Below are 54,734 nucleotides of genomic sequence, written 5' to 3'. Positions count from 1 at the left end.
CCGCGGGCATGAGCCCGCACCAACAGGCCGGACACATGACCGCAATCGCTCCGATCCTCACATATCAGCCAGATCCCTCTTGCTTTCCCAGGGCCGTCCACACATGAGCATCGGAGCACAGGAAGCGCGCGTCGGATCGCCACCAGCGCGCATTTCCAGGCCGGCTCTAGCCGTTGGCGGGAATGGTGACGATGGTATTCGGCCCCTTGCTGGTCTTGGACAGCTCCAGCAGGATCTGCAGCATGGTGAAGGCCAGCTTGCTGTCGAAATCGTCGTCCGCGATCCAGTAGAATTTGTGATTGTAGTTGGTCCAGGAGAAGACCGCCTCCGGGCGTTCCTTCGTCACGTGAATGACGACGATCGGCCGGATTTCCCGCCCGACCAGCCGGATGGTGGGGCGCGTGCGGCCCGAAGTAATATCCTCCTCCGGCACGTCGATCTGGTAGGCGATCTGCCCCAGCACCCCCAGCACCGTGCGCGTCAGCAGCCGGATCTGCCCCCGGCGCGGCCGCCCGCCGCCATAGACGACCTCCACCCGCTCGTCATCCTGCGCCATGCCCAGCAGGCGGCGCGTGTCATGCACCACCCGCGCCAGGTCCGGATCGTCGGTCGAGGCGATCGACAGGAACACGCGGTCGGCCGCCCCGTCCTTGTCGGTGGCCGTGGCGGTGGGGCTGCGCTCCAATTGGATGCCCAGCAGCCCCGCCAGTTGCAGCAGGCGCAGATCGTAGATCAGGTCGAAGAACACCGGCGACCCGCGCCCCACATCCCCACCCAGCGAGCCCGCATTGCTGATCAGGTTGATCGACTGCACCGCCAGCCGGAACAGCACGTCGATCGGCAGCCCGCCCATGGCCAGCGGCAGCAGGTTGCCCGGCGGCAGCGGGCGCAGGATGCTCTGCGCGTATGCATCGCCGGTCACGGGCTGGAAGGTGAAGGTCGGGCTTTCCTGCACCTGCATGCCCGCGCCGCCATAGGGCCGGCTGGCCAGCGAATAGGTCCCGATCCCGACAGAGAGATTGCGCTGCAGCTGATAGCCCGAGATCATCTGGGTGGTGTCCAGAAAGCCCGGCGTGTCGGCATAGCGCAGGCGCACGACGTTCAGCAGCGTCTGCTGCTTGCCTGAGCTGGTCAGCGCGCGCGAATAATCGCTCTGGTCCCGGTCCAGCCGGGTGGGCCCGATTTCGTAGCATCCTTGCAGACCGGACAGGCAGGGCAGCAGCAGAAGAAAACGAATGGTCCTGGTCATGGTCCCCGGATATCGGTCATGGCGCCTGAAGCGCCATAGATCACCGGGCCGGCATTTCCAATGCGCTTCCAGATCATTTTTCCTGACAAGTTGGCAATGTCGGGCCGGTGACGGCGCGCCGGGGAACCCGCCGCCCCCGGCCCGGTTTCATCGAATTGTCACAATGGAAATGCGGCCCCATGCCGTATGTGGCATCCCACCGACAGGGATTCCGCCACCAGGGACACGCATGGGTTGAGCCGATCATGACGACACGCCGCGACTTCCTCAAATACGCTCTCCTGTCCGGTGCGGCGGGCGCCACCGCGACGCTGCCCGACGCGATCCGGCGCGCCTTCGCCATCGCGCCCGATCCGGGCTCGACCTGGCAGGATGCCGAGCATGTCGTGATCCTGATGCAGGAAAACCGGTCGTTCGACCATGTGTTCGGCACGCTGCAGGGCGTGCGCGGCTTCAACGATCCCAGGGCGCTGCGCCTTGCCAACGGCAATCCGGTCTTCGCCCAGTCCGGGGCTTCGGGCCATACCTACCTGCCCTGGCGGCTGAACATCCGCGACACGCGCATCACCTGGATGGGCTCCATCCCCCATTCCCGCGACAGCCAGGTCGATGCATGGAACGATGGCGGCCATGATCGCTGGATCGACGCCAAGGCCTCGCAGCACGCGGGCTATGCGCGTTATCCGCTGACGATGGGCTATTACACGCGCGAGGACCTGCCGTTCTACTACGCGCTGGCCGATGCCTTCACCGTCTGCGACCAGCATTATTGCGGCGCGATGACCAGCACGACCCCCAACCGGCTGCTGTTCTGGACCGGCACCGTCCGCGACCTGCAGGCGACCGATTCCAGGGTCTACATGCGCAATGGCGAAATCCTGGAAGGCGGCATGAACTGGACCACCTTCCCCGAACGGCTGGAGAGAGCCGGCATTTCCTGGAAATTCTACCAGAACGAACTCTCCCAGACCGGCGGCATGACCGGGCCGGAACGGGCGTGGCTGTCCAATTTCGGCTGCAACGTGCTGGAATGTTTCGATCAATATTGCGTCTCGGCCAATCCCGGCTTCAGCGACTGGCTCGAGGCCCGCATCAGCGACTGCACGGACCATATCGACCGGCTGATGACGCAGGAAATGCTCGTCTCCGAAACGCGGGACGAACAGCTGGCCGAAGCAAGGGCCCTGCTGGCGGTCCTGACCCACCGCCGCGCCTCGGCCGGCCGCACGGTGGAAAAACTCCGGCCGGAAGAACGCGCCCTGTTCGAAAAGGCGTTCGTCATCAACAGCGGCGACCCAAATTACAGGACCCTCGAAACCCTGTCCTTCCCCGACGATGAAGGAAAGCGGCACATGGACGCCCCCAAGGGCGATATCCTGCACCAGTTCCGGCAGGATGTGCGCACGGGCGAACTGGCCACCGTCTCATGGCTGGCCGCGCCCGAGCATTTTTCCGACCACCCCACCTCACCATGGTACGGCGCCTGGTACGTGTCGGAAATCATGGATATCCTGACCGAAAATCCGGAAATCTGGAAAAAGACCATCTTCCTCATCACCTACGATGAGAATGACGGCTATTTCGACCATGGCTGTTCCTACGCGGCGCCGGACCCTTACCGTCCGGAAACCGGCCGCTCGTCGGCCGCGATCGGCCCGGACGGTCTGGAATATACCTCCGCCCGCGACGAAGAGGACCGGGGCGTTCCCCCCCGCCTGGCACGCACCGGGCCCATCGGGCTGGGCTTCCGCGTGCCCATGATCGTGGCCTCGCCCTGGAGCCGCGGCGGCTGGGTCAACTCGCAGCTCTTCGAGCACAGCTCGACCCTGCAATTCCTGGAAACCTTCATCCAGCAGAAATTCGGCAAGACGGTCACCGAGACCAACATCTCGCCCTGGCGCCGCGCGATCAGCGGCGACCTCACATCGTGCTTCCGCCCCTATGACGGCACGGTGCCCGCCCTGCCCTATCTGGACCGCGACGCGCATCTCCAGACCATCGAGCAAGCCCGCGACCAGCCCCTGCCCGGCGGCTTTCGCGCACTGCACGCAAGGGAACTGGCCGCCCTGCGCGCCAATCCGACAAGCCTGCGCACCATGGTGCGGCAGGAACCCGGCAGCCGCCCCTCCTGCGCCCTGCCCTACGAACCCTATTGCGACGGCGGCCTGACGCCCGATGGCGAGCAGTTCGCGCTGCGCCTGCACGCCGGCCAAAAATTGTACGGTGCCCGCGCGGCGGGCCTGCCCTTCAATATCTACCGCCACGGCGTCGCCCTGGACGGCACCAGGAAAAGGGGGGCCATGCAGGCCGGCACCTACGCCGTAGCAGCCGGCGACACGCTCGACGTGGCCTTCGACCTGACGTCATTCGCGGGCAGGCAGTATGACGTGTCGGTCCACGCCCCCAACGGATTCTATCGCCGCTTCAAGGGCCGGCAGGGCGGGCTGTGCCTGCAGGCGGAATGCGGATATCTGCACGGAAGGGGCCGGGACCTGGTCCTGCGCGTGACCAATACCAGCCACCGGACCATCACCCTGGCCTGCACCCTGGCCGGCCACCGGGACGCGAGGCAGACACTGCGCGTAACCCCGGGCCAAACTGCCACGGCAGCATTCGACCTGGCACCGGGCGCGATGTGGTACGACATCACGCTCACCACCCCGGCCGAGCCCCAACTGGCCTACCAGTTCGCCGGCCGGGTCGAAACCGGCCACCCCGGACGGACCGACCCCACCATGGGCGCGACCTGAGGCTGTTTGCAAAGTCGCCCTGCCGGCGATCCGACGCGACTTTTCAAACAGCCTCTGGCAATCACATGAAGGGCGCAGAAAAGGCGCGCCGGATCGCCACCGGCGCGCATTTTCGGGCAGGCTCAGGTGAGCTTCTTCGCCAGCCCGGCAACATGCTGGCCGAGGAAACGCGCGCCATCCAGTTCATTCTCGCTCACAGCGCGCGACCCGTCGCCACCGGCCAGCGTGGTCGCCCCATAGGGCGCGCCGCCCGTCACCTCATCCAGCTTCAACTGACCCTGGAAGCTGTAGGGCAGGCCGCTGATGACCATGCCGTGATGGATCAGGTTGGACAGCAGCGAATACAGCGTCGTTTCCTGCCCGCCATGCTGGCTGGCGGTGGAGGTAAAGGCCGCGCCCACCTTGCCGACCAGCGCACCCTTCAGCCACAGCCCACCCGTCTGGTCCCAGAAGGCCGCCATCTGTGCCGGCAGCCGCCCGAAGCGCGTCGGCGCACCGATGATGATGGCATCATACTCCGCCAGATCGGCCGGGGTCGCGACCGGCGCCGCCTGGTCGAGCTTGAAATGATGCGCCTTCGCGATCTCCTCGGGCACCGTCTCCGGCACGCGCTTGATATCGACCTCGACGCCCGCCGCGCGGGCCCCCTCGGCGACGGCCCCGGCCATCGTCTCGACATGCCCATAAGTGGAATAATAGAGAACCAGCAGCTTCGTCATCGTGACCTCTTCCCGGCCTCGGGGCCGTTTTCTGGGGGGCGAACGTTACATTCCGGACCATACGGCCCACCCCACCAGACGGCAGTACCCAAAGACGGAAACCCACGGTTTCCGTCTTTTACCGGTCACGCCATTTCACCCCATCACAACAAAGCGCCGAACATCGCCAGCACCACCCCGCCCATCAGCAGGGTCGCGATCCAGCCCAGCCATCGCAGCGGGCCGCGAATGGCAAACCGCCCCATCACATCCCGCCGCGCCGCCACCACCATCATCACGACCATGACCGGCACCGCCGTCACCCCGTTCAGCACCGCACTCCAGAACAGCGCGCGGATCGGATCGACAGGCGCGAAATTGATGATCATGCCGATCAGCGTGGCGATCACCAGCGTGGCGTAGAAGGCCTGCGCCTCCTTGGGGCGGCGCTCCAGCCCCGTCGGCCATTGCCGCGCCTCCCCCACGGCATAGGCGGCCGATCCCGCCAGCACCGGCACTGCCAGCATCCCGGTGCCCACGATGCCCACCGTGAAGACCAGCGACGCGAATTCCCCCGCGATCGGCCGCAGCGCCTCGGCGGCCTGCGCCGAGGTCTGGATATCGGTCACGCCATGGACATTCAGCGTCGCCGCCGTCGTCACCAGAATGGCCAGCGCGACCAGGTTGGAGAATCCCATGCCCACCAGCGTATCGATCTCGATGCGCCGCAGCGCCCGCCTGCCCTGCGACGGCGCATCGACCAGGTCGACGCGCTGGGGATAGACATGCAGGTCCTCGACCTCCTCCGACGCCTGCCAGAAGAACAGATAAGGGCTGATCGTGGTCCCCAGGATCGCCACCAGCGTCGTCAGATAGCCCGACGTCAGCGCATGGCCGGGCCAGACCAGATGCCAGGCCAGCCCCCGCCAATCCACCGCCACGCAGGCCAGCGCGGCGAAATAGGCAAACAACGCCAGCGTCAGCCATTTCAGCGCCGCCACATAGCGCGTATATTGCAGGAAGAGCTGCATCGAGATCGAAATCGCCGAGAACAGCAGCACATACAGCGCATGCGGCGCCGGCAGCAGCAGCCCCAGCGCATCGGCCATCGCGCCCAGATCGGCGCCCAGATTGATGATGTTCGCCACCAGCAGCAGCAGCACGACCCCGCTCAGCAGCCAGGCCGGACAATGCAGGCGGATCACGCCGGCCAGCCCATGCCCCGTCGTCCGCCCGATCCGCGCGCTGATCATCTGCACCGCCACCATCAGCGGATAGGTGAACAGCAGCGTCCATGACAGCCCATAGGCAAACTGCGCCCCGGCCTGCGAATAGGTCGCGATCCCGCTCGGATCGTCATCCGACGCGCCGGTGATCAGCCCCGGCCCCAGCACGCGAAACAGAGGCGGCCGGCTCGGCCCGACCACCGGGCTGGGCAGTTCGGGATCATCCGCCCCCCGCCCCCCGGCAGGCACAACCGGCCCCTCGTCCCCACCGGGCGATGCCGCCGCCCCGCCTTCCCCCCCGTCCGGGGGCGTTTTCCGCGCTCTCATTCTGCTGCTCGCTTCATCGGGTCGAATGCGGATATCATCCTATCCCAGGCCCCACATGGTTGCACTCTCACGCGAAACCGCATGATGATCGACCCAATCTTGTCGTCACCGGCTCCAAACGCATGCGCGGAGCCACAGAATGCGAGGCCATTGCCATGACACGTCCCCATCTCCGGCTTCTCCTGGCAGGCACCGGCGTCCTGGCACTGCTGGCGGCCGTCGGCTGCCGCGCCATCCTCTCGCCGGAAGAAGCCCGGCAGTCGGTCGCGGCCGGAACCGGCCCCAATCCGATCCTGCTGCCGCCCAACCCGACCTTCATGCCCACGGTCAACATCGCCACCCCCGTCGGCTGGCAGGGCACGCAGGCCCCCGTCCCTGCACCAGGGCTGGCGGTGCATGTGTTCGCAACCGGACTGGACCATCCGCGCTGGCTGTACAGGCTGCCCAACGGCGACATCCTGGTGGCGGAATCCAATTCGCCCGGCACCGATATCAAGACCCTGAAAAACCGCATCGCCGGCCTGATCATGGGCCGCGTCGGCGCGGGCGCACCAAGCCCCAACCGCATCATCCTGCTGCGCGATACCAATGGCGACGGGCTCGCCGACCAGCGCAGCGTCTTCCTCGACCATCTCTATTCGCCCTTCGGCATGGCACTGGTCGGCGATACGCTCTACGTGGCCAATGCCAACGCCCTGGTCCGCTTCCCCTATCACGAGGGCGAAACCCATATCGACGCCCCGGGCGAGAAAGCCGCGGACCTGCCGGCCGGATACAACCACCACTGGACCAAGAACATCCTGGCCAGCCCGGACGGACGCACGCTCTACGTCACCATCGGCTCCAACAGCAATGTCGCCGATAACGGCATGGAAGCCGAGGAAGGCCGTGCGCGGATCGACAGGTTCGACATCGCCACCGGCACGCTCACCCCCTTCGCCACCGGCCTGCGCAACCCCAACGGGCTGGCGTGGGAGCCCCGGACCGGCATCCTGTGGACGGCGGTGAACGAACGGGACGAAATCGGCAGCGACCTCGTGCCGGACTACATCACGTCGGTGAAGGAGGGCGCGTTCTACGGCTGGCCCTACAGCTATTACGGCCAGCATGTCGATGTCCGCGTCCAGCCCCAGCGGCCGGACCTGGTGGCCAGCGCCATCGCGCCCGATTACGCGCTGGGCCCGCACACGGCCTCGCTGGGCATCGCCTTCTCGCAGGACAGCAGCCTGCCCGACGAATGGCGCAGCGGCCTGTTCGTCGCCCAGCACGGCTCATGGAACCGCAAGCCCAAGAGCGGCTACCGCGTCCTCTACGTCCCCTTCGCCGACGGCCGCCCCTCCGGCCCGCCCCGCGACGTGCTGACCGGCTTCCTCACCGCCGACGAAGAGCATGTCCACGGCCGCCCCGTCGGGCTGACCCTGGACAGATCCGGCGCCCTGCTGGTCGCGGACGATGTCGGCAATACCGTGTGGCGGGTAACGGGCACGGAACGAAAGCGCGACTGACGCCAGCCGATATCAGGTCCAGTACCAGGACCTGATATTCCAGCAGTTCGATCGCACGTTGATATTGCTCCTGTATCCCACCAGCGCGGACTTCACCCCCTCGATCGAACTGCGCTGGTACAGCGGCAGGATGGGCAGGTCGTGCCGGATGACCGATTGCAGCGTGCGATAGATCTCCCGCCGCTTCATCCTGTCCTGCTCGTGCATGCCCTCGACCATCAGCCTGTCGGCGATGGCGGAACTGTATTGGAAGACATTGCTGCCGACGCCGCCCCTGGCGACCGACTGGTGACTGTCGAAATGCAGCGAGCATTCAGGGTCCGACCCGACCATGAAGTCGATGTCCACAAGTGCGGTATCGAACTGCGAATGGGTCCAGCTACTGCCCCAGGTGATGGCCGGCGGGGCGTCGTGAAGCGACATCGCGGCGCCGATCTCTTTCCACTGCGCCTGCATCACCTGCTGCATCTGCTGGCGGAGCGGATCGCCCGAGGTCGAGGCATTGCCGAATTCCAGCCGCACGCCGTCGCGGCTGCGTATCCCGTCCCGGCCGGGGCGCCAGCCCGCCGCATCCAGCACGGCCCGCGCCCGCGCCGGGTCATGGCGATGGGCCGGCAGGTCCGGATTGAACCAGAAGGATTCCCGCGGCACATAGGATTCGCTGACATGCGGCAGCCCCTCGAGGATGATCGCGATGATCTCCTCCTTGTCCAGCGCCAGATAGAGCGCCTCGCGCACCGCCAGATCCTGGAACTGCGGCCGGCCGAGATTGAAGGCCACGATGCCCGCGGCAGCAGCCGGCGCGATCTCGATCCGCCGCCCCGCCGGCAGGGCAAGGGCCTCCCGGTAGCGATCCGGCGCAATGCCCTGCATGCCCAGATAATCGATCGCACCGACCTCGAACTGGGTGAAAAGGGCGGTCTGGTCCGGGATGTATTTGAAGATCAGCGTCTCGACATGCGGCTCGTCCGGCCGGTAGTAGCGTGGATTGGCCAGCAGCGTGATCTGGTCGCCCGGCACCCGGCTGCCCCAGCGGAACGGACCGGTGCCCACCGGATGCTGCGAAAAGGCAGAGGCGTTCCAATTGCGCTCACGGCCCAGCAGATGCGCCGGCACGACGAACATGTTCGCAAGCTGCGACAGATAGGACGCCGAACTCTCCTTCATCCGCCACGTGATTTCCGTTGCACTCACGACGGCGACATCCGTGACCAGCTCGTGCCCGGCGCGCGAATAGGCCGGGGAATCCGGATCGTGGAGCAGCCCGAGCGTAAAGCGCACATCCTCGGCCGTAAACGGCGTGCCGTCATGCCAGACGACATCCGGCCGCAGCCTGATGCGCCAGACGGTGCCATCCTCCGAAATGCCGCCATTGTCCTGCGTGGGAATGTCGGCCGCCAGTTCGGGGACGAACATGCCCGTCTCGTCGATGGACCAGAGCGGGCTGAACAGGTTCATGTGAACGCCGTCATCCACCTCGATATGCGGAAACAGCGGATTGAAGACCGTCGGCTCCTGCGAAAGCCCAACGACGATGCCGCCGCGCCGCCCCCGGGGTGCCGCGCCACCCGCCCCGCCGGCAAGCCCCGGCAGGGCAAGCGCCGCGCCAAGCCCGCCCACGAATGCCCGGCGGCCGAGAGGATACATCCTGGATCTCCGCATCGAACGTTCCTAGAAACCGACGTCGATCTGAATCTTCGAGCCATCCGTGAAGCGCGTCCAGCGGAAGGGCGAAGGGTCGACGACCGGGTCCGCCCCCGTCGCCAGGTCGGCGGCAAGCTGCCCCGCCCCCGGGCCGATCCCGAACCCATGGCCCGAGAAGCCCGTGGCCACGATCAGCCCGGCAACACCCGGCACCGGGCTGATGGTCGGCACCGCATCGGGCAGCACGTCGATCATGCCGCCCCATGTCTGCACCACCTTCATCCCCGCCGCCTTGGGAAACAGGCTCAGGAAGGCCTCCTCGGCCTGTTTCAGCAGGGATGCGACCGGTGCCGGGTCCAGCGTGCGCACCCGCTCGAACACCGTCGGCCGGTCCATGGACCAGTGCCGGGGCTGCCGCACGGCCTCCATGAAACGATGGTCCAGGCGCGGCTTCAGCGCCCGCCGCTCGGCCCGGAGCGCCGGCAGGAATTTCGGCAGGAAACGGATCGTATCCGGCACGATGGGCGCCACGACGGTGCCGGACTGGGCGAAATTGTAGCCGCCGTCATCGCGTTTGCGAAAGGCGACCTTGCCCGTATAGGCGCTCACCTCCGGCAGTCCCTCGATCGGCGAGGTCCGGGCGACCGAGGCCAGCACCTTGAGCTGCGGCAAAGTCAGGTCATGGTTCTCCAGCAGCAGGCGCGACCACGCCCCGCCGGCGACCACCACCGCACTACAGGCGATACGCCCTTTTTCCGTAAACACGCCCCGCACCTGCCCGCCCGCGATATCCAGCCCCCGCACGGCGGTGGATTGCAGGATATGCGCGCCGCGCGCCCGGGCGGCGGCCGCAATGGCCGGCGCGGCCTTCTGCGGTTCGGCCCGCCCATCGGTCGAATTGTACAGGGCGGAGCGGAACGTACGCGTGGCGCCCGGCAGCAGTTCCGCAATCTCCGCCGGCGAGATCACGCGCGATCCGGTCTGCCAGATGCGGGAATTCTCGGCCCAGCGTTCATGGCGCGCCTGGTCGGCCTCGCTCACCGCCACGGAAAGCACGCCGGTCACCTTGAAGCCGGTATCGGCCTGTTCGAGCGGACCGAGCCCGTGCCAGAGACGCATGCTTTCGACCATCAGCGGAATTTCGCGCGCATCGCGCCCGTTCTTGCGCACCCATCCCCAGTTGCGGCTGGATTGTTCCGCCCCGATCATGCCTTTTTCGCACAGGGTGACGGCAATCCCCTTCCGGCTCAGCGCAAGGGCCGTGCTGGCGCCGACGATTCCCCCGCCGATGACGACAATGTCGGTCGAGGCCGGCAGGGTCGTATCGCTCTCGATGGTGACGACTTCAGGTCCCATGATCTGTCTTCCACTTGTCGTGAATAGGTCTCAGCGGCAGGATTGCCCGGCGAGCGGACCGTCGATCACCAGCTCGTCGCGCAGGCAGGCGGTCATGTGCCCCCCCTCCAGCATGCGGACGGGCGGTTTTCCCGTGGCGCAGGCCGCAATGGCGAAGGGGCAGCGGGGACGGAATGCGCACCCTCCCGCCCCATCCGTCTCTTCGGCCGGCAACCGCGCCGCCATCGGGCCGGCTGGCGCGCTGTCCGGCGCCGGGGCAGCGTTCAGCAGCATGGCGGTATAGGGGTGGCGCGGACGCGTGAACATCGCCACCGTCTCCCCCAGTTCGACGATGCGGCCGCGATACATCACGGCGATCCGGTCGGAGATGACGCCCACCACCGGCAGGTCATGGGCAATGAACACGATGGCAATGCCCAGCCGCTCGCGCAGGTCCATGAACAGGTTGACGACCTGCGCCTGCACCGACACGTCCAGCGCCGATACCGCCTCGTCGGCGACGACCAGCGCCGGGTCGAGCATCAGCGCCCGGGCGATGTTGATCCTCTGGCGCTGCCCGCCCGAGAATTCGTGCGGATAGCGGTTGAGCAGCGTCTCCGGCAGCCCGACCAGGTCGAGCGCCGCCACCAGCTTCCGGCGATCCTCCGCCGGACCGGCGGTCAACCCGTGGAGTGCGAGCGGCGTACGCAGAAGCTGCTCCACCGTCATGCGCGGGTTCAGCGACGCATACGGGTCCTGGAAGATCATCTGCGCACGGCGGCGGAAGGCCCGGCGCTGCCGCCGGTCCATGCCATCGGGATCGACCCCGTCGAACAGCACCTGCCCCGATGTGCGGGGCAGGATATCCATGGCGATCCGTCCTGCGGTACTCTTGCCCGATCCGGATTCGCCCACGATGCCCAGCACCTCGCCCCGCGCGACCGTGAACGAGATATCGTCCAGCGCGACGAAATCGTCGCCCTTTCCAAAAAGACCTTTCCTGCGCGGGTAGATCTTCGTCAGGTTGCGCACGTCCAGCAGCGGCGCGGTCGGATCAGCCACGGGCAATCTCCTGCCAGCGCACGCAGCGCACCTCATGCCCCTCCCGCGCGGCTTCCAGCGACGGCCGGAACATGTCGCACACGCCGGGGCGGAAATGCGCACAGCGCGGATGGAAGGTGCAGCCCTGCGGACGGTGCCGGGGGTCTGGCACATGGCCCGGAATGGTGGGCAGCCGCCTGCGCCGGGCCAGCACGGCGTCATAGGTCGGCACGGTGCGGAACAGCACGCTGCTATAGGGCATCAGGGGGCCGTCCAGCGCGTCGCGGACCGGCGCGTTCTCGACGACCTGTCCCGAATACATGACGACGACCCGGTCCGAAATCTGCGCCACCACGCCGATATTATGGGTGATGAAGATGATGGCCATGCCCATTTCTGCCTGAAGCTGCCGCAACAGCGCCAGGATCTGGGCCTGGACGGTCACGTCCAGCGCGGTGGTCGGTTCGTCGGCGATCAGCAGCCGGGGACGGCAGGCCAGCGCCATGGCGATCATGACGCGCTGGCGCATGCCGCCGGAAAGCTGGCCGGGATAGTGCGAGACGATCTGCCCCGGGTCGCGCAGCCCGACCCGCGCCAGCAGGTCGACGGCCGTCGCGCGGGCCTGCCGGCGCGTCAGCCCGTCATGGGTCGTCAGCACTTCCGCGATCTGCTCGCCGATGGTCAGGACCGGGTTCAGGCTGGTCATCGGGTCCTGGAACACCATGCTGATATCGCGCCCCCGCAAGGCGCGCATCTCCCGCTCGGGCAGCGCCAGCAGGTCGACTTCATGCGCCTCATCCCGCCTAAACAGCGCCTGGCCCGAGACGATGGTGCCCGCCCCGGCCGGCAGCAGGCCCAGCAGCGCCATGGCGGTCACGCTCTTGCCCGAACTGCTCTCGCCGACGATGGCCACGGTCTCCCCGGCACCGACATCGAAGCTCGCCCCCTCCACCGCCGGAATGTCCGGGCCGCTGCCCTGCGCGAACGTCACGGCCAGCTTGCGGACCGAAAGGATCGGGCGGCTCATGCGCGGCGCCCCTGCCTCGGGTCGACCGCAAGGCGCAGCCCGTCCCCCACGAAATTCAGCCCGATGACGGCGATCGCGATCACGAGGCCGGGCAGGATGGCCAGCCACGGGTCGGGCCGCAGATATTCCTGCGCATCGTTCAGCATCGCCCCCAGGCTGGGCTGCGGCGGCTGGATACCGTTGCCCAGATAGCTCACATAGGCCTCCATCAGGATGGCGCGCGCGACGTTCAGCGTCGAGACGACGATGATGGCGCCGGTGATGTTGGGCAGCAGCTCACGCAGCAGCATATGCACGCCCGATGCCCCCATGGCCTCGACCGCGATCACGAACTCCCGGCCCCGCAGCGCCCGCACCTGCCCGTCGACGACGCGCGAAACCTCCATCCAGGCCACCAGCGAGACGATCCCGACAATGGTCGGCGCACCGGGCTGCCCGAAGGACGCCAGCGTCAGCAGCAGGAAAATGGTCGGAAAACACAATACGGAATCGACGATCCGCATCAGGACGCGCCGCGTCCAGCCGCCATGGAACCCCGTCAGCCCGCCCGTCAGGCAGCCTGTCACGGTACTCAGCACCATGGCCGACAGGCCGATCAGCAGCGAGGTCCTGGCCCCCGCCAGCAGCCGCACCAGCGTATCGCGCCCGATCTCGTCGGTCCCGAGTACATGCCCGCCCGAAAGCGGCGGCAGGAAACGATGATGCAGGTCGATCTCCAGCGGATCATAGGGCAGCAACGGCGGCAGCAGGGTGCAGGCCACGGCCAGCACGGCCACCATGACCAGCCCGGCCGAGGCGGTGCGGATCTTCATGAGGCGACGAAACGTGTGCATATCACGACCCTTTCCGGAATTCCCGCATCATCACCCGCCTCACTGGCGCCCCGCGCGAAGACGCGGATCGGCGACGGCATAGAGGGCGTCGGTGACAATGCTGCCGAAGGTGGCCAGCACGGCGGAAAACATGAGGATACCCATGGCCACCGGATAATCGCGATATTCGAGCGAATCGAGAAACAGCCTGCCGATTCCGGGCCAGGTAAAGACCGTCTCGGTCACCAGCGCCCCGCTGAGCAGGGTAGGCAATTGCAGTCCGGCCAGCGTGATCATCGGCAGCAGCGCATTGCGCAGCACATGCCGGTAGCGAATGCGCCGGGGGGACAATCCCTTGGCCCGGGCGGTCCGGATGTAATCCTGGCCCAGAACCTCGGCCACCGCATTGCGTGTATAGCGCGACCAGATCGCGGTGGACCCGAGGGCCAGCACGACCGCCGGCAGCAAGAGATGCCGCAGATAATCGCCGAGCGAGAAGGCGCCCCCCACCGCATGGATATTTCCCGATGGCAGCCAGCCGAGACGCACCGAGAACAGCGAGATGAAGACAAGGCCGAACCAGAAGGTCGGGATCGACAGCAGAACGACGGAAAGAACCGTCATCAGCGTGTCGGTACGCGACCCCTGGCGAAAGGCCCCGTACATCCCCATCGACGCGCCCACCCACGTCGCCAGCAGGCTGGCGGTGCCGGCCAGTTCCAGCGTGGCGCCCAGATGACCGAAAATGACCGTCAGCACCGGCTGATGATCGCGGAACGAACGCCCCCAATCGCCGACCAGCAACCCCTTCACCCAGATCAGATACTGAAGAGGCAGGGGAACATCGAGCCCCATCTGGTGCCGGATCACGCCCAACTGAGTCGCCGTCATGCCCGGCGACAAGGCAAACTGCGCCAGTGGATCGCCGGGCGCCAGATGCAGCAGCAGAAAACCGGTGACAGAGACGATCGCCAGGGTGACGACCATACGGACGAGCCGGGAGACGAACGTTTCTGTCATCGCATATCCTTGCCGCCCGTCCCGATCAGAGCTTCAGATTGACCTGGAAATAGTAGTATCCACCGTTGAAGCCGATCTGCTGGATATCGTAATCATACATCGCCGTCCCGATATAGCGGAATGCGGTCGGTATCTTCTTCTGCTTTTCGTTCCCGACATTGTTCGCGCCGAGCGCGACCCGCCATTGCGGATTGATCTGGTAGGCAATCATCAGGTTGGTCTGGAAGCGCGGGCTGTTGACGTAACGCATGAACCGCGTGTTCGAATAGGCCAACGGGCCGAGATAATATTCGAGCTGCGAGGTCGCCCGTCCATAACGGATTTCATGGGCGGTGAAATCCCATTTCCCCATATGCCAGTTGCCGCCGAAGATCAGCTTGTTCCGCGGGGTATAGGAGGTGATATAGCCCTGCGTCTGGGCATTGATCAAATCTTTCCCGGTACCGTCCTTGTTGATCTTGAGGATGTCGGTCTCGTTGAAATTCACCGCCAGGTCCCAATCGATCGCACCGTACCGCCCCACATCCGTCCGGTAGGTGGCCGTGATGTCCATGCCCCGCGTCCGGGTATTGGCGACGTTCGAGAAATACTGCGCCTTCACCGCCGACGCGATGAGACCCGGAGGAAGGCCAAAGCCACCGGCGGTAAGGGCGTTGATCGCCGGCAGTCCGCTATTGACGCCCCCCACCATGATCCGGTCCTTCAGGGTGATCTGATAGGCATCGAACGTAATATGCAGGTTGCGCACCGGATTCAGCACGAAGCCGGCGCTGAAACTTGTCGACCGTTCAGGCTTGAGCGGGCGGGAGCCCAGTTCGCGCGCAGCGACCGAATTCACGGGCAGGAAGCCGCTGGCACCGGTGGGCGAGACGGCAAGGCTCGACCAGTTCTCCTCCGCCAGCGTCGGGGCGCGGAACCCGTTGCTGATCGTGCCGCGCAGGCTGAAATATTTGTTGAAATCGTAGCGCGAGGACACTTTCCCCGTCTTGGTGTCGCCGGCATCGGTATAATGCTCGAAGCGCCCCGCCAGGTCGATCTGCCATTTCGGCAGAAGCTGCGTCGAAAGATCGATATAGCCCGCCGTCACGTCACGATTGCTGTCCGATGCATTCTGCGGGCTCAACCCATGATCGGCGGCCGGCCCGGCCCCATACCACGCCCCGAATTCGCCGGCCCCGATATGGTAGCTGTCATAACGATACTGCGCACCGATGGCGAAATTCAGCGGCGCGGCCAGCAACGGTACATGAAAGGCATGGCGCAGCCCCGCATCCGTCGTCCACTGGGTGTTGCTCAGCGTCATCATCTTGTTGAAGCGGGCGGGCGACGAGCCGAAATCGGCGATCAGCGACGGGTTTTCGGTATTCAGCATCCCGATCGTGGCCGAATCCCCGCCATAGCTGGTGCTGACATCCCAATCCCAGTCGAACTTCGTGCCGCGAAAACCGACGGTCACGCTGTAGTCGTTTTCGCCAAGCGTGATCTGCGGGCTGAATCCGTACGGGTACATCGACGGCATGACGGTCGAAGGACGGAAATACTGCATGCTCTCGCCATCACGATGCCCGAAGGTCGAGAACGAATAGAGTTCGATGCCGGGCATGATGTGATAGCCCATGTTATAGCCGATCGTCTCGCGCATCTGGCGTGGATTGCCGAGCAGGAAATTGTCTTTTACGCCCGTGCGATTGTCGATCCCATCGCGCGACGTATGGTCCATATACTTGAATTCGGCATTCAGGTCGAAGAACCCGCGATCGGCCAGCGAGGTACCCCAGTTGATCGATTCGCCCGACGTAAAGCCGTCACCCGCATAATAGCCGCCATTGATGGCCTGCGCCTGAAGCCCATGCGTATCGTGCTTGAGAATGATGTTGACGACGCCGGCGATGGCGTCCGACCCATATTGCGCGGCCGCGCCATCCTGGAGAATCTCGACGTGATCGACGGCCGAGACGGGAATCAGGTCGATATCCACCGGGCTCGTACCCTGCTGCGGCCCCTGGAACGTCGAGAGGACCGCCGTGGTGTGCCGGCGCTTGCCGTTGACCAGGATCAGCGTCTGGTTGGGGGTCAGCCCCCGCAGGCTGATCGCATCGGTCATGTTCGAATTGCCGATATTCATGTCCGAACGGGTCATGGACGGCGCAAGCTGGATCAGCGCATCGCGGATGTCGCTCTGGCCGGTGGCGGCAAGCTGCTTTGCCGTGACCACCTGGATGGGGCTGACGCTGCTCCGCGCCGTCTGGTGCGGGTCCCGCGTGCCGGTCACGATGACCTGCTCGTCCGCCGCGGGCAGGTCTGCCACACGCGCCGCCTGGGCCCACGCCCTCCCTCCCGGGGAGAAATGGTTCACACCGAGAAGGATCGTGGTTCCGAGCACGTAATGTCGTAGGCGGGGCATAAGCGTATCTCCGGGACAGGGAGGCGGCGCGGGACGGACCTGCCGTGAAAAGGGACTGACGGGCTGGGCATGCCGGACCAGGGGATCATTTCCTGCCTCCATCATCCATTCCGTTTTCAGTATGCCGAGATTAGGAAGCAGGCCGCACGCTGTCCATATATTTTTTAAACGAAATGATCATATTTCTCATTTCATAGGACTATAAAATTACTCACCACACTGAATTCCAGGAAGAATCGTCCCCCTCCCCGAAAATCAGATTCAGTATGCCGGATTTATCGGAACGGATGGAATCCGCCGGAAGTACCGCACAAAAAACCTTTTCCATGAAAAGATTTATACCGATCCAACGGGTCCACCTCCGCGTCCCTGCGGCCCGGTGAGCATGCACGGCTCGCGGCCGGTCAGTATCCGCGCTCCGGCCGGTAGCGGAGCGGCGCTTCCTCGCCACGCAGCACGGCCCGGATCACCCGCACGGCATGCTCGGCCTTCGCCGGCCGCGACGCCTCGGCGGCGGCATGGGGCGTGATGATGATGTTCGGATGCGCCCACAACGGATTTTCAGGCGGCAGCGGTTCCCGCATGAACACGTCCAGCACCGCACCGTCGAGCAGCCCCGCATCGAGCGCCGCCACCAGATCGTCCTCGACCAGATGGCTGCCACGGCCCGCATTGACCACGCACGCCCCCCGCCTCAGCGCCGCGAACGTGCCGGCCCCCAGGATTCCCCGCGTCTCGGGAGTGGACGGCAGAAGGCAGACGAGGATATCGACCGAGGCCAGGAAGGGCGCGAAACCGCCTTCGCCGGCATGGCAGGCGACACCCGGCACCTCATGCCGCGATCGCGCCCAGCCCGCGACCCGGAACCCGGCACCGACCAGGCGCATCGCCACCTCGCGTCCCAGATTCCCCAATCCCATGATGCCGACCGTCGTATCGCCCGCCAGCCGATTGCCGGGAAAGGCGAGCCATTCATGCGCCTGCCGGGCATTCCGCCACGTCCACGCGCGTCTCAGGCAGCACAGGCTGGCCCACAGCACATAGTCCGACATCTGCGGCCCAAGCTCGGCATCGCCCATGCGATAGAGCGGAACATGCCGGGGCCATAGCGGGTCGCGGGTGATGTGATCGACCCCCGCGCCGCTGCTGACAATGGCCTTCAGCCCGGTCATGCGGCGCAGCATCGCGCCCTCCGGCTCCCATGCCAGAACGAAATCGACCCGCTCGGGCGCCGCGCAGGCATCCGCCCACCCCAGCACCTCCAGTTCCGGCATCAGCGGGGCAAACGCCGCTTTCCATTCCGCCAATGCCGCGGCTCCGCCCGACCTGATGGCAAGACATGTCATGAGACGCTCCCTTTCCGGCCCTCCCGCACGGGCGGCCGCCAGACCGGCGCCAGTTCGCCCACCGCCATTACGGTATACTGAACCAGGAATACGCACCGCGTCCATTCCGAAAACGAATCTTCTTCCTTTCCATTCCTCATATTTTCCCGCGCGATCTCCGAAACAAAGCGGCAATCCCTCCCGCACCCCCTTTTCAGTATACCGGAATGCAGTTTAAACAGGACGGGAAACGGCAACCGGTCCCCTATGACATGACATCGCCACAGAACCTGGGTCAGCACTATGATGTCGCCATAGCCGGCGCAGGCATCATCGGGCTGGCCACCGCCCTTTTCCTGCGCGAGCGGGGCCTGTCGGTGGTGGTTTTCGACAAGGGCGAGGCCGCATACGAGCAATCCAGCCGCAACTGGGGCTGGATGCGCACCATCAGCCAGGACATGGCGGAACTCTCCCTGGCCCTCGACAGCCGGCCGCTCTGGCGCCAATGGGCCCGGGAGGGCGATTTCGGATTCCGGCCATGCGGCCTGTTGTCCGTGGCCGCCGATGCGGGCGAATGGTCCGGCCTGCGCGGCTGGCTGGACCAGGCAACCGGTCGCGGACTGGACGCCAGGATGGCCGAGGCGGACGAGGTAGCGCGCCTCCTGCCCCAGTTCCGGCGGCGCTGGGCCGGTGCCGTGTTCGCCCCGGGCGATGCGGGCATCGAACCCGACCAGGCCATGAATTTTCTGGAAAGCAAGGTCCGGCAGGCCGGGGTCGATATCGTGACCGGCAACGCCGTCAGGCGCATCGACATCCGGGGCGGCACGGTGGCGGGCGTGGAGACCGAGACCGGATTCGTGGCGGCGGGCAAGGTCGTGGTCGCGGCGGGCGTGTGGTCGCGCTGGCTGTGCGCCACGCTCGGAATCGTGCTCCCGCAATTGCGCGTCATCGCCTCCGTCCTGCGCACCACGCCGGTCGATGGCGGCCCCGACGTCAATCTGGCCTCGACACGCTATTGCCTGCGGCGCCGCCGCGACGGCGGCTATACGGTGGCCCGCCGCAACTCGTCCCTCACGCACGTCACGCCGGATTCCCTGCGCTTCATGCGCCAGTATCTGCCGAACTATCTCAGGCAGAAACAGCTTCTTCGCGTTCGCATGGGCATGGATTTCTTCCGCGAACTGCGGCTGGAGCGGCGGTTCGGCCCCGGCCGCCCCAACCCGTTCGAGGATTTCCGCACCTGCGACCCGGTGCCGGACACCGAGACGCTGAAAGAAACCCTGGACCATCTGAAGGAGGACGCACCCGTTTTCCGCTCCGCCCGCATCGCGGCAAGCTGGGCGGGCACGATCGACGTCCTGCCCGACGCACTGCCGGTCCTCTCCCCCGTCGCGCGCTATCCCGGTCTTTTCCTGGCAACGGGGTTTTCGGCGCACGGGTTCGGGATCGGGCCCGCAGCCGGCCGGCTGATGGCGGATATCGTGACGGACACAGCCCCGACGGCGTCCGCCGCCCCCTTCCGCCTGGAACGTTTCCACCTCAACGGCGACTGACGCCCACACCCCGGCCGCCGGCGCGTTTGTTGTTCGCAGGGCCGGTCTATGGCAAAGGCGGATGAGTGACGGACGGGGGGGGGGGATCGAGGCATGGCAAAGGCGGCACAACCCGAGGAACCAGCAGATAGCGGCATGGATCGCCATTACACGGGCGAGGAACTGTACCTCATCCTCCGCCAGGACCTGATCAACGACCGGACCCCGGGCGGCACCGTCCTGCAGGAGCACGAGATCGCCACCCGATACGGCGTCAGCCGCACGCCGGTCCGCGAGGCCCTGCAAAGACTGCACCAGGATAATCTGATCGGCCGCAGGGGGCGTTTCTACACGGTCGCCCAACCGCCCCTGGAGCGCATCCGCGAACTGTATGAGTTCCGCGAGGCGATCGAGGCCAGCACGATCGTCCTGTGCTGCCGCCGCGCCAGCGACGACACGCTGGAACAGATCCGCGCCATCGTGGACGAACAGCAGAAGGCGGCCGACCAGCGCCGGTTCTACGATTACGAACGCCTGGACGCCCTGTTCCACGTCGCGATCGCCAATGGCGGCGAAAACCGCCTCCTGACGCATCAGCTCGAGGTCAGCTACGACCAGATCTGGTTTTCCAAGGTCGGCAACCTGGTCTCGCTCCAGGAATATTCGGTGGACGCAACGATCGCCGAACATCGCCGCATCGTCGATTCCCTGCTGCGCAGGAAGGAGGATGTCGCGAAGGCCGAAATGATCAGCCACCTGCGCGCGGCCATCGATGTCAGCGAACGCTCCGTGGGCGGCCGCGCAAAACGCCCGAGGAAAGCCCAGGCCTAACCCCCTCCCCCATCCTCCCCCTCGGCAACCGCGCGCGCCACCACCAGATCCTCCGGCGTATTGACGTTCAGGAACGGATCGAACGGCCGATCCGGGAACACCACCTCCCGCACCCCCACCGTCTCGGCAAACGCCCGCACGCCGAAGGCCGCACGCGGTGCATCGGGCGCCACCCCCTCCAGCCGGGCACGCAACGCCCCCCGCGCCGCCACCGGCCACAACGCCACCAGATGGTGCCGCCGCCCGCCCGACACCGCCACCGACGGCCCGGGCGCCAGCGCAGCCGCCAGCCCGCGCGGCACGAAGGGCGTATCCCCCGGCACCGTCAGCACCCAGGCGCATTCCAGCCCAGCCGCCCAGTCCATGGCCGCCAGCACCCCGGCCAGCGGCCCGGCGCCCTCGATCCCGTCAGGCAGCACCGGCAGCCCATAGGCCGCAAAGCGCGCTTCATCACCCCGCGCGTTGATGGCCAGCGTCATATCCTCCCCCGCCAGACGCGCCAGCAGTCGCGCCAGCAGGGTCGAGCGCCCGGCGGTCACAAGCGGCTTGTCGCCCCCACCCATGCGGGTGGCCGCCCCGCCCGCCAGAACCACACCAGCACACCCCATCGCCACGCTCCCTTGCCGCTGGCCCCTCAGCTCCCGACCTTGCCATCACCGGGGATTGAAGGCACCTGTACCCCCTACGAACACGCGGAACGCAACAGGACGAAACGATGGGGCAGGCCGCCATCATGGGCATTACCGGGCGCAGCGGCACGGGCAAGACCACATTGATGGTCCGCCTGCTGGAAACGCTGGCCGCACGAGGCCTGCGCGTCTCCACCATCAAGCACGCCCACCATGGCTTCGACATGGACCGCCCGGGCAAGGATTCCCACCGCCACCGCACGGCCGGCGCGCACGAGGTGCTGGTGGCCTCCGACACACGCTGGGCCCTGCTGCATGAACAGGACGGCCCAGACCACCCCACCTTGCCCGACCTGATCGCCCGCATGGCCCCGGCGGACCTGATCCTGGTCGAAGGCTTCCGCACAGCCCTGCCGGTCGCGATCGAAATCTACCGTCCCACCCTCGGCAAGGACCCGCTCTGGCCCGCCACGCCCCAGATCGCAGCCGTCGCCACCGATGCCCCCACGCTGGACCTGCCACCCGGTATCGCCCGGCTGGACCTCAACGACACCGACGCCATCGCCGCCTTCGTGCTGGCCCATGCCCGCCCGTGCCAGACCACAGGAAACCAGACCACAGGACACACGCCATGACCGCATCGGACGAACCCGGCTGGTTCCCCATCGCCCTGCGCCTGCGCGGCGCGCGCGTGCTGGTCGTGGGCGGCGGCGGCATCGCCCTGAACAAGATCCGACTGCTGCTGGCCCACGCGGCATGGATCGAGGTCCTGGCCCCCACGCTGGACGACGCGCTGGCCACCCTGCGCGACACCGGGCAGATCCACCACATCGCCGCCGAAGCCCATCCCGACCAACTGAATGCAATGCTGCCCGGCTGCCGCCTGGTCTACGCCGCCACCGACGACCGCGCCGTCAACCGCGCCGTCGCCGCACGGGCCGACGCGCTGAACATCCCGGTCTGCGCGGTGGACGATCCCGAACCCTCCAGCTTCATCACCCCCGCACAGATCCATCGCGGCCCGGTGCGGATCGCGATTTCCACCGGCGGCGCCGCCCCGGTCCTGGCCCGCCGCCTGCGCGAACGCATCGAGGCCGCAATGCCGGCCGGGCTGGACGGCCTCGCCCGCTTCCTGCGCGACGCCCGCCCCCATGTCGTCGCACACTGCCCCGACATCGACCGCCGCCGCCGCGTGTGGGAAGATTTTCTGGACGGCCCAGGCGGAGCCGCCGCCCAGCGCGGCGACACCGCAACCGCCCGACAGGTGCTGGACCAGCTCCTGGACGGCACACGCGTCACAGGCGAGGTCTGGCTGGTCGGCGCCGGCCCCGGCGACCCGGACCTGCTGACCCTGCGCGCGCTGCACCTGATGCAGAATGCCGATTCCGTGCTCTACGACCAGCTTCTGCCCCCCGCCCTGCTGGACCGCGTACGCCGCGACGCCACGCGTGTCTTCGTCGGCAAGCAGCGCGACCGCCACACCATGCCGCAACCCGACATCAATGCCGAACTGATCCGCCGCGCCCGCGCGGGCGAGCGCGTGCTGCGCCTGAAGGGCGGCGACCCGTTCATCTTCGGCCGGGGCGGCGAGGAAATCGAGGCCCTGGTCGAAGCCGGCATCCCCTTCCAAGTCGTGCCCGGCATCACGGCCGCCATCGGCTGCGCCGCCTATGCCGGCATTCCGCTGACCCACCGCGACTGCGCCCAATCCTGCCTCTTCGTCACCGGCCACGCCCGCAAGGACGGCACGCTGGACCTGCCATGGGACCGCATGGCAGGCAGGGGCCAGACGATCGCCATCTATATGGGCGTCCACGCCCTGCCCGATCTGTGCGCGATGCTGGTCCACCACGGCCTCCCCCCCGACTGGCCCGCCGCCATCGTCGAACGCGGCACCCAACCCGACCAGCGCGTACTGACCGGCACCTTGGCCACCCTGCCCGACCTGGCCCGCACCAGCGGCATAGGCAGCCCCGCGCTGATCCTGGTAGGCGAAGTGGTACGCCATCGGGTGGTATCACCACCAATAGAGTAAGGACCCTTCTTTTTCTGAAAAAAGAAGCAAAAAGACTTTTGATCCGTTCAGGTGCCTCGCAACGAGCAGGCAAAAAGCTCCTGAACAAATCAGAATTTTTTTGGTTCTTTTTTCAAAAAAGAACAGACTTCCCACCAACATGCAGAAGCAGAATCTGTCTGGAAAATGTGGGCTGGCAAGCGAGAACGGCCTATATGTGAAGTGAGCATCGGAGCACAGGAAACATGCGCCGGATCGCCACCAGCGCGCATTGACAGACAGGTTCTCAGGATACGTCCGCCATCAGCGAGACATGCGCGCAGGTAATCTTCCAGCCTTCATCCGTACGCACCCAGGTCTGGCTCTGCCGCCCGATACGCGTGGCCCCCTCGCGCTGGAATTCCAGATTGACGGTGGCCAGATCGGTGCCGAAGGTCGTGATCACTCGCCGCAGCACCCGCCGCTGCGGCGACCCGCCAGCCCGCCCCTTGCGAAAGGCCGCGATCTCGGCAAAGCCATACAGCATCTCACCCACACCATAACGGATCGTCTCCGGCGCATCGCGGAACAGCGCATCCAGCGTCTCCAGCTCGTTCGCCATCAGCGCCGCCTCATACCGGTCGGCCATCGCGGTCACTTCAGCCACAATGGCGGGGTCGTCGATCAGAATCATATCGGTCCTCCTGCTTCAGGCACATAATCCATCATTCGTCCGACCGAAACCAGACTCCGGCAAGGATCCATCCCCCCCTCAACGCACAGGCGCCGAACCACCCTGAATATCGGACTTCATCCATGTCGCAACATAAACCCTGCTTGTTCTTCCACCACCCGGGTCTCACAACAACGTATCGCCGTAAAAATCCTGGAAAATACCCTTTAATTCCTGAAGAACAAGATTCGCGCCCGGAAAGAGAATTCGTCCGCTCGCTACGATGAGCGATAATTTCTGTGTCGAGACCTTCGTTTCCTTCAGCATCAGGAACACTGCCTCGTCATCCCGGTAGTTGCCGAACGCATCCAGGTCGCGCATCAGCGCGATCCCGATCTTCTTTTTTACCATGTCACAGAGCAGGGCGATATTGTTCGAATTCAATATGACATCAAAGCTAAGGGAGCTTCCGTCAAGAAGACGTTCAAGAAGCTGCCACAAAGCCGTCGAAGGGTCGGGCGCTATGATCGGATAGCCGATGCAGTCAGAGACGCACACATTGGCAATCTCCGTGAGCGGATGCCCAAAGGGAACAAGGACACCCAACCGGGACAAAGCTTCGGCTTCCACACTCAGACCAGCGAACGATGGCGGATCGAAGGTCACGGCGATATCGCATTCCCCCGAACGCAGCAGCGTTGCAGTCGTGGCGGCGGTGGCGACCGTGATCTTGAAACGGAGGCCGGGGATTCGCGCGTGAAGCCGTTCGATGGCAGAGGGAATGAAATTAACGGCCAATCCGTCGGCCACGGCGATTTTGACTTCGCCACCCCGCGCATTCCGCAACGCATCCATATGGCGGTTCAGTGACGCTTCGTCGTCGACCCAACGGGCGATCTGGTGGGCAATCATCTCTCCGGCCGCGGTTGGACGCAGACCGCCAGGCGTGCGGTCGAACAGCTTGATACCCAATGCCTGCTCGGCATTCAGGATCTGCCGATCCACCGCCGATGCTGCGATGTGGAGTCGCTCCGCCGCCTTCCGGATCGACCCCTTATGCATCACTTCGTTGAAATATATAGAAAATTTAGACATGAAAACCATTCGCGCATCTCCTGCCCGCTTGCACGCCTGCCGCGTCACTCTTTCGAACATGCTTGCCCAAGGAAGAATCCGCGCCGCATAGTGTACTAAAAAACACTACGCCGTGTGCAAAATTCAGAGCTTTAACAGTGCGCATTGCTCGGCGTATATATTCCGAGCACGTAATTTTCTTTAGAAAAAAAAGCATAGAGACAACGAAAAAAAGGCGCTCTGACATGAAATTAGTAGACATGGCTGCGTGCATAACGCAACAATATCGCGCGTCGCCTTACACGATGTCGTTGCGGCATCGTTTAGCGGCTTCTGTCTCAGGTGTCCTGCTTTTAGCTTCACTCTCCGTCTCCGCACGGCCCGCGATGGCCGCGGACGATGCCGGTGTCCAGAAAAGTGGATCCAGGGAACACGCAGCCCCCGGAACCGCTGCGCCCCCACAATCCTCCAGGACAGAAACCGTCAACGTGACCCTATCCCGACAAGAGGCGGATCAGGCCCTTGGCGGTGGCGGTGGCATGATGCGGCGTGAGAGCGCTCCCTACGCGATCCAGACCGTCACCAGGCAGTTCATCGACCAGAAGAGCCCAGCCAGTACAGTGCTTGACCTGGTCAAGAACCTGCCCAGCATGAATGTATCCTCCGCCGATACGTCCGGTATCCATGGGGGCGGTATTGAAAGCCGGGGACTGACGGACGCGGACATGGCCATCCTGCTGGATGGCGTGCCGGCCAGCAGTGCCGGCTATATCGACCAGAATGTCGACTCCGAAAACGTGGAAAATGTGTCTTCAAGCCCGGGTGCCTTCGCACTGGATGCACCCGTTACCACATCCGCGGGCGGCGTGCTGCAGGAAGATACCGTCACGCCGTCTCACAGGGCGGGCGGGACGATGGATTTTTCCTACGGCACCAATAACATGTCACGCGAATTCCTGCGTCTTCAATCCGGAGATATCGGGAATACGGGCGTACGTACCTATCTGTCCGGATCGCATACCCATGCGCGCCAATGGATGGGAGAAGGGGCGAACGATCGCCAGCACATCGATTTCGGCCTGCAAAAGGATTTCAGGAACGCCTCGAATGTGAAGCTGTTTTTTTCGTGGAACAACAACCAGATCATGGTGGACAACTACGCGACCGCACAGCAGTTCCATCAGTACAAACATCTGGGAATCGGCTACAATCGAAGCAACGAGGCCTCTGGCGACAATTACTGGAAGAACAATATATCCCATTTCAATACGGTTTTTTTGGTCATGCCAGTGCATATCGCCTTGGCTCGAAAGCTGTCGCTGGATATCACCCCCTATTTCTACGATGCACTTGGATGGGACTCCTGGGGGAGCGGGTTGTCGATGGCAGGAAGTTACCTGACTGCCCGGGGGGCTCCGGTCGGCGCGGGCCAGCAGCTTGTTTCCTACTGGAATGCCTATAGCCAGCCCGATGTCGGTGTCACTACCAAACTTGGATATGATATTGACGCACACAATCATTTCCACGTCGGATACTGGTACGCAAACAATTTTTCCCAGATCGGATTTCCCGTCAATCTGTCGCATGGGGGCGCGACAAGCCCCTCCAGCCAGAATACCGCGCTCTACACGCTGGACGGAGCACGGGCCCTGGGCGGGCTGAGCAATACGGGATATGAAATCCATTCTCTCTTTGTCCAGGACGAGGCGCGTTATCTGGACGATCGCCTGCGTGTAAATGCGGGCTTCAAGTTCATGATGACCAACTACTGGATGAAGAACCTGCTGGAATCACGCAGCGTCCAGGGTGCCAGACTCGGCGCCAACTCCACCGTACCACTGCCGCAATTGTCGATTTCATATGATATCGACAGAAACAACCAGATCTATATCCATGGAGAGGGAGATTTCCGACAGCCCGATCCCTCGACGATCCAGGTTGGTTCCGGACTTCCAAAAAACCAGTATTCCATCAAGGAGGAACTTGGATATCGGTACCACGACGATCATGTGATGCTCGATCTGTCGCTGTTCAACTATAATATCACGAACCGCCTGATGAATACCTATCTCGGCGGTGGCGTGTTCGGTTCGATCAACGCGGGCAACCAGACCGTACGCGGCTTCGATCTCATGATATCGGGGCGGCCGTACCATCATTTCAGCCCCTACGCGTCGCTTGAATATCTGCATGCGACGATTGATTCCAACATTCCCTATGGCTCCACGTATCTGCGGACCAAGGGTAATGGCGCGCCGATGGCCCCCAAGGTCATGGCCAATTTCGGCCTGTCTTACAATGATTCCCGTTTCTTCGGCAATTTTGCGCTGCACTATGCCGGATCCCAGTCGGTGACACTTGTCGGAGACCAGCGCATGCCGGGCTATGTGACCGACAGCCTGAGCATCGGCTATCACTTCAAGCCCTATTCATTCGCCAGATCGCCGACTTTCAAACTCAATTTCCAGAATCTGACCGGTGCCGTCGTCCGGACCGGGCCAGTAGGTATCGCGACCAACCTGCATCAGGCCACCCTGCTTGACGGCAGCATGCTGGCGGCCGGCAGCGGCGCGGAATTCTATGTCCTGCCACGTTTCAGCATGACAGGAACGATTTCGACGGATTTCTGACGGATGATGCTCACCGGCAGGCAGCAGGCCCCGCCGGTGATGCCGCATCGGTTGTGGCCTGTTTTCGGGAATGAGGTGTGCATGACGGTCGGTTGCGATCGCCGCATGCTCTGGTGGGTGTTTATGAACGTTTTAGACGAAGCCGGCCAGGATACTCCGGGAGCGCGTGCTGTTGCGCGCTGCCGGATCCTGGGCGAAGAACGCTACAGCGACATGTCCGGCGGCCTGTTCCGGCCGTTTCTGGGCGCCGGGCACATCGCGGCGATGGAGCAGGTTTCGACATGGATGCAGGAAGCCGGCATGAGGGTCGCCAGAAACCCCGTGGGCACGCTGGTCGGCCGTTACGAAGGACAGGTGACGGATGCACCGTGCCTGATGATCGGATCGCACATCGACAGTGTCCGTGACGGCGGGCTGTATGACGGCGTGCTGGGCGTCATGCTGGGCATCGAATGCGTGGCGCATTTCGCCGAACGCGGTGAACGCCTGCCTTTCGCTATCGAGGTCGTGGCCTTCGGTGATGAGGAAGGGTCGCGTTTTCCCCTGTCCATGCTGGGGTCGCGTGCCCTTGGCGGCAAGCCGCTAGGCATGGTGGCGGATATGACGGACCGTGACGGCGTGTCCCTGCGCGACGCAATGGCGGCGGTCGGACTCGATGTCGCCCGCATCGCGGAGGCAAGGCGCGACCGTTCCGGGATACTGGCCTATCTCGAAGCCCATATCGAACAGGGACCGGTGCTGGATCATGAGAGTGCTCCGGTGGCTGCCGTCTCGGGAATCGCCGGCATCCAGAGGTTTCATGTCCAGATCGACGGCGTTCCCGGTCATGCGGGGACGGTGCCGCTGGCCATGCGCCAGGATGCGCTGGCGGCAGCCGGCGAAATCGTGCTGGAGATCGAGACCTTCGCGACCCGGCATGCATCATCACTGATCGCCACGGTCGGACGGATCGAAGCCTTTCCGGGCGCGATCAATGTCATTGCCGGCCGGGTAGTGCTGACGGTCGAGATCCGTTCGGTCGACGATGCGGTGCTCGAAGGCTCGGTGGACCAGGTCGAAGAGATCCTGGCGGCGGTCTCGGCGCGCCGTCCCGTACGTTATACGATCTTCGACCGGCAGACATTTGCCGCCGCCCGGTGCGACAGCCGCCTGGTCGGACTGCTGGCATGCGCGATGGAACAGGCCGGCCTGCCCCGCCGGATCATGGTCAGCGGGGCAGGCCACGACGCCATGATGATGACCGACTGGGTACCGAGCGCGATGCTGTTCATCCGCAGCCCCAGGGGAATCAGCCATCATCCCGACGAAACGGTCAAGATACCGGACGTGCAGTCGGCATTTGACGTCATGGGCAGGTTCATATCGGATCTGAGCCGAACGGGAATCGGTCCGGGGGATGGAGAACACGCACATGAAAGCTGATGGACGAACGGGAACGGTCCCCCTCCTTCGCCTGGCGGACAGCCACTGCCATCTCGACTTTGCCGAACTGGAAGGCGATTACGATGCCGTCATCGCCCGTGCGCGTGCGGTTGGTATCCGCCATTTCCTGACGATCGGGGTTTGCGTTCGCGATTTTCCGCGTGTGCTGGGCAGGGCCGAAGGCACGGAGGACATTTTCTGTTCGGTCGGTACCCATCCCCACTGGGCGGATCAGGAAAGCGATGTAACGGCCGACGAACTGGTGACGATCGCCGCCCATCCCAAGGTCGTCGGTATCGGCGAAGTCGGTCTGGACACGTTCTTCACCGAAACGTCCTGGGAGGCCCAGATGCGCAATCTGCTGGTCCACATCGACGCCGCCCGACGCACGCAATTGCCGCTGATCGTGCATTCGGTAAAGCAGGATGCCGCGATGGAGACGGTGCTGCGCTGCGAGCATGCCAAAGGGGCCTTTCCTGTCGTGATGCACTGTTTTTCCGGTGGCCGGACCCTCGCCCGGGCCAATCTGGAAATGGGCCATTACCTCTCGTTCTCGGGCCTTCTGACCTACGAAGACCGACCGGACCTGCGCGAGATTGCCGCCGAACTGCCGGCGGACAGGGTTTTGATCGAAACCGATGCTCCGTCGCTGGCGCCCGTGCCCTATGCCGACCAGCGGAACGAGCCCGCCTATATCGTGCATACGCTGAAGCTGCTGGCCCGGATCCGCAATGCCCGCCCGGAAGATCTGGCCGAGCAGACAAGCGCCAATTTCCTGCGGGCCTTCGGGAAGATCCCGACTTCCGCCCCATCCGTGCCGGGGGGGGCGTAGCCATGTCGGAACACACGGCACGCCCGGAAGACCTGGTGATTACCGCCGCCGGCGAAGTACGCATCCGCCAGGAACTTACGCTTGTGGCGCTGGGCAGGAAGCCCGCGGACCTGGTGCTGCGGGTCGGGCGGCTGCTGGACGTGCATACGCGGCGCTGGCTGACCGACCAGGACATCGTGATCCACGGGCGGCGCATCGCCTGGGTCGGGCCGGCCGGTACCTTCTCGGGCACCGTCCGGACACGGGTGGAGCGTCCGGCTCTTGCCGCGGTGCCCGGTTTCGGCGAGGTACACAAGCACATCGAAAGCTCGCACCTGACGCCGGAACATGAAGCGGCCATGGTGCTGCCCCGCGGCAATACCTGGACCTGCGAGGCCAGCCACGAACTGTCCAATGTGGATGGCGGGCGCAACCTGTCATTCTGGCTGACGGCGCGCCGCCATGGCGTGCCGATGAAGATTTTTCCACTGCCAGGTTCGGCGGTGCCGCCGACGGCTTATGAAAGCGGCGGCGGATATTTCGGATATGACGAGCAGCGCGGCTTTCTGCGCGACAACCTGATGGTGCCGGGGCTGGACGAGGTCATGGACTGGCCGAGCGTCTGGAATCCCGAATCCCCATCCTACGAACGTCTGTGGGGCATGATCGAAGCCACGTTCGAACAGCGTGGCGTGATAGAAGGTCACGGCGCCGGGCTGCATGACAGCGCCGCGATCAATGCCTTTGCGGCTGCCGGCCTCGCTTCGGACCACGAGGTCCTGACCGTGCCGGAGCTGTTCGCCAAGCTGGCGGCGGGCGTCTTCGTCGAAATCCGGCCACGTTCCATTCCCGATCTCGTGCGGGGCATGCTCGATGCGGGGCTCACGGACTTCTCGCAGGTGGCCCTGACGACCGACGACCGGTCGGCGTCGGATACGCTGAAGTTCGGGGCCTGCGATTACAATGCACGCCTGGCGATAGAAGCCGGCATGCCCGTCGAAACGGCGATCCAGTGCCTGACCATCAACCCCGCGCGGCATATGCGCCTGACGCCCTGGGTCGGCAGCATCGCCCCCGGCCGCTTCGCGGATATCGTCCTGCTGTCGAATGTGGAAAGCCTGCACATCGACGAGGTCTGGGCCGACGGGCGGTGCGTGGGCCGCAATGGCACCTATGTGGGTGAAATGCCGGCGATCGCCTGGCCTGACTGGACGCGACGGACGGTGAATGTCGGCCGGGACCTGGCAGCGGCGGATTTTGCCATAGCGGCCGAACCGGGCCGAGACAGCATGACGGCCGCCATCCTGCGCCCTTTCCACTGGGCCGATGATTTCCTGACCGAAAGCCTGCCGGTGCGCGACGGCGCGGTGCAGCGAGACGCGGCACGGCGCATCACAAAGTTCGCCATTGTCGACCGCTATTCGGGCAAAGGGCAGATCGGGCGCATGTTCTGGCGCGGATGCGGCCCCCGTACACCGGACACGGCCGTGGGCTGCTCGGTCGCCCACGACCAGCACAATATCTGGGTGGTCGGCTCGTCGGACGAGGCCATGGCGCGGGTCGTCAACCAGATCGCCCGCCAGCAGGGGGGCTGGGCACTGGTGCGCGATGACGCGGTGCTGGCAACCGTGCGCTACGAGATCGGTGGCCTGATGACCGCGCGCCCGGCAGAGGAACTGGATGCCGAGATGCAGGCATTCTACCGCCATGCCTCGACGATCGACTGGATGCACGAACCCACCTATTCGGCCAACTGGCCCGAAGGCTTCCCCGAGCGGCTGTGCTTCGCGACACTGACCTGCGCGCCGTGGCGCTGGGTACTGGTCGCGCCATCCGACAGGGCCCCCCAGGGATTCGTCAATGTCCAGACGGGGCAGACCCATCCCGTGGTCTGGTGACATCCCCAGCCACTGCCGGGGCGGCACGCGCCCTCTCCATCTGAGCGATTATCGAGGACTATGCCGTCATGACGCTGGATTTAGCCGCCATCCGCCGGTTCCTGAGCTTCGATCCGGCGGCGCACGGGTCGAGTTGGCCGACCGAAATCATGGCCGGCCTGACCACGTTCGGCGCCATGGGGTACATCATCGTCGTCAACCCGGCGATCCTGTCGGCGACGGGTGCCAGCAGGGCGGATATGATCGTGGTCACTGCCCTGGCGGCCATGGCGGGGTCCCTGCTGATGGCCTTCCTGTCGCGGCTGCCGATCGCGCTGGCGCCGGGCATGGGGTCGAACGTGGTGTTTGCCCAGGTGGTGGTCGTCCGGATGGGACTGTCCTATGGGACGGCGCTGTCGATGGTGCTGGTGGGGGCGATCCTGTTCATCCTGCTGTCAATGAGCCATTTGCGGCACAATATCGTGCGGAGTTTTCCCGAAACGATCCGGATCGGATTGCAGGGCGGTATCGGGCTCTTCATTGCCTATCTGGGCCTGCGCAGCGGTGGGCTGGTCACCGTCGATCATGCTGGGAACCTGGAGTTCGGCGATCTGCGCGCGCCCGCGGTTCTGCTGGTCTTCCTGTCGGTACTGGTGACGCCGGCGCTGGTGGCGTTGCGGATCAAGGGCGCGTTTCTGCTGTCGATCGCGTTCGTCACGGTGGCGGGACTGTTCGTGCCGGCGGGTACAGGCCATGTCATGACCGTGCTTCCACCCCATCTGGTCGACATCCCGCGGATCCCCCGTGCCTATCTGTTCGCATTCGACGATCGGCAGTTCATCGAGAATTTCTTTCTTGTCCTGCCCATCACGCTCTATTTTTTCCTGTCGGATTTCTTCTCGGCCACGGCGACGATGATTGCGGTGACCCGACGGGCGGGCCTGATGGACGCGCATGGCGGGTTTCCCAATGCGCGTCGGGCCTACCTCGCGGATGGGCTGGCGTCCGTCATCGGTGCATGCCTGGGCAGTCCGACAGTCGGCGCCTATGTGGAATCCGCAGCCGGGGTCGAAATGGGCGGGCGTACCGGCGCGACGACACTGGTGGTCGCGCTGCTGTTTGGTGCCAGCGCCTTCTTCTGGCCGCTGATTACCGTGATCCCGCCCCAGGCGACGGCCGCGGCTCTGGTCATGGTCGGCGTCCTGATGATGGAGGGGCTGGGGCAGCTGGACATGTCACATCCGATCGAAGCCGTTCCCGCTGTGCTGATCGTCCTGCTGACGGTTGCGACGACCAACCTGATGATCGGCCTGTGCGCCGGCTGTTTCGTCTATACGGTGATGGCGGCCGCCATGCGTGATTGGAAGCGCCTGACGCCGGTTTTCCTGCTGACCGACGTGCTGCTGGTCATCTATCTGATCCTGATGAGCAGCACGACCAGCTAGCAGAGCCGTGCGCGGGGGGGGGCCTGCCGTCCGCCTCCTATCCGAACACCAACAACCTGCGGCGCCGGCGTCCCAATCCGCAGGTTGCAAGCCGGGCAGGAAACGACGATCCTCCGCCGCATGTGGACCGAACCCTATCTGGAAACCTGCTGCCGGTCGGCGCTGCACCGGCTGATGCTCAGCGGCCCCGCCGGCCGCCCGGCGGGGCTGAAGGACCAGCCATGCCTGGACCGGCTGGAACGGATGGGCCTGGCAGCGCAGGATGCCGACGGCCGCTACCACCCCACGCCCCAGGGCGTGGCGCGGCATGAAGCGGAAATCCTCTCCCCCCCATGATGCGGCATGACGATCTGTGGCGCGCGCTGGACACGCTGGCCGCCGAACGCGGCCTCACCCCTTCCGGCCTGGCCCGGGCAGCGGGGCTGGACCCCACCAGCTTCAACCCGTCGAAGCGCGCCACCTCGGCCGGCCGCCCCCGCTGGCCGGGCACCGAAAGCCTGGCGCGCGTGCTGGACATCACCGGCCTGAGCCTGGAGGCCTTCGCCCGGCTCGCGGGCGGCCAGCACCCGCTCGCCCCCACGCCCCGCGCCAGCCGGTCGCGCCTGCGCCTGTCCGCCTTCTCGCAGCTCGACCAGCCGGGCATGTTCGACGGTGCGGGCCTGCCCAGCGGCCGCCATTGGGACCAGTGGGACATGCCCGGCCCCGCCGAGGCCGATCTCTACGCCGTCACACTGGATACCGCCCTGTTCGAACCGGTATTCCGCGCCGGTACGATCCTGATGGTCTCGCCCGGCACCCCAGTCCGCCGGCATGACCGGGTGCTGGTCCAGCGGCCGGAAGGCGCGCTGTGCGCGGTGGTGGTCGATCCGCGCGCCGGCATCGGTTGCGGCCCCCTGCTGGCCCCGATCGGCGCCGCGGCAGGCGGCGGGCCGTTCGAGGCCTCCCCCGCCGATCACCTGCACCGTATCATGATGGCGTTTCTGTAGTGGGCGCAGGGGGCACCACAGCCGATTGATGCAGGTTATCCACCCGTGTGATCTTCGCACCATGATCATGATGGACCCTGCTGATTTTATTAGCCTGCAAGGCCCCCAATACGCTTTGGTCGATATCGAAACTGTCCGCCACGGCCTGATGCCCGATGTCCTCGCGCCTTTTGCGCCGTTCCACGCTGAACCGTTTTTTATTGTACAGCGCCCAGCCGATCAGGATCGCCGCCAGAACGATCATGACGGCACCATAAAGCAGCAGGCTACCGATGGTCTCGGAAACGCTGGCCTTAACCGGCGTATGGTCAACATTGAAGAAATTCAGCAAAAATCCGGAAACAAGGAGAAAGACAAACCCGCCCCATGCGAAAATGGTTATCACTATATCGACGACAATATAAAATCTGGTTCTCTGCGTTTTGATGATTTTGTCGTTCATGATGGAATTTTCTTCCATATTCCCGGTTGAAACGATCATCATCGTGCCTCCGTCCGATCCGGAGATATTTGCGCGATCCCCCGATCCGGACTGTCCCAGCGCGCGCGCCGTCCCTGGCTTTTCAGCATGGTCTTCGGAAAGCTCACCAGGGTCGTGAACAGGCTGAGCATCCAGTAGACCATCGGATACCAGACGACCCAGAAAAGCGAGGAGGCGATATTCTTCTCATAAGAGCGTTCGATCAGAAGGCTGACCGAAAACTGTACAAGGCAGACGACGCTCAGAAGCAGGCCGGTAAAGGCCGGCGGGAACAGCGTGTCGATATAGATGCTCTTCGGGAGCGGAAAAAACAGACCATAGAAATACAGCATGACGCTGAACGCGAACAGGAACGCCCAGATAGTCGAAAGGAAGAATTCGACCAGCAACATCCACATGCGCCGGTTGCGCCAGCGCCAGATCGTGAACATGTTTTTCAGGAACACTTCCGCGCCGCCCTGGGCCCAGCGCAGGCGCTGCTTCCACAAGCCACGCAATGTCTCCGGCATCAAGATCCAGCACAGCGCGCGCGGTTCATAGAAAACGCCCCAGTGATACAACTGCAGTTTCCAGCTGATATCGATGTCCTCGGTGATCATGTCGGGGCTCCAATATCCGACATCGGCCAGCGCGGTGCGGCGGAAGGCGGCAACGACCCCCGATACCGTGAACACATGACCGTAGACACGCTGCGCGCGTTTGATCAGGCCGATGATGGACGAGAATTCCCCGACCTGGAGCCGCCCGATCAATGTCGAGCGCGTGCGGATGCGCGGGTTGCCCGTGACGGCGCCGACGCGCGGCAGGTCCAATAATGGTGCGACCAGATAGGCGGCCGCATCCTTGTCCAGCAATGCGTCGCCATCGATGCAGACCAGAAAGTCGCTGCGCGCCACCGCCGCCCCCATGCGCAGGGCAACTGCCTTCCCCTGGTTTTCGGCCAGTTGGATGACCCGAAGCTTTGGATAATCATGAGCGATCTGTTGCAGGATCTCGCCGGTCTCATCCTTCGAGCCATCATTGATCGCGATGACTTCGATATGCTGGTATCTCTGATGGATCGCCGCCTCGATCGTCTCGCGAACGTTCGGCCCTTCGTTGTAGCAGGGGATGAGTATCGAAATTAATGGATTGCCTTTCAGGTCCGGCGGCCGGCGTTCCCCGCCCCTGTTCCAGTGCCGTTCCTTGGTGAACCAGAAGAACACCCCGCCGGTGACCCAGATTCCGGACATGAACAGCGGCCAGTAGAAGACGAATTTAAGCGCCACCTCTCCCGACAGAACCCAAACGGCCCCTAACGGCAGGCTCAGGACGATGCAGAGCACGATGACGGCAATGAGACGATCGATCATCGGAGCGGATACCAGCGATTGGAAAAGACCGGCCTCACGGCCTCCAGGGACGGACGACCCTCTATGAAATCATCCGGATAATAGCCGTAATTTCCGGCACCCAGACCTTGCAGCCTCTTCATCCATTCGACCAGCGTCCCGTCCGCGACCGGTTTCGCCGGGTGCCTTCGCCAATCCTCGGTCTGCAACTCGATAATGGCGTGTGCCAGACCGTCCTTGTTGGACCGTATGGTCTCGACAAGCCCGGTCAGCCATGACAGGTCTTTCCCGGCCGGCACCTCTTCCATCAGGGGCATGGCCATGGGTACCGTCCAGTCATACGTACCCAGAAAATCCTTCAGATTCTGCGCGTACCATTCCTCGCTGTCGGGCTGCAGAACCGGTTCGGCATAGATATTGCGCGCGGATTCCACCTGCGGCCCGCGGATTGCACGGACATGCTGCAGCAGCGTCATGGTAAAACCCGTCAGAGCCTGGCTCTTGAACCGCGTCCAGAGCCGCATATAAGCCGGGTTCCCGCGAATCTCGCCGATGGACGGGGGCAGTCCCTGGCTCTCATAGGCTTTCAGGGCATCGGGCGACGCATCCTCGAAATCCGACAGCAGGGCGTCATCATGAAACAGGATGCCGCTGAAGACCGCCTGGCCCGCGAGGTCTTCATACAGACCGATGATCCTCTTTCGTACGTCCTCATTGAAAAAGGACAGGCGCCGATATTGCAGGGGGTTGATCTCCCCCTGTCCCGTATGCGGATTCCAGGCCAGGACGTGGGGCAGGTCCGGCGCGTCGAATGCCAGGACCGGCATCCAGGCATAGACCCGCGCACCGCCCCGGGTCTGCAACTGCCAGGCGACCCGGTTGAACAGGTCCGCCCGGACGGGCAGCCAGCGATTGGGAAAATAGACGGACTTGATATTTCCGTCCCCCGCAGGGTCGGCAAAAGCCTGCAGGAAGACATAATTGGCATGCAGGTCGGCCACGCGCTGGATCAGCAGATCGACATTGCGCGACATCTGCTTCGGATCGGAATCGTAGACATAATCCAGGTCCACCTGCACCATACGAACGAACGGCTTCTCCTGAACCCCTGATACGCTCTGGGCGAACTCCCGCAAGGACGGATTGCCGGCGACCAGAAGGCGCGGAATATTGTCGTTGCGGTTGATGTCGGCCAGCCCGTCATCGAGCGTCATCGCCATCTGATAGCCATGCCGCCTGGCCACCGCGAGCGTGACGCCGCTGGCCGCGCCGTACGGCCATACCCACACGCGCGGCTTCTTTCCCGTCGCCTGGATGATGCGCTGCGTGATCAGGCCGACATCCTTGTCGACGCGCGCCTCGAACGCGCCGGCGGTCTCGTACCGTCCGGTCCTGGCATCATAGGTTCTGTTGACGTTGAAGGGTTCGGTATTGCCCTGCGGGTTGGCCACCATGCCCTTATGCTCGGCATAGGTATGCGCGCCGATCTCGACCAGGCCGGATTGCGACATCTCGCGTATTTCCTGCCAGTTCAGGAACTGCTCGCGCGGCGAGAGCAGGCCGCCGAAATCCACCTTCTTGCCGGCCGGCGTATCCATCCATTCACCGACGGGCGCAAGCAGCGCCGGCCAGTGATAGGCCTTCAGCAGGGGGAACACCCGCTTATAAAATCCGGCATATCCATCGTCGAATGTCAGGACGACGGCCTTCTCCGGCAGCTCCTTCCTGCCCTGCTGAACGGCAACGAGATCGTCGATGCCGACGATGTTGTATCCGTTGTCCTTCAGCCACGCGAACTGCTCGACCAGGGCGCTGGTCCGGACTGCCAGAAAGCGCTGATCCGCGCCTCCATCCTCGATATCATGATAGGCAAGCACCAGATATTTGCCCTTGGACCAAGGCTTGTCCGTAATCGGCCCCGGCCGCCCGGCCGGCGCGAGGAAATCCGGTGCCGCACGCGCGGGGCCGGCTCCGAATGCCAGAACGGCAAGAAACAGGACGGCCCGAGAGACCAGACAGGAGCCCATGACGTCAGAACCTGTAATTAAGATTGAACGAGATCGCCAGATTCCTCTGTCTTTCCCCGTCATAGGGGCGCTTGTCCCAGATCACGGTCGCACCGAATGCCAGCGTGTCGTCAAACTGGAAATTCTGGCCATAACTGAAACTGGTGATGGCCTTGGTGGGATAGCCCCGTTCCACATAGACACCTTCTCCAATTTCGAAGGTCTGGCTCCACTGCATCTCGTAGCGGCGATAGAGGATTTCCTCCGCCGTGATGGCCGGCAGGATCGCCAGATCCTGATGAGGATTATAATAGAACGTGTTACGCGCCGTATTGTGGCTGGAGCTGATGCTGGGCGTGAAATCCAGGAGCCAGCGTGCCGAACTGAAAATCCTCTGCTGGGCCAGAAGATTATATTCCTGTCGGTTATTGCCGTCGGAAAAGCGGCTGTCGGCGAAATCAAGCCGCACCTGGCGCTTCTCGTTCTCGCGCCACAGGACATAGAGCGCGCCCGTGCTGCCCGTAACGTTGTTGCGCAGTGCCCTCAGGGGAATATGCGCGCCCAGCCGTTCCAGGCTGCCGCCCAGGCGCCAATGGTCGTCGAAATCATGCCAGCCCGACAGCACACCGCCGAATGCGTTGCCGTGACCGTAAGCATGATGATCGCCTTCCAGCGAGATCCAGTTGTTACGGTTTCTGTATTCGACACCCAGAATCTGAACGCGGTCGGTCCCGGTCCCCTCCTCGAAATGACTGTTATTGTAACCGACACCGGCGAAGACGCGCCAGTTATAGTGAAGAGGCATGCTGTACAGCAGCGTCCGCAGATTGAAATCATAAGCACCGGTCACCGGACTGTTGGAGCTGATGCCCTTGTCCCCCTCGATATCCAGTTCCATCATCTCATGGACGCTCAGCGCCCTGGCCAGACGCCGCACGGTCTCGTTCTCCGGCTCCCGTCCGACGACATCGCGGGTCAGAAGCGTGGCATTTCGCCAGTCCTGAAGGTCCAGGGCATCGACCCCCTGCTGGGACTCCAGGCCAATATTGCTGGGATCGAGATATTCCGCACGCTTGAGAATATCCTCGGCCTTTCTGGGCCAGCCGCGCTCGGTATAGACATCCGCCAACTCCACCGCGAGTTCCTGGTTGGTCGATGCCGTGCCTGCCAGATGCTCGGCGAGGTTACGCGCACGCGACAGGCGATTCTCGTTCTGCTGAAGAGTGACGCGCATCTGCTGCACGTCCAGCCATTGATCATTGTCCTTCCGCGTCGGCAATCCGTAGATGGCCGTCTGGTATGGCACGGATTTCTCAAGTGCTGTGACGAGCGCCTTCGCCTCGCGCAATTGGCGGGATTCGACCAGGGCAGTGAAATAGAGATTCACGGCCTCGCGGTCGGACAGGTCGATGATCTGCTTCCAGATCGCGGCAGCCTTTACCGGCTGGCGCAGATAGAGATAGGCCGTGGCCGCCCAGTTCCGCGCATAGGCGGGCAGAGGTCCCGCCACCTGGAGCGCTTCATATTCGTCCGTCAGTTCGCGCATCCGATAGCGCGCCAGCAGGGCACCCAGACGATCGATCCTCGCGACGCGCAGATCCGCTTTCGCAGCCGGATCTTTCCCGTAGCGTCGCAGAAGATCCTGATAATAGGCCAATGTGCGATCGGCCAATACGAACCGGTTCTTTTCCGTCGGAGGAGGAATCAGGCCGATCCGCACATATTCCGCCCCCTGGGCCAGTTCGATCTGCCGCTGCCGCGCGCTGCCCAGCGGCAAATGCGCGGCGACGACCAGCTCGCCCGCGACGATCCTGTTCTCGGCATTGGCATCAAGGTAGGCAAAACCCACTTCCCTGCTGCGCGGGTCCAGGCTGTAGGCCCTGGTCGCGGACTGCCAGGCATCCTCCCGCAGACCGGCGGCATCCTGAATATAGGACAGGGTCAGATACGCACGGGCGGAACCGGACCGCCGTGCGAAATCCGTGCCTTGGGCCAGAGCGTCCTTGAAGGAACGGGCATCCGCCAGGGTCATGAGATACTGGCTGCGCACCCCCTCGTCGGAAGAATGGTCGGCCCCCGCCTGACGAAAGAGCGCCAGAGCTTGCTGCCATTGCTTCAGGTTGCGATAGGCCCTGGCAACGACCAGCTTCGTATGATCGGGCAATGACCGTCCCCCTGCCCGGCGCCACAGCGCGACGATGTCGCCGTCATGCCCGGCCCAGGCGCTGATCTCGATCCAGTCGGCGATTTCACGTTCGCTGAGCGGGCGTTGCTCCTGCGCATCGCGCAGCCAGTTCAATATCGGTTGATAATCGCCATTGCGGGCCTTGATCACCAGGGTGTCGTAGAGCCCGGCCTGCGCGGCAAAAGCGGACAGACTGCCCCGGAAAAAGGAATAGATAAAAACAAAGAAGAAAATCCTGTTCCGATTCCCCTTCCCGCGCCCGTTATAAGATAATCCGCAAGCCATGACGTAGAGATCTATCCATTTATTGTAGAAGCCGAATGAACACCTAATACGCGAGACACGGTCGCGGATATGCCGATATTTTTTAAAATACAGACGTGCGAACCATGAAACGATTCCATTCAGAAGTAGACAGTGACACGACCGATCGTGACACACAAAATGGCACGAAATAATGAGAGCTACGGCACTATATTTTACACTCCGCTTTCATAAGCGCTCACCCGAGCATTCACGACTTCGATAGTCTGCAGAGACTGACCGACAGCAACCCCCGAATATCGTCCTATGACCGCCCCGAGCCGTCAATTCCCAATTGGGTCTTGACATATTTTTCATAAAAAGATCAAAACGACATACGGGGCACGCGCATCCCGTTCACTCCACGGTCACGGACTTTGCCAGGTTGCGGGGCTGGTCGACATCCGTCCCCTTGAGCACAGCCACTTCATACGCCAGCATCTGCATCGGAATGGCGTGCAGGATCGGAGCCACGAAGCCATGCACCCGCGGCAGGACGACGACCCGCTCGGCCATCGCGGACATACGGCCCGCCCCTTCCGTGTCCGTGAAGACCAGAAGGCGCCCACCGCGTGCCTTGGCCTCCTGTAGATTGGACGATGTCTTGTCGAAAAGCGGGCCGGAAGGCACGGCGGCGACGATTGGCACATTGCCGTCGATCAGGGAGATCGGGCCGTGCTTCATTTCACCCGCGGCATAAGCCTCGGCATGAATATAGGAAATCTCCTTCAGCTTGAGCGCCCCCTCCATTGCCACGGGGACCATGCTGCCACGGCCGAGGTAAAGAACGTCCCGCGCCTCGGCGACGACCCGTGCCATCTGGCGAATGGCATCGCCTTGGCCGAACACGTCTGCGACGCGACTGGGGAGGTCCAGCAGGGCTGCGACCAGCTCTTCTTCGTCCGAAGCCTTCAATGTTCCGCGCGCCCGAGCGGTCGCAATGGTCAGGCAGGCCAGGACCGTCAGTTGCGCGGTAAAGGCCTTGGTTGACGCCACGGAAATCTCAGGCCCCGCAACGGTACCCAGCACAAGGTCACTCTCACGCGCCATGGTGCTGTGTTCGACATTCAGGACCGACAGAATGTGAACGGCCCGTTCGCGCAAGCCTCGCAAGGCCGCCAGAGTATCGGCCGTCTCACCCGATTGCGAGATCAGAAGACCGAGCGAGCCGGGCACAAGGGGCGGATTTCTATAACGCATCTCGCTGGCGACATCGATATCGACAGGCAGGCGCGCAATGTCTTCCAGCCAGTACCGGCCAACCATGCCGGCATAGAATGCGGAGCCGCACGCCGTTATAATGGCGCGCGGCACACGCGCGAGGTCGAAAGGCAGATCCGGCAGCACGATCCTGCGCGTCGACGGGTCCACCATCCGCTGCAGCGTCTGCCCAATCACCTGCGGATGCTCGTGGAGTTCTTTTTCCATGTAGTAGCGGTAGCCGTCCTTGCCGACGGAATCGGCCGTCAGGGCCGTAATCTGCGCGATACGCTCTACCGGCGTGCCGTCAAAAGTCATGAACTCCGCGCCCCGCGCGGTCATCACCACGCAATCACCATTGCGCATGTAGACGATACGGCGGGTCAGGGGAGCCAATGCCAGCGCGTCGGAACCGAGGAACATGTCATCCTCACCGAAACCAACGGCCAGCGGTGCGTTGTGACATGCGCCGATCATCAGGCCTTCGTGGTCCACGAAAATCATGGCGACGGCAAACGCACCCTCCAGGCGCTTCAGTGCCTGGAGGGCGGCGTCCTTCGGCGCGAGACCCCGCCGCAGGTGATAATCCACCAGCAGGGCAATGGTCTCGCTATCCGTTTCCGTTTCGAAAACCTGGCCGGCGCTCTCCAACTCGTGCCGAAGGGCTTCGAAATTTTCGATAATGCCATTATGCACGATGGCGACCCGGGACGTCGCATGCGGGTGCGCATTACAGACGGATGGGGCGCCATGTGTCGCCCAGCGCGTATGGCCGATGCCGGTTCGGCCGGGCAGAGGCTCCCGCTCCAGCAGCGCCGCCAGATTATCCAGCTTGCCCGCGGCCCGGCGCCGCCCGATGCCGCCATCGACCACCGTGGCGATGCCGGCGGAATCATACCCCCGATATTCCAGCCGCCGCAGGGCCTCCAGAATAATGGATTGCGCCTGGCGTGACCCCACAACGCCACATATTCCACACATCGGTCATTTTCCTTCTTCGCGTTCACAGCACCTTTGAATCGTCTGCCCACTCCGATCCCGGTGGCCTGGCGCGCTCCATGAACCGGGACTACGGGCGGCGCACCATCCGCAACGGCGCCGCCCGCAACAGGCAGGGCATCGTCGCCGCCAGAGACCGTCCGGAATTTCAGGCATGGGGCGAAATGGGCAGTAATGACAAGACAATTACCTGTACAAGATTCCTGCCGAGGAGAATGGCCAAGCTGAGCCCCGACCATAAATCCCATTTGGGACTTGACACACAGCCAATAGCAAAGTTAGAGACAGAAAATTTTCATACAGTGCAATAGCAACGAAATGAAATACCGAAAATTAAATAGTATCATTTCGCGCTTGTATGAATCAGTCGCTGCACCGCAGCAATGGACGAACTCTCTTTCGGAGCTTGCATGCTTTCTCAACTATGAAAGCATTGCTGTCGTTCCAATAACAATAGTCAATAATCAAGACCAGATTTTATCGTCCGTCAAAAACAAAACATCCGATAAGGAATATGTTGAGTATTATCAATACGTAGTCCCAAAAAGAAGATTATATTCCTCACAAAATGGGAGAAATTTCGTTATAAGGGACATAGATATATTATCTGATTACGAGATTAAGAATTCTGAGTATTATGTTGATTTTTTGAACAGATATGGATGCAGCAGCACAGAACGGTGCTATATTTCTCTCGATGGAAACGAATACGCCATAGCCGGCCAGATCGGCCTTCATTACGAAAGAAACAACGACGACGGCATCGATATTTCGTTTATTTCAAATCACATCAAGAATTGTCTTACCTTATCCGAGAAATTCGGATCTTTAACGTCCATTAACTCAACAATGGAAATGGTTTACAATAAAATAAATATCGGAATATGCATTCTCGATTCGAAAAATAAGGTTATATTTATAAACAAATTCCTTGAAAATTTGAAGAACAGCTTCTTCTTTATCAGAGAAGGCTCCATCCATTTCAACATGAAGTCGAATCATCGGGAATGGGAAAAAATCATCACCCATTCTTCTGATACGAGCACCGCCTTTTTCAGCAATCCCAACGACGGGAAGATGCTTGCAAGGTTGATCACACTGCCCGATGTGATGGTCGATTACCTGGGAATGAATGATAAATGTAAAACCGTCTTCTTTTACGGTTTCAACGGTTCTCACGGTCATGTACGGGATATTTTACGTGCCATGGGGCTTTCTCCCGCAGAGGCCAGTCTGGCTCAAATACTTGGCCAGACGACATCCCTTAAAGACAGTGCCAATATTCTCAACATATCGTACGAGAGCGCGAGAACGTCGATAAAGAATATATTTTCGAAATTGAATATAAACAGTCAAAATGAATTAATGTCCATCATCACAAAAATATCCATAACAAATTAAGAACCTGTTTGGAAATGTGAGCTGGTGCATTATCCCGCGGATGTCAGGGAAGCGACGCCAGCGTGGAGATTCCCTCGGTCACCGGCACGGCTTCCATCAGCACCACGCGCGCGCGAAACCCCCTCTCCCGCCCCGGCACTGGGGATGCGATCTCCAGCCGCGCCCCCATCTGCCCGGCAATGCTGGCGGCGATGGCCAGCCCCAGCCCGCTGCCGTCGGCGGCACTCCCCCCGCGCACGAAGGGCTCGGTCAAACCCGGCAGGATCGCGGCCGGCAGCGGCGCACAATCATTGACGATGTCCACCACCCCGCCCCGCGACAGCGTGACGGCGATCACGGCATCCTGCGTGCCGTGATGGGCCGCGTTCTCGATCAGGTTGCGGAACAGGATGCCCGCCGCATCGATATCCCCACGCGCGAACAGCGCCTCCATCCCGTCGCAATCCACCGTCACGACAGGAAAGGCGGGCGGCATGTCGGCAAATTCCTCCGCCAGGATCTGCAACACCGCAATCAGGTCGAACCGGTCGTCCCCCATCGCCGCCCCCGACGACGCGCGCGACAATTGCAGCAACTTCTCCGTCATCCGGCCCAACCGGCGGATCTGCCCGATCATGGCGGCCACCCGCCCCGGCGCCTCGGGCTCATGCAATTGCTCGCGCAGCATCTGCGCCTGCGCCAGCAGCGCGCCGATCGGGTTGCGCAGTTCGTGTGCCGCATTGGCCGCAAAGGCCCGTTCGGTCGAGAGCGCCTTCTTCAGCCGGTCCAGCAGCATGTTGACCGCCATATGGATCGCCGACAGTTCCTCCGGCAAATCCAGCGCCGGGATGGGGGCCAGATTGCCGCCGCCACGGGCACGGATTTCCGCCTGCAACGATGTCAGCGGCCGCAGCGCCCGCCGCACCACCCAGCGCACCAGCAGCCACACGGCCGGCAGGAACACGATCATCGGCAGGATCGAAATCAGCGTCGCCCGCCGCACCGCCTCCCGCCGATGGAAAGTCGGCTCGCCCACCAGAATGTAATGCCCGCTATCCGAGGCCTTGACGACATAGACGCGAAAGCGCGGCCGGTCATAGAACCCACCACGCAGCACCGGCACAAAAGCCTCGGTCGGCGCATTCTGCGACCGCAGCAGCAATCGCCCGTCCGGGGTCGCGATCTGATAGGCCAGCGTGCGCGGACCGACCTCCGGCAGCAGCGCGACCGTGTCCCCGGCGGGGCGCACCGCATGGGCGGCAATGACGAATTCCAGCCGCTCGGCCACCTCCTGCAACGAATTATCCAGCCGCTCCGTCACTTCGTAGCGCGTAAAACCCGCCACCAGCACGCTCAACAGCGCCAGACAGCCCAATACCACCACCAGCACCCCGGCCATGATGCGCGTGGCCAGGCTCCATCGTCCCCCATCGCGCCTCATGCCGCCCCCTCCCGCGCCAACCGATAGCCCCGCCCGCGCACGGTCAGGATCAGCCCGGCCCCCACCTTCTTGCGCACGCGGCTGACAAAGACCTCGATCGCATTGCTCTCGATCTCCTCCCCCAGCCCGTAGAGCGCATCCTCGATCTGCTCGCGCGAGCACAGCGCCCCCGCCCGCCGCGCCAGCAATTCGATCACCGCCCATTCGCGCGCCGTCAGATCCACATCCTGCCCCTCGCGGGACAGGCTGCGCCGCCCCAGATCGATCTCCACCCCGCCCAGCACCAGCCGGTTGCTGGCAAGCGCCCCATAGCGGCGCGAGACCGCGTCGATCCGGGCCAGCAATTCATCGAAATCATAGGGTTTGACGATGTAATCGTCCGCACCGTCCGACAGGCCGGCAATACGGTCGCTGATCTGGTCCTGCGCGGTGGCGATCATCACCGCCATCGCCGACCCGCCCCGGCGGATCTCCCGCAACAGGTCGCGCCCGCTGCCATCCGGCAATCCCAGATCCAGCAACAGGAAATCATAGGCAATGGCCGCCAGGGCCGCGCGCGCATCGGCCAGCGTAGTAAACCAGTCGGCGGCATGCCCGGCCCGGCGCAGCCGCTCCTGCACCGCCGACCCCAACGGCCTTTCATCCTCGACAACCAGAATCCGCACGGTTTCCCTTTCTGGCACTAAGGTCGGGCTCTGCCCGAACCCGGCAGGGCCTGAGGCCCTGCACCCCAATCCGATAACGACCGGGTTTCCAAAGGGCGACTGCCCTTTGGCGGGGTTCGGGGCAGAGCCCCGAAAGCCTACCCCTTTTTCCGCTCCCGCATCACCCGCGCATAAAGCGAAGGCAGCACCAGCAGCGTCAGCACGGTAGACGACACCAGCCCGCCGATCACCACCGTCGCCAGCGGCCGCTCCACCTCCGCCCCGGCACTGGTCGAAAACGCCATGGGGAAGAAGCCCAGGCTGGCCACCAGGGCGGTCGCCATCACGGGCCGGAAACGCTGTTCCGCCGCCTCGAACGCCGCGCGCGCCACATCCATCCCGGTGCTGCGCAGATGCTGGATATAGCTGACCAGCACCACACCGTTCAGGATCGCGACACCGAACAGCGCAATGAACCCGATCCCGGCCGAAATGCTGAACGGCAGCCCCCGCGCCGCCAGCGCCAGAATCCCCCCCGTCGCCGCCATCGGCAGGTTGACGAACACCAGCGCCGCCGGCGCGACCGACCCCAGCGCCAGCACCAGCAGCACGAAGATCAGCGCCAGCGCGATCGGCACCACGATCTCCAGCCGCGCCATGGCCGATTGCAGGTTGCGAAACTGCCCCTCCCACGTCAGGCGATAGCCGGGGGGCAGATGCACCCGCGCCGCCACCGCCGCCTGCGCCGCCGCGACGTAGGAACTCAAATCCCGCCCGCGCACATTGGCCTGCACGATCAGCCGGCGCTGGATGCGGTCGCGGCTGATGCGCGGCGGCCCGTCCACTACCGACACGCGCGCCACCTGCGACAGCAGCACCGACCCCGTCCCATCGGCCCGGCGCACGCGCAGGCCCGCGATCTGCCCGACCGAGGCTACCTGAGCGGCGGCGAAACGGATCTGCGTGTTCACCACCGCATCATCCATGATCACGGGCCGGCCGATATGCCCCCCCACCGCCTCGACCGTGTCGAGGATGTCGGCCATCGCCACATTCAGCCGCGCCGCGCGCGCGCGATCGACATCGACATGGATGAAGGGCAGCGTGCCATCGCCCTGCGGCGCCACGTCGGCCGCCCCCTGCACGCTGTTCAGCGCCGCCGCCACCTGGTCGCCCAGCCGCGACAGCGTCGTCAGGTCAGGGCCATAGATCGACACCGCGATCTGCGTCCGCACGCCCGACAGCAGATCGTCCATCCGCATCTCGACCGGCTGGCTCCACGAGAACTGCGCCTCCGGCAGCCGGTCGCGCAGCGCACGGTCATAGGCGCCGACCAGCCCTTCCTGCGTGCGCGCGGTGCGCCAGGCCGACGGGTCCTTCAGAAAGACGAACGTATCGGTCTCGTTCACCCCCATCGGATCGGTCGGAATGGCCGAGGTCCCGGTATTGCTGACCACGGTGGCGATGTCGGGAAAACCCTTCAGGATCTGCTCTTCCTTGCGCACCGATTCCAGCACCGTCGGCAGCGAGGCACTGGGCAGGCGCGTCGTGGTCACCACCAGCGCCCCCTCGCCCAGTTGCGGGATGAACTCCCCCCCCAGCCGCATGGCCAGCATGACCGAGACCAGGAACACCGCGATCGTGCCGCCGAACAGCATGCCGGGATGGCTCTCCCCCCACCGCACCGCCGGCCCGTAGCGGCGGCGCAGCACCGCCACCAGCCGCGTGTCGCCATGCCCCCGGCTGCCCCGCATCGCCAGCGCCGCGATTACCGGCACGCAGAACACGCAATAGGCCAGCGAGGCCAGCAGCGCCATGATGACGGTCTGCGCCATCGGGCGGAACATCTTCCCCTCGATCCCCTGCAAGGTCAGGATCGGCAGATACACCATCACGATCACCAGAATGGCGAAGGTGACGGGCCGCAGCACCTGGGTCGTCGCCGACACCACCTGCGTCCGCAGGTCGGTCGCGCGATCGGTCTCGCGCATGGCCAGCAGATGCTCGACCACCACCAGCGAACTGTCGACGATCATCCCGAAATCGATCGCCCCCAGACTGAGCAGGTTGGCCGAAATGCCGAACTGCCGCATCCCCGTCATGGCGCAGACCAGCGCAAAGGGAATGACCGAGGCAATCACCAGCGACGCCCGCCAGTCGCCGATCACCACCACCAGCACGCCCACCACCAGCACCGCACCCATCAGCAGATTGTCGCGCACGGTGGCGATGGTGCGGTTGGTCAGGTCCGACCGGCTGTAATACGGCTCCAGCGTCACGCCCGAAGGCAGCCCGCGCCCGATGCCCGGCAGCGCCGCGCGAATGGCGGCCAGCGTGGCGTCCGAACTCGCCCCCTGGCGCATCATCACCACGCCGATCACGATCTCACCCTGCCCGTCACGCGTCACCGCACCCAGCCGGGTGCGCGGACCCATCGATACCGCCCCCACATCGCGCAGGCGGATCGCCGTGCCGTCGGCATTGCTGCGCACCGGCAGCGCGCCGAAATCGTCCAGGGTGCGGATCAGCCCACGCCCCACCACGATCTGCTGCTCGGCATGATGCTCGATCCAGCCGCCGCCCGAGGCCGCATTGTTGCCGTCCACGGCGCGATACACGTCCCCCACCGAAACGCCGTACGCATTCAGCCGCGCCTGATCCAGCGCCACCTGAAACGTCTCCTCGGCCCCGCCATTGACGTTCACGTCCACCACGCCCGGCACCAGCTTCAGTTGCGGCACCACGCTCCAGCTCATCAGCCGGTTCAGCTCCATCAGCGAGCGACCCGCCCCATGGATCTGGATCTGCATGATCTCGCCCATGCCGGTGGCCAGCGGACCCATATTGATCGACAGGCCCGGTACCGCGATCAGCCCGCGCGCCTGCTGGATGCGCTCGTTGACGCGGGTGCGGTCCAGGTCGATGTCGGTATCGTCGTCGAACTGCACATAGACCACCGACACGCCGGACCGCGAGACCGAGCGCAGATCGTTCATCCCCGGAATCCCGGCCATGCTGGCCTCGACGGGAAAGGTGATCAGCCGCTCGACCTCCTCGGTGGCGAGGCCAGGGGCGACGACCGAAACCAGCACCTGCCGGGGCGAAATGTCGGGCACGGCTTCCACCGGCAGACCGATCACCGCCGCCATCCCAACCAGCATGATCGCGAGTGCCGCCCCCAGGACGACGAAGCGGTTCGCCTGGAGCAGAATCAGAAGGCCACGCATGGTCAGTCGTCCCCGCCCATCCCGGCCAGCAGAATCATGGATTTCAGGGCAAAGCTGCCATGGACGGCCACCGCCTGCCCCGCCGACAGGCCCGAGACGATGACCGCGCTGTCTCCATTATCGATCCCGACCGTCACCGGCACCGGCCGGTAGCTGTCGGTCCCGTTCCGCACGAACACCACATCGCGGCCCGCAATCTGCTGCACCGCCTCGGACGGAACCACGATGCCGCTCTTTGTCTCGGCGGTTTCCAGCGCCACATCCAGCATCATGCCCGGGCGCAGCGCACCATCCGGATTGGGCACGCTGCTGATGACGCGCACCAGCCCGGTGGCGGGCGCGGCCACGCCGCTGATGCTGCTGATGCGGCTTTCGATCCGCCGCCCGTTCAACAGCGCGGTCTGCCGCCCGCCCACCACCAGCCGGGCGGCATCCTGCGGCGCAATGTCGGACACGATCCAGACCGATGACAGGTCGATCAGGGTCGCGGCAACCTGCCCGGCCTCGATATCCCCATCGGACGACACACCCATCTCCTGGACCATGCCATCGATCGGGGCCAGCAGCGACGATGTCTCATCCCCGCCGGTGCCGATGCGCTCGCTGATCGAGTTGAACTCCTCCTCGAAGCGATGCGTCATGGTTCCGACATCGGCCTGCCGCGCGGCCACGGTGCTGCGCGCCTCCTGCAGCACGGCCAGCCGGCGCCGCACCTCCCCCTGCGAGACGGTGGTGCCGGCCAGGTCCCGCGCGCGCTTCCACGCCGCCTCGGCCTCGGCCTCCGCCGCCAGGGCGCCGGCCAGGGCGGCCTGCATCTGCACCGATTGCAGCCGCGCGACATGCAGCGAATGGTCCAGATAATCGACCAGCACACTCTTGCGCGCCACATGCTGCCCGGCCATGACATGCACCCGCAGCACCTTGCCCGCACCGACCGGCCGCACCCGCACGATCCGCGTCTCGTCCGGCATCACGCTGGCCAGCACCGGCAGCATCCGCGACAGGCTGCCCGGCCGGGCCACGCTGTCGGCCACCCCCTCGGCCTGCCGCGCCTCGGCGCCGATCGTCACCGGCTCCAGCCCCGCCGGCGCCTCGGCCCGGACGGCGGGCGCCCGGGTCAGGCCCATCAGGGCAGCCGCCAGCCCGATTGCCGCACGCAGGCGCCTCATGGCGTCATACCGGTGGCGATGGCAGCGCGCAGAATGGCCGCATGCCAGCCGATTTCGGCGGAATTCAGCGCCAGAATGGCGTTATAGGCGGCCAGCCGCGCCCGCAATGCCTCGATCAGTGCCGTTTCCCCCACCTGCCAGGAATGTTCCATCTCGTCGGCCCGCCGGTTCAGCGCGGTGGCCGAGGCCCGCGCGCCCTCCAGTGTCGTCCGCGCCGCATCCAGCCGGGCCCGCACCTGCGCCAGCTCCACCCGCACCATGCGCCGCGCCTGCACTTCCTGGCTGCCGGCCGCCGCCAGCCGGTTGCGGGCCTCGGCCATCATCGGCACGTTCCGCGCCTCGCTGGGCAGCGGGACCGAGATCTGGACCCCCACCCGATTGTCCCACGGGCTGCCATACGACCCTTCATGGATCGCGCCGACCCCGATTTCCGGATTGGGCATGAACGACGCCCGGGCCAGCCGCACCCCCTCGCGCGCTGCCGCCACATCGCGGGTGGCGGCGCGCACGCGCGGGTCATTATCCTCGACCGCCTGGGGCATATCCAGGCGCGTCCGCGCCAGCAGGCGATCGTCATAGGACAGCATATCTGGCAGCCCCGGCCGGCCCAGCAGCGTCTCCAGCGCCGCGCCGGTGGTCGCGACCTGCTCGCGCGCCAGCCCGGCCTCGTTCCGCGCGGCCGCCAGTTCGGCATCCGCCGCCTGCCGGTCGGCAGCGGCCGCCTCCCCCTGATGTTCGGCCCGCCCTACGGCGGCGGCAACCCGCTGCATCGCCTGCACCAGCGACAGCGCCACCGTCTGCCGCCGCTGGGCGATCACCCGCGCCCCGGTCGCCTCCAGCACGCGTACGGCCACCGCCATGTGCTCGACATTCAGCTTTTCCTGGATGGTGGCGGATTCGGCCTGCGCCACACGCTGCGTCGCCGTCCCCTGCCCGGGCAGCCACAGCGGCACCGACACCGTGCCCTCATAGGTGGTGTAACCGATATTGGTGCCGATGAAATGGTCGTCGAAATACTGGGCCGACACCACGGGGCCGCCGGGAAACCAGGATTTCGCGGCATCGGCCCGCGCATCGGCCGACTGGCCGTTGGTCGTCAGCTCCGTCCGCACAGGATCGACCGCCCACGCGGCCGTGACGGCATCGCGAAAGGACAGGTCCGCCGCACGGGCCCGACCGGCCAGCCCCCCAGCCAGACCCACCCCCACGATCACGGCCAGCATGGCACCCAGGCCCGGCTTTTCGGCACTATGCCGACGCAACAAGGCCCCTGGCATCCATCCGCCCCCGCACTCCGGATGGCCCGATGCCACCCCTGTCGAAAGCGCGCTCTAACACACCAAGCTGACAGGACCCTGAACGAGGACAGCGGGCGCCGGGCCCACGGGAGAATTTACGCGCGACCCGCTGACTTTCGTGGGGTTTTGGCCTATGTCTGCGCCCATGACCGACACACCGCTCTCGCTGATCCGCAATTTCTCGATCATCGCGCATATCGACCACGGCAAGTCGACGCTGGCCGACCGGCTGATTCAGGCCTGCGGCGCGCTGACGGCGCGCGAAATGACCAACCAGGTCCTGGACAATATGGAGCTGGAGCGCGAGCGCGGCATCACCATCAAGGCGCAGACGGTGCGCCTGACCTACCCGGCCAAGGACGGCAAGACCTACGTCCTGAACCTCATGGACACGCCGGGCCATGTCGATTTCGCCTACGAGGTCAGCCGTTCGCTCGCAGCCTGCGAAGGCTCGCTGCTGGTCGTCGACGCCTCGCAGGGCGTGGAGGCGCAGACGCTCGCCAACGTCTACCAGGCCATCGACGCCCATCACGAGATCGTGCCGGTCCTGAACAAGGTGGACCTCCCCGCCGCCGAGCCCGAGCGCGTCCGCGCGCAGATCGAGGAAGTGATCGGCATCCCGGCCGACGACGCGGTCCAGATCTCCGCCAAGACCGGCCTGAACATCGAGGGCGTGCTGGAGGCCCTGGTCACCCGCCTGCCCCCGCCGGTCGGCGACGACACCAAGCCGCTGCAGGCGCTGCTGGTCGATAGCTGGTACGACCCCTATCTGGGCGTGATCATCCTGGTCCGCGTCAAGGAAGGCCGGCTGAAGCGCGGCATGCGCATCCGCATGATGTCCAACAACGCGGTCTATAACGTCGACCAGGTCGGCGTCTTCGCCCCGCGCATGGTCCCGGTCGAGGATCTGGGCCCGGGCGAGATGGGCTACATCAACGCCGCGATCAAGACGGTGGCCGACTGCAATGTCGGCGACACGCTGACCGACGACCGCCGCCCGGCCGAAACCGCGCTGGCGGGCTTCAAGCCGTCGATCCCGGTGGTGTGGTGCGGCCTGTATCCCGTCGATGCCGACGATTTCGAGAAACTGCGCGACAGCCTGTCCAAGCTGCGGCTGAACGACGCCTCGTTCCATTACGAGGCCGAGACCTCCGCCGCGCTGGGCTTCGGCTTCCGCTGCGGCTTCCTGGGCCTGCTGCATCTGGAAATCATCCAGGAGCGCCTGAGCCGCGAATTCAACCTGGACCTGATCGCGACCGCCCCGTCGGTGGTCTACCGCCTCTACCGCACGAACGGCGAGATGGAGGAACTGCACAACCCCGCCGACATGCCCGACGGCTCGGTGATCGAGCGGATGGAAGAACCGTGGATCGTCGCCACCATCATGGTGCCCGACGAGTATCTGGGCGCGGTGCTGACCCTGTGCAGCGAGCGGCGCGGCGTCCAGAAGGACCTCACCTATGTCGGCAACCGGGCGATGGCGGTCTACCGCCTGCCGCTGAACGAGGTGGTGTTCGATTTCTACGACCGGCTGAAATCGGTATCGCGCGGCTATGCCAGCTTCGACTACCAGATGGACGGCTACGAAGAGAGCGACCTGGTGCGGATCTCGATCCTGGTCAATCTGGAGCCGGTCGATGCGCTGTCCTTCGTCGCCCACCGCTCGGCGGCCGAAAGCCGGGGCCGCTCGATCTGCGCCAAGCTGAAGGAACTGATCCCCCGCCAATTGTTCAAGATCGCGATCCAGGCCGCGATCGGCAGCCGCGTGATCGCGCGCGAGACGATCGGCGCGATGTCCAAGGACGTGACGGCCAAATGCTATGGCGGCGACATCTCGCGCAAGCGCAAGCTGCTGGAAAAGCAGAAGGAAGGCAAGAAGCGCATGCGCCAGTTCGGCAAGGTCGAAATCCCCCAGAGCGCCTTCCTCGCCGCCCTGAAGATGGACCACTGACCCTCACCACCCCAACCCGCGCCGGCCCCAAATCCGGCGCACCTTTCCCCCTTGCGCCGGCCGGAATTGTTGCTATGTTCCCGCCCCATACCGACGGGCCTGCCACACCGGCAGCCCCGCCAGTGCGCCGGAGAGATGGCCGAGCGGCTTAAGGCGCACGCTTGGAAAGCGTGTGTACGTTAATAGCGTACCGTGGGTTCGAATCCCACTCTCTCCGCCACCAATCCAAAAATATCATAATGAAATCAGTCTTCTATATACAGAGACTCGACGCTTACCCCTTTGCTATCTCTTTTAGAAGCCGCGCTACCCAGACACAGCGGGGAACGAAGCGGCACAGGCTCCTCCGCTCCGCGATTTCCGCGATCTGTTCAGCATAGGCTTCGAGCCGAATCGCGCCGTGCCATTCCGATACCGTGCGCTCGGACGCGTCCTGCACCAGGTTCATGTCTCGCCTGATCGCCCGGCGATATCGCGCAAGCCGCGCGTGTGGAACGTCTGCCGGTCGAGGGCATCGACACCACTTGCCGACAGGGACTTAGCCGGGATCTTCTGGCGCGCTGCCATGCGGGTGCTCATGCCATGGCTCCCTTCTGTCGGGCGATTTCATCCATAGGTCTGGCAATCACGAGCTTGATTGAGGTCCACAACCACTCTCTAGGCGCTGTGTACATTCATGGATTCCTTTGGAGTTGAAGTTCTGATTCAAGGCGACCCTTGAGCAGACGGACACTGACAGACGGTAACCGGCCGCTCAAGGCCGCATAATCACGCAGCCTGTTTGTGAGTTGTCGGCATGGGCCGCCAATTCCATGGCAGCAGTTCGTGGAGGCGGTTGATCTTATGATCGTTG

42 protein-coding genes and 1 tRNA gene are annotated in these 54,734 nt (G+C 64.2%); 16 read left to right on the top strand and 27 right to left on the bottom strand.

The window, feature by feature from the left end; translation table 11 throughout:
- Nucleotides 1-166: 166 nt before the first annotated feature.
- Nucleotides 167-1,249 carry a hypothetical protein gene (locus HLH29_RS15820; RefSeq protein WP_220791547.1) on the bottom strand — a complete coding sequence of 361 codons (1,083 nt, stop codon included), beginning with the start codon at nt 1,247-1,249 and terminating at the stop codon, nt 167-169.
- Nucleotides 1,250-1,494: 245 nt separating this feature from the next.
- Between HLH29_RS15820 and HLH29_RS15815 the strand changes: the two genes are divergently transcribed.
- The gene (locus HLH29_RS15815; protein ID WP_182968348.1) at nt 1,495-3,999 is read left to right on the top strand and encodes a phosphocholine-specific phospholipase C; all 2,505 of its coding nucleotides are present in this window, start codon (nt 1,495-1,497) and stop codon (nt 3,997-3,999) included.
- A 122-nt stretch (nt 4,000-4,121) separates the two neighbouring features.
- On the opposite strand, the gene wrbA is transcribed toward HLH29_RS15815, so the two are convergent.
- Both wrbA and HLH29_RS15805 read right to left on the bottom strand, forming a co-directional pair.
- Nucleotides 4,122-4,718, bottom strand: a complete 597-nt coding sequence (gene wrbA, locus HLH29_RS15810; RefSeq protein WP_182968347.1) for an NAD(P)H:quinone oxidoreductase — start codon at nt 4,716-4,718, stop codon at nt 4,122-4,124.
- 143 nt (nt 4,719-4,861) lie between these two features.
- Complete coding sequence (locus HLH29_RS15805; RefSeq protein ID WP_182968346.1) at nt 4,862-6,250, bottom strand: NRAMP family divalent metal transporter; 1,389 nt, start codon at nt 6,248-6,250, stop codon at nt 4,862-4,864.
- 155 nt (nt 6,251-6,405) lie between these two features.
- On the opposite strand from HLH29_RS15805, the gene HLH29_RS15800 reads away from it, so the two are divergent.
- The gene (locus HLH29_RS15800; protein WP_182968345.1) at nt 6,406-7,755 is read left to right on the top strand and encodes a PQQ-dependent sugar dehydrogenase; all 1,350 of its coding nucleotides are present in this window, start codon (nt 6,406-6,408) and stop codon (nt 7,753-7,755) included.
- A gap of 12 nt (nt 7,756-7,767) precedes the next feature.
- Here the strand turns inward: HLH29_RS15800 and HLH29_RS15795 are convergent, their stop codons facing one another.
- From HLH29_RS15795 to HLH29_RS15760, 8 genes are all read right to left on the bottom strand, one after another.
- Nucleotides 7,768-9,402 carry a peptide ABC transporter substrate-binding protein gene (locus HLH29_RS15795; protein ID WP_220791546.1) on the bottom strand — a complete coding sequence of 545 codons (1,635 nt, stop codon included), beginning with the start codon at nt 9,400-9,402 and terminating at the stop codon, nt 7,768-7,770.
- Between the two features lie 24 nt (nt 9,403-9,426).
- Entirely contained in the window at nt 9,427-10,755 is a 1,329-nt protein-coding gene (locus HLH29_RS15790; protein WP_182968343.1) for an NAD(P)/FAD-dependent oxidoreductase, read from the bottom strand.
- Between the two features lie 30 nt (nt 10,756-10,785).
- Nucleotides 10,786-11,796: an oligopeptide/dipeptide ABC transporter ATP-binding protein gene (locus HLH29_RS15785; RefSeq protein WP_338030266.1), complete on the bottom strand. Its 1,011-nt coding sequence runs from the start codon at nt 11,794-11,796 to the stop codon at nt 10,786-10,788.
- Nucleotides 11,789-12,802: an ABC transporter ATP-binding protein gene (locus HLH29_RS15780; protein WP_182968341.1), complete on the bottom strand. Its 1,014-nt coding sequence runs from the start codon at nt 12,800-12,802 to the stop codon at nt 11,789-11,791. Before HLH29_RS15780 ends, HLH29_RS15785 begins: the two co-directional genes overlap by 8 nt.
- A complete protein-coding gene (locus HLH29_RS15775) occupies nt 12,799-13,635 on the bottom strand; it encodes an ABC transporter permease (RefSeq protein ID WP_182968340.1) in 837 nt (278 codons plus the stop codon). Before HLH29_RS15775 ends, HLH29_RS15780 begins: the two co-directional genes overlap by 4 nt.
- A 39-nt stretch (nt 13,636-13,674) precedes the next feature.
- Entirely contained in the window at nt 13,675-14,634 is a 960-nt protein-coding gene (locus HLH29_RS15770; protein WP_182968339.1) for an ABC transporter permease, read from the bottom strand.
- A gap of 25 nt (nt 14,635-14,659) precedes the next feature.
- Nucleotides 14,660-16,942 (bottom strand): TonB-dependent receptor plug domain-containing protein, encoded by a 2,283-nt coding sequence (locus HLH29_RS15765; RefSeq protein WP_338030265.1) that lies wholly within the window; start codon nt 16,940-16,942, stop codon nt 14,660-14,662.
- A 500-nt stretch (nt 16,943-17,442) separates the two neighbouring features.
- Nucleotides 17,443-18,384, bottom strand: a complete 942-nt coding sequence (locus HLH29_RS15760; protein ID WP_182968337.1) for a 2-hydroxyacid dehydrogenase — start codon at nt 18,382-18,384, stop codon at nt 17,443-17,445.
- 251 nt (nt 18,385-18,635) lie between these two features.
- Between HLH29_RS15760 and HLH29_RS15755 the strand changes: the two genes are divergently transcribed.
- Together HLH29_RS15755 and HLH29_RS15750 are read left to right on the top strand one after the other, a co-directional pair.
- Complete coding sequence (locus HLH29_RS15755) at nt 18,636-19,916, top strand: NAD(P)/FAD-dependent oxidoreductase (protein ID WP_246374313.1); 1,281 nt, start codon at nt 18,636-18,638, stop codon at nt 19,914-19,916.
- A 93-nt stretch (nt 19,917-20,009) separates the two neighbouring features.
- Entirely contained in the window at nt 20,010-20,726 is a 717-nt protein-coding gene (locus HLH29_RS15750; protein ID WP_182968335.1) for a GntR family transcriptional regulator, read from the top strand.
- On the opposite strand, the gene HLH29_RS15745 is transcribed toward HLH29_RS15750, so the two are convergent.
- Nucleotides 20,723-21,334 carry an NTP transferase domain-containing protein gene (locus tag HLH29_RS15745; RefSeq protein ID WP_182968334.1) on the bottom strand — a complete coding sequence of 204 codons (612 nt, stop codon included), beginning with the start codon at nt 21,332-21,334 and terminating at the stop codon, nt 20,723-20,725. The two genes, HLH29_RS15750 and HLH29_RS15745, sit on opposite strands and share 4 nt — an antisense overlap.
- Nucleotides 21,335-21,441: 107 nt before the next feature.
- Between HLH29_RS15745 and mobB the strand changes: the two genes are divergently transcribed.
- Together mobB and cysG are read left to right on the top strand one after the other, a co-directional pair.
- Nucleotides 21,442-21,990: a molybdopterin-guanine dinucleotide biosynthesis protein B gene (gene mobB / locus HLH29_RS15740; protein WP_182968333.1), complete on the top strand. Its 549-nt coding sequence runs from the start codon at nt 21,442-21,444 to the stop codon at nt 21,988-21,990.
- Complete coding sequence (gene cysG / locus HLH29_RS15735; protein WP_182968332.1) at nt 21,987-23,390, top strand: siroheme synthase CysG; 1,404 nt, start codon at nt 21,987-21,989, stop codon at nt 23,388-23,390. Before mobB ends, cysG begins: the two co-directional genes overlap by 4 nt.
- A 265-nt stretch (nt 23,391-23,655) precedes the next feature.
- Here the strand turns inward: cysG and hpxZ are convergent, their stop codons facing one another.
- The gene (hpxZ, locus tag HLH29_RS15730) at nt 23,656-24,042 is read right to left on the bottom strand and encodes an oxalurate catabolism protein HpxZ (protein WP_182968331.1); all 387 of its coding nucleotides are present in this window, start codon (nt 24,040-24,042) and stop codon (nt 23,656-23,658) included.
- Between the two features lie 165 nt (nt 24,043-24,207).
- On the bottom strand, nt 24,208-25,125 hold the full coding sequence (locus tag HLH29_RS15725; protein WP_182968330.1) for a LysR family transcriptional regulator: 918 nt from the start codon (nt 25,123-25,125) through the stop codon (nt 24,208-24,210).
- A 215-nt stretch (nt 25,126-25,340) separates the two neighbouring features.
- Here HLH29_RS15725 and HLH29_RS15720 point away from each other — a divergent pair, with 215 nt between their 5' ends.
- The 7 genes from HLH29_RS15720 to HLH29_RS15690 all read left to right on the top strand — a co-directional run bounded on the left by HLH29_RS15720 (nt 25,341) and on the right by HLH29_RS15690 (nt 34,266).
- On the top strand, nt 25,341-27,725 hold the full coding sequence (locus HLH29_RS15720) for a TonB-dependent receptor (protein WP_246374312.1): 2,385 nt from the start codon (nt 25,341-25,343) through the stop codon (nt 27,723-27,725).
- Between the two features lie 123 nt (nt 27,726-27,848).
- Nucleotides 27,849-29,147, top strand: a complete 1,299-nt coding sequence (locus HLH29_RS15715; protein WP_182968329.1) for an allantoate amidohydrolase — start codon at nt 27,849-27,851, stop codon at nt 29,145-29,147.
- Nucleotides 29,137-29,979: a TatD family hydrolase gene (locus tag HLH29_RS15710; protein ID WP_182968328.1), complete on the top strand. Its 843-nt coding sequence runs from the start codon at nt 29,137-29,139 to the stop codon at nt 29,977-29,979. Before HLH29_RS15715 ends, HLH29_RS15710 begins: the two co-directional genes overlap by 11 nt.
- Nucleotides 29,980-29,981: 2 nt before the next feature.
- Nucleotides 29,982-31,856, top strand: a complete 1,875-nt coding sequence (locus tag HLH29_RS15705; RefSeq protein ID WP_182968327.1) for an adenine deaminase — start codon at nt 29,982-29,984, stop codon at nt 31,854-31,856.
- Nucleotides 31,857-31,924: 68 nt separating this feature from the next.
- On the top strand, nt 31,925-33,280 hold the full coding sequence (locus HLH29_RS15700) for an NCS2 family permease (protein WP_182968326.1): 1,356 nt from the start codon (nt 31,925-31,927) through the stop codon (nt 33,278-33,280).
- 120 nt (nt 33,281-33,400) lie between these two features.
- A complete protein-coding gene (locus HLH29_RS15695; RefSeq protein ID WP_182968325.1) occupies nt 33,401-33,616 on the top strand; it encodes a hypothetical protein in 216 nt (71 codons plus the stop codon).
- Nucleotides 33,613-34,266 (top strand): helix-turn-helix transcriptional regulator, encoded by a 654-nt coding sequence (locus HLH29_RS15690; RefSeq protein WP_182968324.1) that lies wholly within the window; start codon nt 33,613-33,615, stop codon nt 34,264-34,266. The genes HLH29_RS15695 and HLH29_RS15690 overlap by 4 nt, the downstream gene beginning before the upstream one ends.
- Here HLH29_RS15690 and pgaD read toward each other — a convergent pair.
- The 5 genes from pgaD to glmS all read right to left on the bottom strand — a co-directional run bounded on the left by pgaD (nt 34,247) and on the right by glmS (nt 42,753).
- Nucleotides 34,247-34,750: a poly-beta-1,6-N-acetyl-D-glucosamine biosynthesis protein PgaD gene (pgaD, locus tag HLH29_RS15685; RefSeq protein WP_182968323.1), complete on the bottom strand. Its 504-nt coding sequence runs from the start codon at nt 34,748-34,750 to the stop codon at nt 34,247-34,249. The two genes, HLH29_RS15690 and pgaD, sit on opposite strands and share 20 nt — an antisense overlap.
- Nucleotides 34,747-36,099: a poly-beta-1,6-N-acetyl-D-glucosamine synthase gene (gene pgaC, locus HLH29_RS15680; protein WP_182968322.1), complete on the bottom strand. Its 1,353-nt coding sequence runs from the start codon at nt 36,097-36,099 to the stop codon at nt 34,747-34,749. Before pgaC ends, pgaD begins: the two co-directional genes overlap by 4 nt.
- A complete protein-coding gene (gene pgaB, locus HLH29_RS15675; RefSeq protein ID WP_182968321.1) occupies nt 36,096-38,105 on the bottom strand; it encodes a poly-beta-1,6-N-acetyl-D-glucosamine N-deacetylase PgaB in 2,010 nt (669 codons plus the stop codon). The genes pgaC and pgaB overlap by 4 nt, the downstream gene beginning before the upstream one ends.
- 4 nt (nt 38,106-38,109) lie before the next feature.
- On the bottom strand, nt 38,110-40,554 hold the full coding sequence (pgaA, locus tag HLH29_RS15670) for a poly-beta-1,6 N-acetyl-D-glucosamine export porin PgaA (protein ID WP_182968320.1): 2,445 nt from the start codon (nt 40,552-40,554) through the stop codon (nt 38,110-38,112).
- A 375-nt stretch (nt 40,555-40,929) separates the two neighbouring features.
- Nucleotides 40,930-42,753, bottom strand: a complete 1,824-nt coding sequence (gene glmS, locus HLH29_RS15665; protein WP_182968319.1) for a glutamine--fructose-6-phosphate transaminase (isomerizing) — start codon at nt 42,751-42,753, stop codon at nt 40,930-40,932.
- A gap of 77 nt (nt 42,754-42,830) precedes the next feature.
- On the opposite strand from glmS, the gene HLH29_RS15660 reads away from it, so the two are divergent.
- Entirely contained in the window at nt 42,831-43,082 is a 252-nt protein-coding gene (locus HLH29_RS15660; protein WP_182968318.1) for a hypothetical protein, read from the top strand.
- A 532-nt stretch (nt 43,083-43,614) separates the two neighbouring features.
- Here the strand turns inward: HLH29_RS15660 and HLH29_RS15655 are convergent.
- The 6 genes from HLH29_RS15655 to HLH29_RS15630 all read right to left on the bottom strand — a co-directional run bounded on the left by HLH29_RS15655 (nt 43,615) and on the right by HLH29_RS15630 (nt 51,897).
- On the bottom strand, nt 43,615-43,956 hold the full coding sequence (locus tag HLH29_RS15655; RefSeq protein ID WP_182968317.1) for a hypothetical protein: 342 nt from the start codon (nt 43,954-43,956) through the stop codon (nt 43,615-43,617).
- Between the two features lie 259 nt (nt 43,957-44,215).
- Nucleotides 44,216-45,592 carry a sensor histidine kinase gene (locus tag HLH29_RS15650; RefSeq protein ID WP_182968316.1) on the bottom strand — a complete coding sequence of 459 codons (1,377 nt, stop codon included), beginning with the start codon at nt 45,590-45,592 and terminating at the stop codon, nt 44,216-44,218.
- Nucleotides 45,589-46,257, bottom strand: a complete 669-nt coding sequence (locus tag HLH29_RS15645; protein WP_182968315.1) for a response regulator — start codon at nt 46,255-46,257, stop codon at nt 45,589-45,591. The genes HLH29_RS15650 and HLH29_RS15645 overlap by 4 nt, the downstream gene beginning before the upstream one ends.
- A gap of 137 nt (nt 46,258-46,394) precedes the next feature.
- Nucleotides 46,395-49,463, bottom strand: coding sequence for an efflux RND transporter permease subunit (locus HLH29_RS15640; RefSeq protein WP_182968314.1), 3,069 nt, complete (start codon nt 49,461-49,463; stop codon nt 46,395-46,397).
- Between the two features lie 2 nt (nt 49,464-49,465).
- Nucleotides 49,466-50,632 carry an efflux RND transporter periplasmic adaptor subunit gene (locus HLH29_RS15635; RefSeq protein WP_182968313.1) on the bottom strand — a complete coding sequence of 389 codons (1,167 nt, stop codon included), beginning with the start codon at nt 50,630-50,632 and terminating at the stop codon, nt 49,466-49,468.
- Entirely contained in the window at nt 50,629-51,897 is a 1,269-nt protein-coding gene (locus tag HLH29_RS15630) for a TolC family protein (RefSeq protein WP_246374311.1), read from the bottom strand. Before HLH29_RS15630 ends, HLH29_RS15635 begins: the two co-directional genes overlap by 4 nt.
- A 178-nt stretch (nt 51,898-52,075) precedes the next feature.
- On the opposite strand from HLH29_RS15630, the gene lepA reads away from it, so the two are divergent.
- Nucleotides 52,076-53,881, top strand: coding sequence for a translation elongation factor 4 (lepA, locus tag HLH29_RS15625; RefSeq protein ID WP_182968311.1), 1,806 nt, complete (start codon nt 52,076-52,078; stop codon nt 53,879-53,881).
- Nucleotides 53,882-54,010: 129 nt separating this feature from the next.
- Nucleotides 54,011-54,101, top strand: a tRNA-Ser gene (locus HLH29_RS15620).
- 54 nt (nt 54,102-54,155) lie between these two features.
- Here HLH29_RS15620 and HLH29_RS15615 read toward each other — a convergent pair.
- Together HLH29_RS15615 and HLH29_RS19930 are read right to left on the bottom strand one after the other, a co-directional pair.
- Nucleotides 54,156-54,329, bottom strand: coding sequence for a hypothetical protein (locus HLH29_RS15615; protein WP_182968310.1), 174 nt, complete (start codon nt 54,327-54,329; stop codon nt 54,156-54,158).
- On the bottom strand, nt 54,326-54,460 hold the full coding sequence (locus HLH29_RS19930) for a hypothetical protein (RefSeq protein ID WP_275944192.1): 135 nt from the start codon (nt 54,458-54,460) through the stop codon (nt 54,326-54,328). Before HLH29_RS19930 ends, HLH29_RS15615 begins: the two co-directional genes overlap by 4 nt.
- Nucleotides 54,461-54,734: the final 274 nt, after the last annotated feature.

Origin of the sequence: Gluconacetobacter tumulicola (genome assembly GCF_014174215.1) — a bacterium.
Taxonomy (GTDB): Bacteria; Pseudomonadota; Alphaproteobacteria; order Acetobacterales; family Acetobacteraceae; genus Gluconacetobacter; species Gluconacetobacter tumulicola.
The sequence above is the reverse complement of the archived record's forward strand: the minus strand, read 5'-3'. Positions and strand labels throughout refer to the sequence as shown.

Bases quoted from the DNA above. Each gene is read 5' to 3' on its own strand.
- HLH29_RS15820 (WP_220791547.1), bottom strand. From the start codon at position 1,249: ATGACCAGGACCATTCGTTTTCTTCTGCTGCTGCCCTGCCTGTCCGGT.
- HLH29_RS15815 (WP_182968348.1), top strand. From the start codon at position 1,495: ATGACGACACGCCGCGACTTCCTCAAATACGCTCTCCTGTCCGGTGCG.
- wrbA (WP_182968347.1), bottom strand. From the start codon at position 4,718: ATGACGAAGCTGCTGGTTCTCTATTATTCCACTTATGGGCATGTCGAG.
- HLH29_RS15805 (WP_182968346.1), bottom strand. From the start codon at position 6,250: ATGAGAGCGCGGAAAACGCCCCCGGACGGGGGGGAAGGCGGGGCGGCG.
- HLH29_RS15800 (WP_182968345.1), top strand. From the start codon at position 6,406: ATGACACGTCCCCATCTCCGGCTTCTCCTGGCAGGCACCGGCGTCCTG.
- HLH29_RS15795 (WP_220791546.1), bottom strand. From the start codon at position 9,402: ATGTATCCTCTCGGCCGCCGGGCATTCGTGGGCGGGCTTGGCGCGGCG.
- HLH29_RS15790 (WP_182968343.1), bottom strand. From the start codon at position 10,755: ATGGGACCTGAAGTCGTCACCATCGAGAGCGATACGACCCTGCCGGCC.
- HLH29_RS15780 (WP_182968341.1), bottom strand. From the start codon at position 12,802: ATGAGCCGCCCGATCCTTTCGGTCCGCAAGCTGGCCGTGACGTTCGCG.
- HLH29_RS15775 (WP_182968340.1), bottom strand. From the start codon at position 13,635: ATGCACACGTTTCGTCGCCTCATGAAGATCCGCACCGCCTCGGCCGGG.
- HLH29_RS15770 (WP_182968339.1), bottom strand. From the start codon at position 14,634: ATGACAGAAACGTTCGTCTCCCGGCTCGTCCGTATGGTCGTCACCCTG.
- HLH29_RS15760 (WP_182968337.1), bottom strand. From the start codon at position 18,384: ATGACATGTCTTGCCATCAGGTCGGGCGGAGCCGCGGCATTGGCGGAA.
- HLH29_RS15755 (WP_246374313.1), top strand. From the start codon at position 18,636: ATGACATCGCCACAGAACCTGGGTCAGCACTATGATGTCGCCATAGCC.
- HLH29_RS15750 (WP_182968335.1), top strand. From the start codon at position 20,010: ATGGCAAAGGCGGCACAACCCGAGGAACCAGCAGATAGCGGCATGGAT.
- HLH29_RS15745 (WP_182968334.1), bottom strand. From the start codon at position 21,334: ATGGGGTGTGCTGGTGTGGTTCTGGCGGGCGGGGCGGCCACCCGCATG.
- mobB (WP_182968333.1), top strand. From the start codon at position 21,442: ATGGGGCAGGCCGCCATCATGGGCATTACCGGGCGCAGCGGCACGGGC.
- cysG (WP_182968332.1), top strand. From the start codon at position 21,987: ATGACCGCATCGGACGAACCCGGCTGGTTCCCCATCGCCCTGCGCCTG.
- hpxZ (WP_182968331.1), bottom strand. From the start codon at position 24,042: ATGATTCTGATCGACGACCCCGCCATTGTGGCTGAAGTGACCGCGATG.
- HLH29_RS15725 (WP_182968330.1), bottom strand. From the start codon at position 25,125: ATGGTTTTCATGTCTAAATTTTCTATATATTTCAACGAAGTGATGCAT.
- HLH29_RS15720 (WP_246374312.1), top strand. From the start codon at position 25,341: ATGAAATTAGTAGACATGGCTGCGTGCATAACGCAACAATATCGCGCG.
- HLH29_RS15715 (WP_182968329.1), top strand. From the start codon at position 27,849: ATGAACGTTTTAGACGAAGCCGGCCAGGATACTCCGGGAGCGCGTGCT.
- HLH29_RS15710 (WP_182968328.1), top strand. From the start codon at position 29,137: ATGAAAGCTGATGGACGAACGGGAACGGTCCCCCTCCTTCGCCTGGCG.
- HLH29_RS15705 (WP_182968327.1), top strand. From the start codon at position 29,982: ATGTCGGAACACACGGCACGCCCGGAAGACCTGGTGATTACCGCCGCC.
- HLH29_RS15700 (WP_182968326.1), top strand. From the start codon at position 31,925: ATGACGCTGGATTTAGCCGCCATCCGCCGGTTCCTGAGCTTCGATCCG.
- HLH29_RS15695 (WP_182968325.1), top strand. From the start codon at position 33,401: ATGTGGACCGAACCCTATCTGGAAACCTGCTGCCGGTCGGCGCTGCAC.
- HLH29_RS15690 (WP_182968324.1), top strand. From the start codon at position 33,613: ATGATGCGGCATGACGATCTGTGGCGCGCGCTGGACACGCTGGCCGCC.
- pgaD (WP_182968323.1), bottom strand. From the start codon at position 34,750: ATGATGATCGTTTCAACCGGGAATATGGAAGAAAATTCCATCATGAAC.
- pgaC (WP_182968322.1), bottom strand. From the start codon at position 36,099: ATGATCGATCGTCTCATTGCCGTCATCGTGCTCTGCATCGTCCTGAGC.
- pgaB (WP_182968321.1), bottom strand. From the start codon at position 38,105: ATGGGCTCCTGTCTGGTCTCTCGGGCCGTCCTGTTTCTTGCCGTTCTG.
- pgaA (WP_182968320.1), bottom strand. From the start codon at position 40,554: ATGGCTTGCGGATTATCTTATAACGGGCGCGGGAAGGGGAATCGGAAC.
- glmS (WP_182968319.1), bottom strand. From the start codon at position 42,753: ATGTGTGGAATATGTGGCGTTGTGGGGTCACGCCAGGCGCAATCCATT.
- HLH29_RS15660 (WP_182968318.1), top strand. From the start codon at position 42,831: ATGAACCGGGACTACGGGCGGCGCACCATCCGCAACGGCGCCGCCCGC.
- HLH29_RS15655 (WP_182968317.1), bottom strand. From the start codon at position 43,956: ATGACCGTGAGAACCGTTGAAACCGTAAAAGAAGACGGTTTTACATTT.
- HLH29_RS15650 (WP_182968316.1), bottom strand. From the start codon at position 45,592: ATGAGGCGCGATGGGGGACGATGGAGCCTGGCCACGCGCATCATGGCC.
- HLH29_RS15640 (WP_182968314.1), bottom strand. From the start codon at position 49,463: ATGCGTGGCCTTCTGATTCTGCTCCAGGCGAACCGCTTCGTCGTCCTG.
- HLH29_RS15635 (WP_182968313.1), bottom strand. From the start codon at position 50,632: ATGAGGCGCCTGCGTGCGGCAATCGGGCTGGCGGCTGCCCTGATGGGC.
- lepA (WP_182968311.1), top strand. From the start codon at position 52,076: ATGACCGACACACCGCTCTCGCTGATCCGCAATTTCTCGATCATCGCG.
- HLH29_RS15615 (WP_182968310.1), bottom strand. From the start codon at position 54,329: ATGAACCTGGTGCAGGACGCGTCCGAGCGCACGGTATCGGAATGGCAC.
- HLH29_RS19930 (WP_275944192.1), bottom strand. From the start codon at position 54,460: ATGAGCACCCGCATGGCAGCGCGCCAGAAGATCCCGGCTAAGTCCCTG.